General features: G+C 30.3%; 59 protein-coding genes, 1 other RNA gene and 1 pseudogene (1 of these 61 only partly in view). 55 read left to right on the top strand and 6 right to left on the bottom strand.

Annotated features, from left to right (window positions below; all coding sequences use genetic code 11):
- Positions 1-395 carry the 3' portion of an ECF transporter S component gene (locus tag CD034_RS05380; protein ID WP_002449844.1) on the top strand. 151 nt of this gene lie to the left of the window's left edge, so only the last 395 of its 546 coding nucleotides appear in the window; its start codon lies off the left edge, out of view; the stop codon is at positions 393-395.
- A gap of 83 nt (positions 396-478) precedes the next feature.
- Here the strand turns inward: CD034_RS05380 and CD034_RS05375 are convergent, their stop codons facing one another.
- Positions 479-727, bottom strand: a complete 249-nt coding sequence (locus CD034_RS05375; protein WP_002449743.1) for a ferredoxin — start codon at positions 725-727, stop codon at positions 479-481.
- A 96-nt stretch (positions 728-823) separates the two neighbouring features.
- On the opposite strand from CD034_RS05375, the gene CD034_RS05370 reads away from it, so the two are divergent.
- From CD034_RS05370 to ypdA, 4 genes are all read left to right on the top strand, one after another.
- Positions 824-1,789: a helix-turn-helix domain-containing protein gene (locus CD034_RS05370; RefSeq protein WP_002455317.1), complete on the top strand. Its 966-nt coding sequence runs from the start codon at positions 824-826 to the stop codon at positions 1,787-1,789.
- Positions 1,770-3,149, top strand: coding sequence for a RecQ family ATP-dependent DNA helicase (locus CD034_RS05365; protein WP_002449846.1), 1,380 nt, complete (start codon positions 1,770-1,772; stop codon positions 3,147-3,149). The genes CD034_RS05370 and CD034_RS05365 overlap by 20 nt, the downstream gene beginning before the upstream one ends.
- Positions 3,150-3,295: 146 nt before the next feature.
- Positions 3,296-4,771, top strand: a complete 1,476-nt coding sequence (gene ebpS / locus CD034_RS05360) for an elastin-binding protein EbpS (RefSeq protein ID WP_002449732.1) — start codon at positions 3,296-3,298, stop codon at positions 4,769-4,771.
- A 150-nt stretch (positions 4,772-4,921) separates the two neighbouring features.
- Complete coding sequence (ypdA, locus tag CD034_RS05355; RefSeq protein WP_002449760.1) at positions 4,922-5,908, top strand: bacillithiol disulfide reductase YpdA; 987 nt, start codon at positions 4,922-4,924, stop codon at positions 5,906-5,908.
- A gap of 62 nt (positions 5,909-5,970) precedes the next feature.
- Here ypdA and CD034_RS05350 read toward each other — a convergent pair whose 3' ends face one another.
- A complete protein-coding gene (locus CD034_RS05350; RefSeq protein ID WP_002449857.1) occupies positions 5,971-6,939 on the bottom strand; it encodes an asparaginase in 969 nt (322 codons plus the stop codon).
- Between the two features lie 75 nt (positions 6,940-7,014).
- Here CD034_RS05350 and cmk point away from each other — a divergent pair, with 75 nt between their 5' ends.
- The 25 genes from cmk (at position 7,015) to CD034_RS05225 (ending at position 31,859) form a co-directional block, all read left to right on the top strand.
- Positions 7,015-7,671, top strand: coding sequence for a (d)CMP kinase (cmk, locus tag CD034_RS05345; protein ID WP_002449771.1), 657 nt, complete (start codon positions 7,015-7,017; stop codon positions 7,669-7,671).
- Between the two features lie 309 nt (positions 7,672-7,980).
- On the top strand, positions 7,981-9,159 hold the full coding sequence (gene rpsA / locus CD034_RS05340; RefSeq protein WP_049336186.1) for a 30S ribosomal protein S1: 1,179 nt from the start codon (positions 7,981-7,983) through the stop codon (positions 9,157-9,159).
- 185 nt (positions 9,160-9,344) lie between these two features.
- Positions 9,345-10,655, top strand: coding sequence for a ribosome biogenesis GTPase Der (gene der, locus CD034_RS05335; protein ID WP_019835234.1), 1,311 nt, complete (start codon positions 9,345-9,347; stop codon positions 10,653-10,655).
- Positions 10,656-10,669: 14 nt separating this feature from the next.
- The gene (locus tag CD034_RS05330; RefSeq protein ID WP_002455320.1) at positions 10,670-11,668 is read left to right on the top strand and encodes an NAD(P)H-dependent glycerol-3-phosphate dehydrogenase; all 999 of its coding nucleotides are present in this window, start codon (positions 10,670-10,672) and stop codon (positions 11,666-11,668) included.
- A gap of 168 nt (positions 11,669-11,836) precedes the next feature.
- A complete protein-coding gene (gene hbs / locus CD034_RS05325) occupies positions 11,837-12,109 on the top strand; it encodes a non-specific DNA-binding protein Hbs (RefSeq protein ID WP_002449794.1) in 273 nt (90 codons plus the stop codon).
- 187 nt (positions 12,110-12,296) lie between these two features.
- Positions 12,297-12,878: a hypothetical protein gene (locus CD034_RS05320; protein WP_002449710.1), complete on the top strand. Its 582-nt coding sequence runs from the start codon at positions 12,297-12,299 to the stop codon at positions 12,876-12,878.
- The gene (locus CD034_RS05315; protein ID WP_002449836.1) at positions 12,878-13,579 is read left to right on the top strand and encodes a demethylmenaquinone methyltransferase; all 702 of its coding nucleotides are present in this window, start codon (positions 12,878-12,880) and stop codon (positions 13,577-13,579) included. Before CD034_RS05320 ends, CD034_RS05315 begins: the two co-directional genes overlap by 1 nt.
- A gap of 29 nt (positions 13,580-13,608) precedes the next feature.
- Positions 13,609-14,565, top strand: coding sequence for a polyprenyl synthetase family protein (locus tag CD034_RS05310; protein WP_002449820.1), 957 nt, complete (start codon positions 13,609-13,611; stop codon positions 14,563-14,565).
- 119 nt (positions 14,566-14,684) lie between these two features.
- Complete coding sequence (gene ndk / locus CD034_RS05305; protein WP_002449736.1) at positions 14,685-15,137, top strand: nucleoside-diphosphate kinase; 453 nt, start codon at positions 14,685-14,687, stop codon at positions 15,135-15,137.
- Positions 15,138-15,366: 229 nt separating this feature from the next.
- On the top strand, positions 15,367-16,533 hold the full coding sequence (aroC, locus tag CD034_RS05300; RefSeq protein WP_002449816.1) for a chorismate synthase: 1,167 nt from the start codon (positions 15,367-15,369) through the stop codon (positions 16,531-16,533).
- 35 nt (positions 16,534-16,568) lie between these two features.
- The gene (gene aroB, locus CD034_RS05295) at positions 16,569-17,633 is read left to right on the top strand and encodes a 3-dehydroquinate synthase (RefSeq protein ID WP_002449806.1); all 1,065 of its coding nucleotides are present in this window, start codon (positions 16,569-16,571) and stop codon (positions 17,631-17,633) included.
- Positions 17,634-17,643: 10 nt separating this feature from the next.
- Complete coding sequence (aroA, locus tag CD034_RS05290; RefSeq protein WP_002449768.1) at positions 17,644-18,942, top strand: 3-phosphoshikimate 1-carboxyvinyltransferase; 1,299 nt, start codon at positions 17,644-17,646, stop codon at positions 18,940-18,942.
- 6 nt (positions 18,943-18,948) lie between these two features.
- Positions 18,949-20,193: a tetratricopeptide repeat protein gene (locus CD034_RS05285; protein WP_002449879.1), complete on the top strand. Its 1,245-nt coding sequence runs from the start codon at positions 18,949-18,951 to the stop codon at positions 20,191-20,193.
- A gap of 14 nt (positions 20,194-20,207) precedes the next feature.
- Complete coding sequence (locus CD034_RS05280; RefSeq protein ID WP_002449704.1) at positions 20,208-20,747, top strand: YpiB family protein; 540 nt, start codon at positions 20,208-20,210, stop codon at positions 20,745-20,747.
- Positions 20,748-20,772: 25 nt separating this feature from the next.
- Positions 20,773-21,390, top strand: coding sequence for a DUF1405 domain-containing protein (locus CD034_RS05275; RefSeq protein ID WP_002449828.1), 618 nt, complete (start codon positions 20,773-20,775; stop codon positions 21,388-21,390).
- A 27-nt stretch (positions 21,391-21,417) separates the two neighbouring features.
- Entirely contained in the window at positions 21,418-22,116 is a 699-nt protein-coding gene (locus CD034_RS05270) for a zinc metallopeptidase (protein WP_002449792.1), read from the top strand.
- Between the two features lie 201 nt (positions 22,117-22,317).
- A complete protein-coding gene (locus CD034_RS05265; protein WP_002449913.1) occupies positions 22,318-22,635 on the top strand; it encodes a nucleotide pyrophosphohydrolase in 318 nt (105 codons plus the stop codon).
- A gap of 22 nt (positions 22,636-22,657) precedes the next feature.
- Positions 22,658-23,776: an N-acetyl-alpha-D-glucosaminyl L-malate synthase BshA gene (gene bshA / locus CD034_RS05260; RefSeq protein WP_002449845.1), complete on the top strand. Its 1,119-nt coding sequence runs from the start codon at positions 22,658-22,660 to the stop codon at positions 23,774-23,776.
- A gap of 14 nt (positions 23,777-23,790) precedes the next feature.
- A complete protein-coding gene (locus tag CD034_RS05255) occupies positions 23,791-24,993 on the top strand; it encodes a CCA tRNA nucleotidyltransferase (RefSeq protein WP_002449841.1) in 1,203 nt (400 codons plus the stop codon).
- Positions 24,980-25,951, top strand: a complete 972-nt coding sequence (locus tag CD034_RS05250) for a biotin--[acetyl-CoA-carboxylase] ligase (protein WP_002449737.1) — start codon at positions 24,980-24,982, stop codon at positions 25,949-25,951. Before CD034_RS05255 ends, CD034_RS05250 begins: the two co-directional genes overlap by 14 nt.
- A 29-nt stretch (positions 25,952-25,980) precedes the next feature.
- Entirely contained in the window at positions 25,981-28,698 is a 2,718-nt protein-coding gene (locus CD034_RS05245; protein ID WP_002488548.1) for a helicase C-terminal domain-containing protein, read from the top strand.
- 96 nt (positions 28,699-28,794) lie between these two features.
- A complete protein-coding gene (gene asnS, locus CD034_RS05240) occupies positions 28,795-30,087 on the top strand; it encodes an asparagine--tRNA ligase (RefSeq protein ID WP_077699758.1) in 1,293 nt (430 codons plus the stop codon).
- Between the two features lie 96 nt (positions 30,088-30,183).
- Positions 30,184-30,870: a DnaD domain-containing protein gene (locus CD034_RS05235; RefSeq protein WP_002449719.1), complete on the top strand. Its 687-nt coding sequence runs from the start codon at positions 30,184-30,186 to the stop codon at positions 30,868-30,870.
- Complete coding sequence (gene nth, locus CD034_RS05230; protein ID WP_103288184.1) at positions 30,860-31,531, top strand: endonuclease III; 672 nt, start codon at positions 30,860-30,862, stop codon at positions 31,529-31,531. The genes CD034_RS05235 and nth overlap by 11 nt, the downstream gene beginning before the upstream one ends.
- The gene (locus CD034_RS05225; RefSeq protein WP_002455327.1) at positions 31,524-31,859 is read left to right on the top strand and encodes a YpoC family protein; all 336 of its coding nucleotides are present in this window, start codon (positions 31,524-31,526) and stop codon (positions 31,857-31,859) included. The genes nth and CD034_RS05225 overlap by 8 nt, the downstream gene beginning before the upstream one ends.
- Positions 31,860-31,952: 93 nt before the next feature.
- On the opposite strand, the gene CD034_RS05220 is transcribed toward CD034_RS05225, so the two are convergent.
- Entirely contained in the window at positions 31,953-34,346 is a 2,394-nt protein-coding gene (locus CD034_RS05220) for a transglycosylase domain-containing protein (RefSeq protein ID WP_002455328.1), read from the bottom strand.
- Positions 34,343-34,969: a Holliday junction resolvase RecU gene (recU, locus tag CD034_RS05215; RefSeq protein ID WP_037554551.1), complete on the bottom strand. Its 627-nt coding sequence runs from the start codon at positions 34,967-34,969 to the stop codon at positions 34,343-34,345. Before recU ends, CD034_RS05220 begins: the two co-directional genes overlap by 4 nt.
- Positions 34,970-35,230: 261 nt before the next feature.
- Here recU and CD034_RS05210 point away from each other — a divergent pair, with 261 nt between their 5' ends.
- From CD034_RS05210 to CD034_RS05175, 8 genes are all read left to right on the top strand, one after another.
- The gene (locus tag CD034_RS05210) at positions 35,231-35,584 is read left to right on the top strand and encodes a DUF1798 family protein (protein WP_002449784.1); all 354 of its coding nucleotides are present in this window, start codon (positions 35,231-35,233) and stop codon (positions 35,582-35,584) included.
- Positions 35,581-36,144: an SLOG family protein gene (locus CD034_RS05205; RefSeq protein WP_002449755.1), complete on the top strand. Its 564-nt coding sequence runs from the start codon at positions 35,581-35,583 to the stop codon at positions 36,142-36,144. The genes CD034_RS05210 and CD034_RS05205 overlap by 4 nt, the downstream gene beginning before the upstream one ends.
- An 11-nt stretch (positions 36,145-36,155) precedes the next feature.
- Positions 36,156-36,494, top strand: a complete 339-nt coding sequence (gene gpsB / locus CD034_RS05200; RefSeq protein WP_002449866.1) for a cell division regulator GpsB — start codon at positions 36,156-36,158, stop codon at positions 36,492-36,494.
- Positions 36,495-36,630: 136 nt separating this feature from the next.
- Positions 36,631-37,017, top strand: an RNA gene (gene rnpB / locus CD034_RS05195) — RNase P RNA component class B.
- A 117-nt stretch (positions 37,018-37,134) separates the two neighbouring features.
- Positions 37,135-38,271 carry a THUMP domain-containing class I SAM-dependent RNA methyltransferase gene (locus CD034_RS05190; RefSeq protein ID WP_002449804.1) on the top strand — a complete coding sequence of 379 codons (1,137 nt, stop codon included), beginning with the start codon at positions 37,135-37,137 and terminating at the stop codon, positions 38,269-38,271.
- 177 nt (positions 38,272-38,448) lie between these two features.
- Positions 38,449-39,087 (top strand): SDR family oxidoreductase, encoded by a 639-nt coding sequence (locus CD034_RS05185; RefSeq protein ID WP_002455331.1) that lies wholly within the window; start codon positions 38,449-38,451, stop codon positions 39,085-39,087.
- 163 nt (positions 39,088-39,250) lie between these two features.
- Positions 39,251-42,694 (top strand): dynamin family protein, encoded by a 3,444-nt coding sequence (locus CD034_RS05180; protein ID WP_002449840.1) that lies wholly within the window; start codon positions 39,251-39,253, stop codon positions 42,692-42,694.
- Between the two features lie 16 nt (positions 42,695-42,710).
- Positions 42,711-43,595, top strand: coding sequence for a 5'-3' exonuclease (locus CD034_RS05175; RefSeq protein ID WP_064207230.1), 885 nt, complete (start codon positions 42,711-42,713; stop codon positions 43,593-43,595).
- Positions 43,596-43,658: 63 nt separating this feature from the next.
- On the opposite strand, the gene CD034_RS05170 is transcribed toward CD034_RS05175, so the two are convergent.
- Entirely contained in the window at positions 43,659-44,060 is a 402-nt protein-coding gene (locus CD034_RS05170) for a ribonuclease HI family protein (RefSeq protein WP_002449811.1), read from the bottom strand.
- Between the two features lie 99 nt (positions 44,061-44,159).
- A complete protein-coding gene (locus tag CD034_RS05165) occupies positions 44,160-44,864 on the bottom strand; it encodes a queuosine precursor transporter (RefSeq protein ID WP_002455333.1) in 705 nt (234 codons plus the stop codon).
- A gap of 198 nt (positions 44,865-45,062) precedes the next feature.
- Here CD034_RS05165 and CD034_RS05160 point away from each other — a divergent pair, with 198 nt between their 5' ends.
- From CD034_RS05160 to CD034_RS05080, 17 genes and pseudogenes are all read left to right on the top strand, one after another.
- Positions 45,063-45,257, top strand: coding sequence for a zinc-finger domain-containing protein (locus tag CD034_RS05160; RefSeq protein ID WP_002449911.1), 195 nt, complete (start codon positions 45,063-45,065; stop codon positions 45,255-45,257).
- Positions 45,258-45,268: 11 nt separating this feature from the next.
- On the top strand, positions 45,269-45,517 hold the full coding sequence (locus tag CD034_RS05155) for a NifU N-terminal domain-containing protein (RefSeq protein ID WP_002449746.1): 249 nt from the start codon (positions 45,269-45,271) through the stop codon (positions 45,515-45,517).
- A gap of 17 nt (positions 45,518-45,534) precedes the next feature.
- Positions 45,535-46,650, top strand: a complete 1,116-nt coding sequence (locus CD034_RS05150; RefSeq protein ID WP_002455334.1) for a conserved virulence factor C family protein — start codon at positions 45,535-45,537, stop codon at positions 46,648-46,650.
- A gap of 13 nt (positions 46,651-46,663) precedes the next feature.
- The gene (gene brxA, locus CD034_RS05145) at positions 46,664-47,098 is read left to right on the top strand and encodes a bacilliredoxin BrxA (RefSeq protein WP_017176317.1); all 435 of its coding nucleotides are present in this window, start codon (positions 46,664-46,666) and stop codon (positions 47,096-47,098) included.
- 195 nt (positions 47,099-47,293) lie between these two features.
- On the top strand, positions 47,294-48,250 hold the full coding sequence (locus CD034_RS05140) for a thymidylate synthase (RefSeq protein ID WP_002455336.1): 957 nt from the start codon (positions 47,294-47,296) through the stop codon (positions 48,248-48,250).
- Between the two features lie 41 nt (positions 48,251-48,291).
- Positions 48,292-48,768, top strand: coding sequence for a dihydrofolate reductase (locus CD034_RS05135; protein WP_002449764.1), 477 nt, complete (start codon positions 48,292-48,294; stop codon positions 48,766-48,768).
- A 21-nt stretch (positions 48,769-48,789) separates the two neighbouring features.
- Positions 48,790-49,635, top strand: coding sequence for a DegV family protein (fakB, locus tag CD034_RS05130; protein ID WP_049430824.1), 846 nt, complete (start codon positions 48,790-48,792; stop codon positions 49,633-49,635).
- Between the two features lie 102 nt (positions 49,636-49,737).
- Entirely contained in the window at positions 49,738-50,265 is a 528-nt protein-coding gene (gene msrA, locus CD034_RS05125) for a peptide-methionine (S)-S-oxide reductase MsrA (RefSeq protein WP_002449733.1), read from the top strand.
- Positions 50,258-50,686 (top strand): peptide-methionine (R)-S-oxide reductase MsrB, encoded by a 429-nt coding sequence (gene msrB, locus CD034_RS05120; RefSeq protein WP_049430827.1) that lies wholly within the window; start codon positions 50,258-50,260, stop codon positions 50,684-50,686. Before msrA ends, msrB begins: the two co-directional genes overlap by 8 nt.
- A 12-nt stretch (positions 50,687-50,698) precedes the next feature.
- Complete coding sequence (locus tag CD034_RS05115; protein ID WP_002449797.1) at positions 50,699-51,199, top strand: PTS sugar transporter subunit IIA; 501 nt, start codon at positions 50,699-50,701, stop codon at positions 51,197-51,199.
- Positions 51,199-51,420 (top strand): YozE family protein, encoded by a 222-nt coding sequence (locus CD034_RS05110; protein ID WP_002449915.1) that lies wholly within the window; start codon positions 51,199-51,201, stop codon positions 51,418-51,420. Before CD034_RS05115 ends, CD034_RS05110 begins: the two co-directional genes overlap by 1 nt.
- Positions 51,421-51,704: 284 nt before the next feature.
- A pseudogene (locus tag CD034_RS05105) lies at positions 51,705-53,090 on the top strand (S41 family peptidase); the annotation flags it as partial.
- Between the two features lie 17 nt (positions 53,091-53,107).
- Positions 53,108-53,611 carry a GNAT family N-acetyltransferase gene (locus CD034_RS05100; protein ID WP_002449870.1) on the top strand — a complete coding sequence of 168 codons (504 nt, stop codon included), beginning with the start codon at positions 53,108-53,110 and terminating at the stop codon, positions 53,609-53,611.
- Between the two features lie 18 nt (positions 53,612-53,629).
- Positions 53,630-54,697, top strand: a complete 1,068-nt coding sequence (murG, locus tag CD034_RS05095; RefSeq protein WP_049430835.1) for an undecaprenyldiphospho-muramoylpentapeptide beta-N-acetylglucosaminyltransferase — start codon at positions 53,630-53,632, stop codon at positions 54,695-54,697.
- Positions 54,698-54,714: 17 nt separating this feature from the next.
- The gene (locus CD034_RS05090) at positions 54,715-55,338 is read left to right on the top strand and encodes a phosphatase PAP2 family protein (protein WP_002455341.1); all 624 of its coding nucleotides are present in this window, start codon (positions 54,715-54,717) and stop codon (positions 55,336-55,338) included.
- Positions 55,339-55,663: 325 nt separating this feature from the next.
- The gene (locus CD034_RS05085; protein WP_002449906.1) at positions 55,664-56,323 is read left to right on the top strand and encodes a response regulator transcription factor; all 660 of its coding nucleotides are present in this window, start codon (positions 55,664-55,666) and stop codon (positions 56,321-56,323) included.
- Positions 56,323-57,671, top strand: a 1,349-nt coding sequence (locus CD034_RS05080) for a HAMP domain-containing sensor histidine kinase (protein ID WP_103288230.1), incomplete at its 3' end; no start/stop codon positions are given. The genes CD034_RS05085 and CD034_RS05080, both read left to right, overlap by 1 nt.

Here is a 57,671-nt window from a genome sequence, read left to right as displayed (position 1 = left end):
GTCCTTTATCTGGTCTTCTTGTAGCATTAATTAAAAATATATTAAATTTCTTATTTAATATTGGCGATCCTGTTGGGCCTGTGGCAAATTTTTTAGCTGGAGCTAGTTTTTTACTAACAGCTTATTTTGTTAGTCATCGTAAACAATATTCATCTCGTCGTTCACTAATTATAGGATTAGTTGCCGGTACTATTGCAATGACTATCGTTTTAAGTATTTTAAATTATTTTGTCTTACTACCTTTATATGGTATGATATTTAATCTTGGTGATGTGTTTACTAATTTAAAAGTAATCATTTTATCTGGTATTATTCCTTTTAATATTATTAAAGGATGTGTCATATCGATCATTTTTATCTTGCTATATCGCCGTTTAAAAAAAGTGTTGAAATAAAATTAAAACCTCCGATGACTTCTAAGTAGGAATCATCGGAGGTTTTATATTATAATTATGGTAATACAATTTTATTTACAGATTTATTCAAATTTTAAGGCATCTCCATCAAAAGGCTCTTCTTCAATTTTAATTGAATCAGTTGGACAGCCTTCAAGAGCATCTTCCATATCTTCATATAATTCTTCTGGTACTTCTGCAGTACCTTGATTATCGTCAAGGATTACGAAAGCAATACCTTCGTCATCATAATCGTAAATATCTGGTGCAGCAGCGCCACAAGCACCACAAGCAATACATGTATCCATATCAACGATTGTGTACTTTGCCATTTTATTCGCCTCCTTTGATAAAAATGCTACACTAGTCATAATAAATAATTTTATTATATTCTAGATATAAAAGTTCTATAAAAGAGGAGTTCACTCATGCAAGAAATGATTAGTTATGTTAAACATCACTCATTCAATTATAAAACTAATAAAAGTATATATAATATTTTAAGTGGAAAAAAGTCACATCAAACGTTTTTTGATGCGAGCTCTCAACAACTTTTATCATTATATCATAGTTTACCTAAATTAAAATATCAGACATTTGAACGACTTTTGAATAAAAATGATATAAAAGAATTAAATATCAAGGTGCATCCTCGGTTCACTTATGACAGTCTTAATAATACTTTTAAATGTATTCAATTATTAATTCAGACGATATCTCAATATCTCCATCATCAACTTAAATTCGTACCAATGAACCAACAAGTTATTATTCAAAATAAAGTTAAAAAGATTTATGGAACTATTATTAAAAATGATTTAATAAAAGATTTTGAAAATGAAGTGACTGATTTATTTCAAGCAATCAGTTTAAATAACAATAATAAGTGTTACCTTCATTATTATTTGCATGGTTATGATGAGCCTATGTATACAAGACAACAGGTAAGTTTGATTGAGAATATTTCTATTTCAAAATTATATACATTAGAATTGAATAATTTAGTCACCTTAGGAAGTGAAATTGAAAATAAACAACGTTATCCTATATTGTCTGAATGTATTATTCTTTCATCATTATTAAATAAAACATCTATTACTCAACAATATCTTCATCAAGGTTTGAGTTTAAATGAAATTGCAATTGCACAGAATGTTAAACTCAATACAATAGAAGATCATATTTTAGAATTATTTATTAAAGGCTATGAGAAAAATTACGAAAATTACGTAGAGAAAAAAGATGTTTTTCAATTTACTCAATACTATACAGAGCATAAAGGAGAAAGATTAAAAATATATAAACAAGAGTTTGACCATTTATCATACTTTGAAATTAAACTCATGATTGTTGGGATAGAAAGAGGTGAAATCAATGTTAGAGAACAATCTTAAACAATGGTTTGGACATGAAAGTTTTCACCCAGGTCAGAAAGAAGTTATAGAAAGTGTGTTACAAGGCAATCATACACTTGGTGTTTTGCCAACAGGTAGTGGGAAAAGTCTGTGTTACCAATTTCCAACTTATATGCAACAAAAACCTACTCTTATTATTTCACCGCTAATTTCTTTAATGGACGATCAAGTGATGCAACTTAAATCTCAAGGTGAACGAAAGGTTGTATGTATTCATTCAGGTATGGATGAACAAGAAAAGAAGGAAAATATCAATTTATTAAATCAAAGTCGTTTTATATTTCTAAGTCCTGAATTTATTCTTCAATCTCATCATTTCAATTTAATTAAAAACATCCCATTTGGTTTAGTAGTATTAGATGAAGCGCATTGCTTATCAGAATGGGGATATGATTTCAGACCGCATTACGCACTTATCGGTCAAATCACTCATCATTTTAAATTAGCGACTATTTTAGCATTAACTGCTACTGCACCGCCACATTTAACAAGTGATTTAGAACATATTTTAAAAGTTAAATTAAACACTATACAAACTACTATGAATCGTAAAAATATTTCGTTATCACATTTTAATTTCAAGGATGACGACGAAAAAATAGAATGGTTATTGAAATTTATTGAATCTTCAGGTCCCACAATTATTTATGTATCATCTAAGAAAATATGCTTACAACTCGCAAAACTCATTTATCAACATGGATATTTAACTGGTATTTATCATGGGGATTTAACTTATCAAGAACGTCAAACTGTTCAAAATCAATTTATTAATAATTTTATTCCAGTTATTGTAGCTACTAGTGCTTTTGGAATGGGGGTTAATAAAAAAGACATTCGGACTGTGATTCATTTTCATTTATCATCTAGTCCTTCAAATTATTTACAAGAAATTGGAAGAGCTGGGAGAGATGGAAAACAAAGTCAAGCGATTAGTCTATATCAACCAGACGATGCTTATATTCTAGAGACGTTACTATTTAATGATGCTATCGTAACAGAAGATGTCGAAACTTTTGAGCTAGGCGCATTCCTTCCACCTAATAAAGAAGAAATTTTAACAGTATTACACCAAAATTATACATTTAAAGAATTGAAACACATTTTTAAAACCTCATATATACGTAAACAAGCTGGTTATCAAAGAATTATAGGTTATACTCGTATAGATCAATGTAGAAGAAAATTTTTATTGGAATTTTTTGGAGAATCTCCTAATCAACCTAATGAATGTTGTGACAATGATTCAGATTTAAGTAAAATTGAGTGTTACAACAGAAAAAAAGTTAAAAGACAATTTACTTTCAATGAAAAAATTAAAAACTTATTTAGAGTTTAGTGACTTTACTTTACTAAAATATTTTATACAGGATATAATTAAATTACATAGTGATTTATAAGAAATTTAAAAATGATACATATTTATGCATTACTTGGGTATAAATAATGTGACAATTAAAATAAGAAAAAGAGAGGATGTTGACTATGTCTAGAGATAATTTTAAGGATGATTTTGAAAAAAATCGACAATCGATAGATTCAAACGATCAATTCGATCGTGTAAATAATGAAACTAACGATGAAATAGACAATTTTAACAATGAAACCGATCAACAGTTTCCACCAAGAAATGCACAAAGACGACAAAGAAGAAGAAACCAATCTTCTAGTCGTAACAAAAAATTTAATGATCAGGTTAATGATTATGAAGAAGGTTCATTAGATGACCGTTATGATGAGGAGACATTTGACAAAGTACATAACGATAATAATTCTCATCATAATCACGAGAATGATGAGAATAATCAACGTTCCGATGTAGATGAGCGTTATGATGAACATAATCGTCATTCTAATCATCGTCTTGAGGACGATAGTTATGAAAATGATGATAATAGTGATGATAGAATGAATAGTGATCATCGTCGTCATCGTGATTTTGATCAAGATAACGATAGACATGAAGCTCATCATTCAAAAATCGGAAAAGACGCAACAATTGCTGGAGGAGCTGCTGCTACAGGAGCTGTTGGAGCAAAAGCATCACGTAATAAAAAACGTAAAAATAATCGTCATGATGATGAAAATTATAGAGATAATGAAAATAGAAGCGTTCAACATAACAGCGAAGATAATAATGAACTAGATAATAAACATCACAGAAAAAAAGGTAATAAAGGCAAAAAAGCTGCTGCAGTTGGTGCTGGCGCAGCTGGAGCAGGTGCTGCTGGTGCTGCCGCTTCTAAACATAAACAACATGATGAACATAACAATCTAAATCATCATGATGCTGATAAACATCGTGAATACGAAGATAATGATGGTTTCCAAGCACATAACGGTAATAAAAAACGTGGTTTAATGGGAATTTTACTTCCACTCATAGCTTTATTACTTATTTTAGCTGCTCTAGCTATTTTTATTGGCATGTATCTTAACAATGACCATAAAGAAAAAAACAATAACACTGCAGATAATAAAACAGAACAAACTGAGAACAAAGATAACGCTAAAGACAAAGCTACAAATGAAAAAGACCAATCAAATGAAAAAGTAGCAACAAAAGAAGATAAATCAAGCGAATCAGATAATAGCACTAAAAAAGATAGTAATGAGTCAAATGAAGTAGCTACAACAGAAAACAGTACATCAAACAATAATAATGATAAAAATTCTACTGAAAGTGCAACATCTGAAAATGATAACAATAAATCAAATGTATATAACAATTCATCAAGTTCAGACAATAACTCAAATTCTCAATCAACTCAAAATAGCACACAATCAAGTAATAGTGCTGGCCAACAAACTCACGTAGTATCTGGTAATGATAATTTATATCGTATTGCAATTCAATACTATGGTGAAGGTACAGTTGAAAATGTAAATAAATTAAAACGAGCTAACGGCTTAACTAGTAATAATATTGTAAATGGTCAAAAATTAGTTATTCCTCAATAATATCTGAATGTATTAAAAAAGGTACACCTAAAATGGTGTATCTTTTTTATGTTCATTTGAAGATAAGTAAATAACAATGTAAATATTTTTATTTAGAAATATATCTGTAAACTGATATAATATGTTAGTGATTAAAGGAGGCCATTAAACATGCAAACAATTGAAAGTATTATTATTGGTGGAGGCCCATGTGGTTTAAGTGCAGCAATTGAGCAAAAGAAAAAAGGCATAGAAACACTAGTAATTGAAAAAGGTAACATTGTAGATGCTATTTATCATTATCCTACGCATCAAACTTTTTTCTCTTCTAGCGATAAATTAAGTATTGGAGATGTGCCATTTATTGTAGAGGAAAGTAAACCTCGTCGTAACCAAGCACTTGTCTATTATAGAGAAGTAGTAAGATTTCATCAGTTGAATGTACATCCTTTTGAGGAAGTATTAACAGTTAAAAAAATTGGAAATAAATTTACAATTACAACAACTAAAGACGTGTATGAATGTAAATTTTTAACAGTTGCGACTGGTTATTATGGTCAACATAATACTTTAGATGTTAAAGGTGCGGATTTATCTAAAGTTAAACATTACTTTAAAGAAGCACATCCATACTTCAATCAAGATGTCGTGGTTATTGGAGGTAAGAATTCTGCAGTAGATGCAGCTTTGGAATTGGAAAAGGCTGGGGCAAATGTGACTGTATTGTATCGTGGAGATCGATATTCAGCAGCAATTAAACCTTGGATTTTGCCAAACTTTGAATCTTTAGTTAACCATGAAAAAATCGATATGGAATTTGATGCAAATGTTACTGAAATCACTCAACATTCAGTAACTTATGAAAAGAATGGGGAAACAGTAACAATACCAAATGACTTTGTTTTTGCAATGATTGGTTATCATCCAGACTATAAGTTTTTACAATCTATTGGTATAGATATTCATACTAATGAATTTGGAACAGCTCCAATTTATAATAAAGAAACGTATGAAACAAATGTGGAAAACTGTTATATTGCTGGTGTTATAGCAGCTGGTAATGATAATAATTCAATTTTCATTGAAAACGGTAAATATCATGGTGGCATTATCGCTCAAAGTATTTTAAGAAAAAAACAAACTCCACTAGAAAGTTAAATTTCATTTATTTTAATTAAAAGAGAGAAACAATGAGTGCATCATCATTGTTTCTCTCTTTTTTAAGTTTCAAAGTATTCTTTCAATTCCTTATGATTCATATGGTTACTTAAACCAATTAAAAGTTTTAATCTTGCTTTAGGGCCATTTAATCCGTTAGAAAAAATAAGACCCTCTTCAGCTAATCGAAAACCTCCACCTTCATAATCATATACTGGACTTACAATGCCATTAAATGAGCGAGACACGAGTACGATAGGAATATCTTTTTTGACACATGATTCAATACCTTTCAAACAACTTGGAGGTAAGTTACCTTGGCCTAACGCTTCAATAATTATACCTTGAACGTTTTGTTGAGCATAAAATTCTAAAACATCCTTAGTCATTCCCATATACGCTTTAATTAATGGCACATTTAAACTTTCATCTATTCTTGGAAATACTTTTTGTCGATATGGACGATTATAAAATTGAACACGATCTTTAGTTAAGATACCTAAAGGGCCTTGATTAGGACTCTGAAAGGTATTGATATTCGAGGTATGTGTTTTAGTAACATTTCTCGCAGTATGTATTTCGTCATTAAATACGACCATCACGCCTTTATCAGAAGCTTCTAATGAAGTTGCAACTCTAATTGCTGAGATAAAGTTATATAGCCCATCTGAACCAATCTCGTTTGATGAACGCATTGCACCTGTTATAACAATAGGTTGACTTATATCGATTGTTAAATCGAGCAAATAAGCTGTTTCTTCTAACGTATCTGTGCCATGTGTAATCACACATCCATCATAATGATTCTTAGAAAATTCCTTCATAATGATATCTTTTAACTTTATGACATGAGAAAGTGTGATATGTGGTGATGGCACATTAAAGGGACTTATTTCATATACATTTGCATATTGATCTATGATGTTTTTATGCAATGAAATAGGATTGATATCATTTGTAACGACCTGATTGAGTTGATTTTGAGACATACTAATTGTTCCACCTGTATGAATAACAAGTATCTTTTTCATTAAACTCCTCCTATTTTTAAAATATATATTTATGATAAAATAATACAGATAAAACAACAAGAAAGGAAAAATGTTATGAATCCAATTAATATTGCATTAGATGGTCCTGCTGCTGCTGGGAAAAGTACAATTGCAAGACAAGTAGCTAGTAAATTATCAATGATTTATGTCGATACTGGTGCAATGTATCGTGCAATAACGTATAAATATTTAAAGCAAGATGCTCCTGAAGATTTTCAAAATTTAATTAATCATACTTCTTTAGAATTAACTTACAATCCATCAAAAGGCCAACGAATTATTTTAGATAACGAGGATGTGACAGACTATTTAAGAGAAAATGATGTCACACAACATGTTTCATATGTTGCATCAAAAGAACCTGTACGCACCTACGCCGTACAAAAACAAAAAGAATTAGCAATAAAAAAAGGAATTGTTATGGACGGTAGAGATATTGGTACCGTCGTTCTTCCAGATGCTGAGTTAAAAGTATATATGATTGCCTCTGTAGATGAAAGAGCGGAAAGAAGACAAAAAGAGAATGAATTACGTGGCATTCCTTCCACTTTAAATCAATTAAAAAAAGAGATTGAAGAAAGAGATCATTACGATATGAATCGTGATATTTCACCTTTAAGAAAAGCGGAAGATGCTATAACAGTGGATACAACGAGTAAAACTATAGAAGACGTAACTGAAGAAATATTAAAGTTAGTAGAGAATCTGTAATTTTCATACATAGCTATTTAATTTAATTCGTCAAATGACTAAAGTATAAGCGAATTATTTTAAATAGCTATTTTAGTTATATATAATTAATTATGAAAATATAAACAATAAATTTTCTTAGTCTTATATTCAATCATAAGTTTCGATTTTCATCGATATTAATAAATATATTTTTCTATTGCTTAATATTAAATAATTTTAAAAAATGATATATTTTTTAAAAACTTATGAAACTAAAGGGGTATTTCTTGACAATTCCTCGTGTTTATAAGATGTTATAGTTATGTAGTGTATAAGGAGGCAAACATGATGACTGAAGAATTCAATGAATCAATGATTAATGATATTAAAGAAGGTGACAAAGTCACTGGAAAAGTTCAACAAGTTGAAGATAAACAAGTAGTAGTTCATATTGATGGGGCTAAATATAACGGAATTATTCCAATTAGCCAACTTTCAACTCATCACATTGAAAATCCAAGTGAGATTATTTCAGAGGGTGATGAAATTGAAGCATATGTAACCAAAATTGAAATTGACGAAGAAAATGAATCAGGCGCTTACATTTTATCAAAACGTCAACTTGAAACCGAAAAATCATATGAATATTTACAAGAAAAGCTTGATAATGACGAAGTAATCGAAGCTAAAGTTACTGAAGTAGTTAAAGGTGGCTTAGTTGTGGATGTGGGCCAAAGAGGATTCGTTCCTGCGTCACTCATTTCAACTGATTTCATTGAAGATTTCTCTGTATTTGAAGGACAAACCATTCGTCTTAAAGTAGAAGAATTAGATCCTGAAAATAATAGAGTCATTTTAAGCCGTAAAGCAGTTGAACAAGCTGAAAATGACGTTAAAAAAGCATCGTTATTAGATTCACTTAATGAAGGAGACGTTATCAAAGGAAAAGTTGCACGTCTTACTAACTTTGGTGCTTTTGTAGATATTGGTGGCGTTGATGGATTAGTTCACGTATCAGAATTATCACATGAGCATGTTCAATCTCCTGAAGACGTGGTAAGTGTTGGACAAGAAGTAGACGTTAAAGTTAAATCTGTTGAAAAAGATTCTGAACGTATTTCTTTATCTATTAAAGATACTTTACCAACTCCATTCGAAAATATTAAAGGTAAATTCCACGAAAACGACGTTATCGAAGGTAAAGTAATTCGCTTGGCTAACTTTGGTGCTTTTGTGGAAATTGCTCCTGGTGTTCAAGGACTTGTACACATTTCAGAAATTGCTCATAAACATATTGGTACACCAAGTGAAGTGTTAGAACCAGGACAACAAGTGAGCGTTAAAATTTTAGGTATTGATGAAGAAAATGAGCGTATTTCTTTATCTATTAAAGCTACATTACCAAATGAAGATGTGATTGAAAGTGACGAAGCTACAACTCAATCATATTTATCTAATGAAACAGATGAAGACAATCCAACTTTAGGTGACGTTTTTGGTGATAAATTTAAAAACTTAAAATTCTAATATTAAATATTTTATTATTTAATTTAATGATGAGAGCAAGAAAAGATATTCAAATAGAATTCTTTCTTGCTCTTTTTTTATTTATCTTTACTCACTATCTATCGTATGACAATATATACTTGTTTTTAAATCATCATTGCGTATGATAAAATTATAGAGATTTTAGAAAGAGAGGAAGTTAGCTTATGACTAAACCTATTGTAGCAATTGTAGGTAGACCTAATGTGGGGAAGTCTACAATTTTTAATAGAGTAGTAGGTGAACGTGTATCAATTGTTGAAGATACTCCAGGTGTTACGCGTGATCGTATTTATTCTTCAGGCGAATGGTTAACACATGAATTTAATATCATTGATACTGGAGGCATCGAAATCGGAGATGCACCTTTCCAAACACAAATAAGAGCTCAAGCAGAAATCGCTATTGATGAAGCAGACGTTATTATCTTTATGGTAAATGTGAGGGAAGGTCTCACTCAAAGTGATGAAATGGTGGCTCAATTACTTTATAAATCAAAAAAACCTGTTGTTTTAGCAGTAAATAAAGTAGATAATCCTGAAATGAGAAGTGATATTTTTGATTTTTACTCTTTAGGTTTTGGCGATCCTTATCCAATTTCTGGTTCACATGGTTTAGGTCTAGGTGATTTATTAGATGAAGTCGTTAAACATTTTAAAGAAGAAGATAGTGATCCATATGATGATGACACTATTCGTTTATCTATTATTGGCCGTCCAAATGTGGGTAAATCTAGTTTAGTAAATGCCATTTTAGGTGAAGAACGTGTTATTGTATCAAATGTAGCAGGTACAACTCGAGATGCTGTAGATACTGAGTATAGCTATGATGGACAAGATTACGTGTTAATAGATACAGCAGGTATGAGAAAAAAAGGTAAAGTATATGAGTCAACTGAGAAATACTCTGTATTAAGAGCCTTAAAAGCAATTGAGCGTTCAAATGTGGTGTTATTAGTTATTGATGCCGAAGAAGGAATTATTGAACAAGATAAGCGCGTTGCTGGATATGCTCATGAAGAAGGAAAAGCAATGGTGATTGTTGTAAATAAATGGGATGCTGTAGAAAAAGATACTAATACTATGAAAAAATTTGCTGATGATGTACGTAATCAATTTCAATTTTTAGATTATGCACCTATCGCTTTCGTATCGGCAAAAGAGCGACTACGATTAAAAACACTTTTCCCTTATATAAGAGAAGCAAGTGAAAATCACAAAAAACGTGTTCAAAGCTCAACACTTAACGAGGTGGTGACGGATGCAATTTCAATGAATCCTACACCTACAGATAAAGGTAGACGTTTAAATGTCTTCTATACTACTCAAGTGGCTATTGAACCACCAACATTTGTGGTTTTTGTAAATGATGTTGAGTTAATGCATTTTTCTTATAAACGCTATCTTGAAAATCAAATTAGAGATGCATTTGGTTTTGAAGGAACGCCTATTCATATCATCCCTAGAAGAAGAAACTAAGAGGAGAGATTAAGATGACTAAGATTACAGTTTTTGGTACAGGAAGTTTTGGTACTGCATTAGCAAATGTTTTAGCAGAGAATGGCCATTCAGTTTTAATGTGGGGAAAAAATGAAAATACTGTAGATGAAATTAATCAATCTCATCAAAATAAACGGTACCTGAAAGACGTAACATTAATTGAAACAATTAAAGCAACAAATCAATTAGAACAAGCAGTTAATTTTTCAGATATATTTTTAATTGCTTTACCTACAAAAGCAATTAGAGACGTTGTGACTGAAATTAATCAACATATTAAAACTAAAAAAACATTTATTCACGTTGCAAAAGGTATTGAAAATGAAACATTTAAACGTGTATCAGAAATGATTGAAGATTCAGTATCTAAGAACCATAAAAATGGTGTGGGGGTACTATCTGGACCAAGTCATGCTGAAGAAGTTGTAATTAAACAACCTACAACTGTTGCAGCTTCGTCAAAAGATGAACGTATAAGTAAACTTATTCAAGATTTATTCATGAATGATTACTTACGAGTATATACTAATAATGATTTGATAGGTGTAGAACTAGGTGGTGCACTTAAAAACATTATTGCTGTAGCAAGTGGTATTGTTGCTGGAATGGGTTATGGTGATAATGCTAAAGCTGCTTTAATGACAAGAGGTTTAGCTGAGATTAGTCGACTAGGTGAAAAGCTAGGGGCTGATCCTATGACTTTTCTAGGTCTTGGTGGCATTGGTGATTTAATTGTAACGTGTACGTCTACTCATTCAAGAAATTATACTTTAGGATATAAATTAGGAAAAGGTAAAACGACTGAAGAAGCACTTAACGAAATGAATATGGTTGTTGAAGGAATTTATACAACAAATTCAGTATATCATTTAGCAAAAGCTCAAAATGTTGATATGCCAATAACCAATGCTTTATACAAAGTATTATTTGAAGATAAACCAGTGAAAGATAGTGTGAAGGATTTAATGGGACGAGATAAAAAAGCTGAATAAAGTGTAATTTTGCTATTTAACGCAAATATTTTATAAAATTATTCACGAAATACTGATAATTCAACGTTTTAAGTATATAAATCGTTGCGGTAAAGGGAATTATTGTGTTAAAGTCATACCATAATGATATAAATTTATCATTATCATTCATCTGGAGGTGAACTCATAATGAATAAAACTGACTTAATCAATGCGGTTGCAGAACAAGCTGATTTAACTAAAAAAGAAGCTGGTTCAGCAGTAGACGCTGTTTTCGAATCAATTCAAAACTCACTTTCTAAAGGTGAAAAAGTTCAATTAATTGGTTTCGGAAACTTCGAGGTACGTGAACGTGCTGCACGTAAAGGACGTAACCCTCAAACAGGTAAAGAAATCGAAATTCCTGCAAGTAAAGTTCCAGCATTCAAAGCTGGTAAAGCATTAAAAGATGCTGTAAAATAATTTACTTAAAAAGCCCTATAAGGGCTTTTTATTTTATATATTGTTTAATTCTAAATACATATGTTTTATTTATAATTGTACAATTCACTGTGAAGCGTCTGTGAAGTTATTTTCGTCATAAGCACTATATTTTATTTTTATGAATATAATGTTAATATGTATATTGATACTAACGTGAGGTGTGAACATGGAAAGAACATTAAGCAAATTAAATAGACAAATTACTCAAAGGCTTAAAGGAATTAATGAATATGAAGCAATTCACATTAATAAAGGATTAAGTGATGTTTTAGATCATTTTAATATTCCAGAAAATGCTAAACTTGCCTGCCTCACTATTGATACTTCAATGAAGCATCTAGATGATATTTCTAAAAATAAATTATCTAAGAAATCAATTCTAATTGGTGACTTATTAAGTGCTCATTTTTATACTTTAATATCTGAAATTGGTGATGTGTCATATCAAAAGCTAATGAGTGAAGCGATTATAAAATCTAATGAGCTTAAAACTTCATTGCATCATCATTCACTCGAGCGTCATGATATATATAAGGCTGTGTTAGATATAGAAACACTTTTCCCTTTTATAACTATTTCTCATTTTACAGATATTGAGATTTCTCAATATGAAATATTTGAAAAATTATTTAGTGGGGTACATCAATATTATCCCTCTTATTTAAGTGAATATGATGAAGATGAAATAAACCAATTTATTAAACATATAAAGCAAAGCGATAAAGAGAAAAGTAGAGGTAATAATTAATGACTGAAAATAATGCAAAAAAAGAACAAGTTCATACGGTTTTTCAAAATATTTCTAAAAAATATGATCGATTGAACAATATAATAAGCTTCGAACAACATAAAATATGGCGTAAACATGTAATGAAAGATATGAATGTGTTACCTGGAAGTAAAGCACTTGATGTATGTTGTGGTACAGCAGATTGGACTATTGCTTTAAGTAGAGCAGTAGGACCTAATGGAGAAGTTACAGGTTTAGATTTCAGTGAAAATATGCTTGAAGTTGGTAAAGAAAAAACTAAATCAATGCCTAATATTCACTTAGTGCACGGCGATGCTATGAATTTACCATTTGAGGATAAAACATTCGATTATGTAACCATTGGTTTCGGTTTAAGAAATGTGCCTGATTATTTAGCAACATTAAAAGAATTAAATCGCGTATTGAAACCAGGCGGTATGATTGTATGTTTAGAAACAAGTCAACCAACATTACCCGTATTTAAACAAGTTTATAAACTTTACTTTAAATTTGTGATGCCTATTTTCGGGAAATTGTTTGCTAAATCTAGGGAAGAATATGAATGGTTACAACAATCTACATTCAATTTTCCAGATAAAACTAAATTAAAGCGTTTATTTGAGCAGGCTGGTTTCAGTCATGTAAAAGTTCGTAGCTTTACAGGTGGCGTTGCTGCAATGCACCTTGGCTATAAATAGAAACTTCTACTAAATAAAAGGTGATTAATGTGGCAAAGTTAAGTATGAATAGTGAAATTAAAAATGTTGAAAAGCGTTTAAAAAATGCTATTAAAAGTAATGATTCTGTATTACAAGAAGCAGCATTTCATTTATTATCTTCGGGTGGCAAACGAGTGCGTCCAGCATTTGTTCTTCTTAGTAGTCAGTTTGGACCAAAGAAAATTACTGAAGATACGTATCATGTTGCAGTAGCTTTAGAATTAATTCATATGGCAACACTTGTGCACGATGATGTGATTGATAAAAGTGACAAACGTCGTGGTAAATTGACTATTGAAAAAAAATGGGATGTCACTACTGCTATCCTAACTGGCAATTTCTTACTAGCTTTAGGTTTAAAACAACTTTCTAAAATTGAAGATCATCGTGTTCATACTATTATTTCTAACGCAATTGTTGATGTTTGTAGAGGGGAGCTCTTCCAATTCCAAGACCAATTTAATAGTCATCAAAATATTACGAACTATTTGAGACGTATTAATAGAAAAACGGCGTTGCTTATTCAACTTTCAACAGAAGTTGGTGCAATAACATCACAAGCTGATAATGAGACGATTCGAAAATTAAAAATGATTGGTCATTATATTGGAATGAGTTTTCAAATTGTAGATGATATTTTAGATTTTACAAGTACTGAGAAAAAATTAGGTAAACCTGTGGGTAGTGACCTAATGAATGGTCATATTACATTACCAGTTTTATTAGAGATGAAAAAAGACCCGGTTTTCAAAAAACAAATTGTTGAGTTATCACACCTGACAAATAAACATCAATTTGATCCACTTATTGATCAAATCAAGAATTCAAATAGTATCACACAATCTCAAGAAGTGAGCGATCATTATTTAAATAAAGCACTCGACTTAATTGATCAATTAGAGGAACCAAATTCTCAAAATTTATTTAGAAAGCTTATTAAAAGAATGCGTTCTAGAAATACATAAGAATAGAAAAAAGTTGAAAACGCTTTAATAACCTGTTAGTATTTAGTAGTAGTAAGTTGTTTGCTATTAAATGTATTTATACATATTAAATCAATTTTTTAATTAGGGGGATTTGTATAATGGAACGCACTTTTTTAATGATTAAGCCAGATGCAGTACAACGTAATTTAATAGGAGAAATTATTTCTAGAATTGAAAGAAAAGGTTTAAAAATAGTTGGCGGTAAATTTATAATTCCAACTAAAGATACTGTTAACATACATTATGCTGAACATACAGAGAAGCCGTTTTTTCATAAACTTGTTTCTTTTTTAACTTCTGGACCTGTGTTTGCCATGGTTGTTGAAGGAGAAGACGCAGTTGCGGTATCTAGACATATTATCGGAAAAACAAATCCCACTGAAGCCGCTCCCGGTACTATAAGAGGCGATTATGGTTTAACAGTAGGGAGAAATATTATTCACGGATCAGACTCTGTAGAATCTGCTGAAAGAGAAATCAATTTATGGTTTAATGATGATGAAATATATAGCTACGAAGCTAATAGAGAAAATTGGCTTTATGAAGAATAATTTTTAAAAAGTAGAATAAATTGGAATTTATTTTCAATTCAACCATTGACTGCCGACATGTTAGAAACTACCTAAGACAACAGTTGTCTTAGGTACTTTTTTATATAAAATTATTTGAATTTTCAAACACCAATTATTCTACACTAGTTATGTAATTTCATTGAATATGATATGATAACAAATAATACATAATACTATTTAAAGTGGTAAAGGAAAGGAGCTATTAATCATGAGATATTTAACTTCAGGAGAATCACATGGTCCACAACTAACCGTGATTATTGAAGGTGTTCCAGCTAACTTAGAAATGAGAGCTGAGGAAATAAATAAAGAAATGTTTAAGCGTCAAGGTGGATACGGTAGAGGACGTCGAATGCAAATTGAAAAAGATGCGGTAGAAATTGTTTCTGGTGTAAGAAATGGCTTTACTTTAGGTAGTCCAATTACAATTGTAGTTAAAAATGATGATTTTACTCATTGGAGAAATATTATGGGTATTGAACCAATTAGTGACGAGGCACGTGAAAATATGAAACGTACAATTACAAAGCCAAGACCTGGTCATGCAGACTTAATTGGCGGAATGAAATATAATCATCGTGATTTGAGAAATGTACTTGAACGTTCTTCTGCAAGAGAAACAGCTGCACGTGTAGCTGTAGGAGCAGTGTCCAAAATTTTACTTTCTCAACTAGACATTCATATGTATAGTCGTGTTGTAGAAATTGGTGGAATTAAAGATGTAGGGTTATACGATACAGAAACATTTAAACAAAATATCGATAAAAATGATGTACGTGTGATTGATGAATCGATTGCTCAAAAAATGAGAGATAAAATCGATGAAGCTAAAAAGGAAGGCGACTCTATAGGTGGCGTAGTTCAAGTTATGGTTGAAAATATGCCAGTTGCAGTAGGTAGCTACGTGCATTATGATCGTAAACTCGATGGACGCATTGCACAAGGTGTTGTAAGTATTAATGCCTTCAAAGGTGTCAGCTTTGGCGAAGGGTTTAAAGCTGCTGAAAAACCTGGAAGCGAAATTCAAGATGAAATTTTATATCATTCTGAAAGAGGTTATTATAGAGGATCTAATCATTTAGGTGGCTTTGAAGGTGGAATGACTAATGGTATGCCTATCATTGTAAATGGCGTTATGAAACCTATTCCAACTTTATATAAACCTTTAAATTCAGTAGATATTAATACTAAAGAAGATTTTAAAGCAACTATAGAACGTTCAGATAGTTGTGCAGTTCCAGCAGCAAGCGTTGTTTGCGAACATGTCGTTGCATTTGAAGTTGCTAAAGCTCTTTTAGAAGAGTTCCAATCTAATCATATCGATCAACTTAAAGAACAAATTGAAGAACGTAGAAAGTTAAATATAGAATTTTAAACATCTTTAATTAACCTTTAGAAATGAGGTATATCATGCAATTACAAACCACATATCACAGTGATAATTATCCAATTATTGTAGAACATCATGCATTTAAATATTTATCCGATTATATTCAAGATTACGATAAAGTATTCTTAATTATAGATGAATTTGTTGATTTTAATTTTAGAGATAAATTTGAAATATTATGTCACAATTCAAACATTCAAAAAGTTATCGTTCCTGCCGGTGAAAAAATGAAAACGTTTAATCATTATCAATCTATCATGGAACAACTACTAGGAATGAACCTTACTCGTAATACATGTTTAGTGGCTATAGGTGGTGGGGCCACAGGAGATTTTACAGGATTCTTAGCTTCTACATTATTAAGAGGTGTTGATTTTATACAAGTACCTACAACGATATTAGCGCATGACTCAAGTGTAGGAGGCAAAGTTGGAATAAATTCTTCCCATGGTAAAAATCTTATAGGCGCATTTTATAGACCTAAAGCAGTCATATATGATTTAAATTTTTTAAAAACTTTACCTTATCATGAAATTTTAAGTGGATACGCTGAGGTATATAAGCATGCTTTATTGACTGGCGCAGTTGCTACAGAAGATATTGAAAAACACTTTTCAGATAGGAAAACACTTGAATCACTTAAAGATATGGATCAATTTATTTTTAAGGGCATAAAAACAAAACTAAACATTATTATAAAAGATGAAAAAGAAAGTAATGTTAGAAAATATTTAAATTTAGGTCATACCTTTGGACATGCAGTAGAATATAAGTATAAAATACCTCATGGTCATGCCATTATGATTGGGATGATTTATCAGTTTATTGTGGCAAATCATCTTCTTGGCACACAATTTGATATTCAACATTATATTAATTATATGAATCAATTAAATTATCCGCTGGATTTAATTCAGCAGATTGATTTTGAAGAAATGTATCAATATATGTTATCAGATAAAAAAAATAATGGTGAAGGTATTCAAATGGTTCTACTCGAGAAATTAGGTAAACCTAATGTATATCATGTAGAAAAAAATATATTGAAGCAATCATTTAAACAACTACAATTATTAGTAGAGTAGGTGAAATACTGTGACAACAAGTCAAACAATAGATATTCATGGTCCATTAAAGGGTGAGATAGAAGTACCTGGAGATAAATCTATGACGCATAGAGCAATTATGCTATCGTCACTCGCTAAAGGTAAATCAATTATTGAACAACCGCTTCTAGGTGAAGATTGTTTACGTACAATTGAAATTTTTAAACTCTTAGGTGTTGAGATTGAAATTGAAGAACATCGTCTTATTGTTAATTCTCCAGGATATCAACATTTCAATATACCACATCAAACGTTATATACTGGAAATTCTGGTACAACAACGCGCTTACTTGCTGGTCTTTTAAGTGGATTGGGCATAGAGTGTGTCTTATCTGGAGATACATCGATAGGAAAACGACCTATGGATCGTATTTTAAAACCTTTAAAATTAATGAATGCAAATATTAATGGTATTGAAAATAACTATACACCACTTATTATTAAGCCTTCAGCCATTAATGGTATCAATTATCAAATGGAAGTCGCAAGTGCTCAAGTTAAAAGTGCAATTTTGTTTGCAAGTCTATTTTCAAAAGAAGCATCACAAATTACAGAATTAGACATAAGTAGAAATCATACTGAAACGATGTTTAAACATTATCAAATTCCAATACAAGTAAATCAAAAAGTGATTACAACATCTCCTTATGCTATAAGCAATATTCAACCTAAAAACTTTGTAGTACCAGGAGATATTTCTTCAGCTGCTTTCTTTATTGTAGCTGCTTTGATTTCTCCAGGAAGTGATATTACAATTCATAATGTTGGCATCAATCCTACACGTTCAGGTATTATAGATATCGTTGAACAAATGAATGGTAACATTGAATTATTTAATGTTACAGAGTCTTCAGAACCAACTGCGTCGATTAGAGTTCAGTATACGAACAACTTGAAACCAATCACAATTGAAGGAGATTTAATTCCTAAAGCAATTGATGAATTGCCAATTATTGCTTTGTTATGCACTCAAGCTTCTGGTACAAGTATGATTAAGGACGCAGAGGAATTAAAGGTAAAAGAAACTAATCGTATTGATACAACTGCAGATATGCTTAATTTACTAGGTTTTAAATTACAAGCTACAGAGGATGGATTAATTATTCATCCCTCTGAATTAACTAGAAATGCTATAGTAGATAGCTTAACTGACCACAGAATTGGCATGATGCTTGCAGTCGCCTCTATTTTAAGTGATTCGCCATTAACGATACGTCAGTTTGATGCAGTAAATGTATCATTCCCTGGTTTCTTGCCGAAATTAAAGCTTTTAGAAAATGAGGGATAAAATATTATGGAAGATATCTATAAATTAATAGACGATATCAATCTTCAAAAATTAGATCATTTAGATACACGTGTAAATGAAGCATTAACATCCAATAATGATGATGCTTTATTTATTTTAGGAGAAACATTATATAACTTTGGATTAACACCTCAAGGTCTTGAAGTGTTTAGAACGTTATATCATAAGTATCCAGATGAAAGTGAACTATTAATTTATTTTATCGAAGGCCTTATGTCTGAAAATCAAACAGACGAAGCATTAGAATATTTAAATCAAGTTGAATTATCACCTGAAAAGTTAATGTTAGAAGCCGACTTATATCAACAAATCAATATGACTGAAGTTGCTATTGATAAGTTAACTGAAGCGCGTGAATTAGAACCTAATGACCCAATTATTCATTTTGCTTTAGCAGAATTACTTTATTTTGATGGACAATACCTTCGTGCTACACGAGAATATGAAGTTGTTTTAGATACAGGCGAATATGAAATAAATGGAATTAATTTATTTTCAAGAATGGCTGATTGTGCGTTACAAAGTGGAAATTATAGTGATGCTATACAGTTATTTGATGAGATTAGTGAAGATGAAATGATCTCTGATGACTTTTTCAAAAAAGCCATCGCATATGAAAAAAATGATCTAACTCAAGAAGCTATAAAAATTATGACTACACTTCTTTCTAAAGACCCAGACTTTATTCAAGGTTACTTTTATTTACAATCTTTATATGAAAATGAAAAAAATTATCCAGATGCGATTGAAACAGGTAAAGAAGGGTTACGTCTTAATCAATTTTATAAAGAACTCATGGTTTCTACCGGTAGTTTAGAAATTGAACATGGAGATGCGAATGAGGGGGTAGAACTTCTTAAAAAAGCACTTGAAGTAGATAATGGTTACCATAAACCTTTACTTATCTTAAGTGATTTATTCCGTCAAAAAGAAGACTATGAAGCCATCATTTCACTTCTATCTTATGTAGATGAAGAAGATCTTGACCCTGTCTTTATGTGGCATTTAGCACATGCATATGGGGAAGAAGAAAGAGATACTGAAGCCCAACATTTCTATGAATTGGCTTATCCAACATTAAAATCTCAGAGTCTATTCTTAAGCGATTATTATTTCTATTTAATTGAAATTGGCCAAAAAGATAAAGCTAAAGTATTACTTAACGAATTATTAATTATCGATCCAACTAATGAAACTTGGAATGAAGAATTGAGCAGATTGAATGACTAGAGTGGGTGTTAAAATTGAATGACACATTAGTTAAAATGAAACAAAGCTATATTGAATATGCTTTGTTTCATTATCATTTTAAGTCCAGAATTAGTGTGTGGCTATTAAATTATTTAAAAGCCTCACCGCCAAAATTAAATTGTAGTCATTTTGTAAATAAGAAAATTAAAAGTCATATAACCCTTGAAATTGGCCTAAAACACTCCAATTTCTCTGCGATTAAATTAACAAAAGACGATCAAACATTAATTAATACAAATGAAATATTCAATTATATAGCTTCTAAAGATATTTGTATTGATATATTCATTCACTTTGAATACAACGATAAGCAAGATGGGCGATTAAATGAGCTTATAATTCAACAATTAATATATTCTGATCAATATCTTGCATATCTTAATAATATATATCACTTAAGTCTTGATCTAAATAAAAAGTATTCACTAATCGAACAATTAGAACATCATATCGATGTAAGTTTACAAATGAAAGATCAACAACGTTTTTATCAATTATCACAAATTTTGAGTGTATTAACTCATCACTCATAGATCAAAATTAAAGGAATTATAACTTATGCCTACTTTAAGACAACTATGGGAATTATCATTATATCAACGTTCCATACTCGTAATATTGCTTATATGTAATGTTTTAGGCACCATTTATGGTTTTATATGGTATGGTGATCAATTACTTAAGACACAATGGCATTATCTAATTTTTGTACCAGATAGTCCTATTGCATCGCTATTGTTATGTATATCAATTTGTTTAATTATTTTAAATAAACAAAATAGTATTATTGAAGGACTAGCATTTGTAACATTATTTAAATATGGTTTATGGGCTGTCATTATGAATTTGATAATGATGGTTAATAATAACGATATAACTATTATGAATGTACTTTTAATTATTAGTCATGGAATTATGGTACTTGAAAGTATCTATTTTTATCCACGATTCAAAATTTCTATACTCAGTTTGTTTATTTCTATGATATGGATATTTAACAATGATTATGTAGATTATATATTAAAGAAATATCCTTATTATGATTTTATACAGCAACACGTTCATTTAGTTGCTTTTATCGCGCTATGGCTAAGTATTATGTCACTTATCCTTTATTATAGTTTTAATAAATTAATAAAGGTTAAATTATTTGATAAAAAATTCGATAGTCAGTAGAATATGATTAAAGGAGAGTGAAATTGATTGTCTATAGTGTCTTATATTATATATATCGTCATTATTATGCTCATTCCAATGTGGGCTCAACACAAAGTAAAATCAAATTATGAAAAATATTCACAGGTAAGATCAACAAGTGGTAAGACGGGTCGTGAAGTAGCAGAAGAAATTCTTCATGCTAATGGAATTTACGATGTAGATGTAGTTAAGGGCGAAGGCTTTTTAACAGACCACTATGATCCAAATAAGAAAGTAGTTTGTTTATCTCCTGCAAACTTTGATCGTCCTTCAGTAGCTGGTACAGCTATTGCGGCACACGAAGTTGGACACGCTATTCAACACCAACAAGGTTATGCGTTTTTACGTTTTAGAACTGCTTTAGTACCTTTAGCAAATATTGGTAGTTCATTAAGCTATATCATTATTATGGCTGGTATCTTTTTAACAGCATTAGGTAGTGCTTTTGGCTCAACTGCATTATGGATTGGTGCTGGGTTAATGTCATTAGCAGTTTTATTCTCAATCGTGACATTACCAGTTGAATTTGATGCAAGCTCAAGAGCGATGAAACAAATTACTGCACTTAATATTGTGAATGAAAAAGAATATAAACATGCGAGAAAGGTATTATCAGCAGCAGCTATGACTTATGTAGCAGCAACAGCTACAGCTGTAGCCGAACTTGTTAGAATTATTTTACTGGCACGTGCAAGTGATAACTAAACTACCTTTATAAACTAACTTAATCTTAAATCTTGTGTAACAACATTTAAGATTTTCAAGGAGTTATATCGAGCGAAATATGAATTCAAAAATGAATTCTGTTTCGCTCTTTTTTTATATCTCATAGAATAGAATTGATAAAATGCATTAACAACTAATTTGAGATATACTTAGAAAGAAACGGAAAAAAGGAGAATGATGATGAAATCTTTAAATCAAATGCAAAAAGAAGTAGATGACTATATTAGTCAATTTAAAGCGGGTTATTTTTCTCCATTAGCTAATTTAGCCCGTCTAACAGAAGAAGTGGGCGAACTTGCAAGAGAAATCAATCATTATTACGGTGAAAAGCAAAAGAAACCAACGGAAGAAGAAAACTCTGTTAAAGCTGAATTAGGAGATAATTTATTTGTTTTACTTTGCATTGCTAATTCACTTGGTATTGATATGACAGAAAGTTTTAATGATACAATGGATAAATTTAATACTAGAGATAAAAATCGATTTGAACGTAAATAATGGATAGAAAGGGGGTTATTTTATGAAAATAGGTATTACATGTTATCCGTCAATGGGTGGCTCAGGTATCATAGCAACTGAATTAGGTATAAAAATGGCAGAAAGGGGACATGAAGTTCACTTTATTACGTCAAATATTCCTTTTAGAATTCGTAAGCCTTTGCCTAATATTACTATCCATCAAGTCGAAGTAAATCAATATGCAGTATTTCAATATCCACCATATGATATTACATTGAGCACAAAAATATCTGAAGTTATTAAAGAATATGATTTAGATATCTTGCATATGCATTATGCTGTACCACACGCTGTATGTGGTATTTTAGCACGTCAAATGTCTGGAAAAGATATAAAAATTATGACAACATTACATGGTACTGATATCACAGTGTTAGGCTATGATCATTCACTTAAAGGCGCTATTAAATTTGGCATTGAACAAAGTGACCTCGTGACTAGTGTCAGTCATTCATTAGCTAAACAAACACAGTCAATTATTGAAACAGATAAAGAGATTATTCCTATTTATAATTTTGTTCGAGAAAAAGAATTTCCTACACAACATGAAAATCAATATAAAGAGCTTTACGATATAAAGCCTGAGGAAAAAGTTCTTATACATGTATCAAACTTTAGAAAAGTCAAACGTATTGACACTATTTTAGAAACTTTCGCTAAAGTTCATAAACATATACCAAGCAAGTTGATCTTATTAGGTGATGGTCCAGAACTTTTAGATATGCGTAAAATAGCAAGGTCATTACATATCGAAGATGATGTATTATTTTTAGGTAAACAAGATCAAGTTAGTAAATTCTATCAAATGGCTGATTTAGTTTTGCTGTTAAGTGAAAAAGAAAGTTTTGGCCTTACACTATTAGAGGCAATGACTACAGGAGTCGTACCTATAGGTTCAAATGCTGGTGGTATCAAAGAAGTCATCAAACATGGTGAAACAGGTTATATTGTAGATGTAGGAGATAGTGAACAAGCAAGTCATTATGCACTAAAATTATTAACAGATGAGCAACTTTATCAAAAATTACAAAGTAATATGCTTAAAGATATTAAACAACGATTTAGTTCTGAACTTATCGTCGATCAATATGAATATTACTATAAAAAAATGTTGAATTAAAAAAGAGGATTAATATGGGTAATGAATTATTTGAAACAGCTTTGCCAATTCTAAATCAAATAGAAAAACATCATTTCGAAGCTTATTTTGTAGGCGGGGCAGTCAGAGATTACATTATGCATCGTACAATTCATGATATTGATATCACTACAAGTGCGATGCCAGACGAAATTGAAGATATATTTGAACACACTATTCCAATTGGAAAAGAGCATGGCACAATCAATGTTGTTTTCAACAATGAAAATTACGAAGTGACAACATTTAGATCAGAAGGTGATTATTTAGATCACCGTCGTCCAAGTGAAGTTAATTTTGTGAGAAATCTCTATGAAGATGTACAACGTAGAGATTTCACTATCAATGCTATTGCTATGGATAAAAATTATAAAATATTTGATTACTTTGGTGGTCAAAAGGATATACAATCAAAATTGATACGTACGGTAGGGAATCCAAGTGAACGATTTAAAGAAGATGCATTAAGAATTATTCGTGGCCTTAGATTTCAGTCACAACTTACATTTGATATTCATACTGAAACCTTTGAAGCAATGCAATTAACTTGTTCGGACGTTAAATATTTATCAATCGAGCGAATTGTTGTAGAATTTAAAAAATTAATCTTAGGAAGTAATGTTAAACAGAGTTATCATAATTTATTATCTTTAAAAATTTTTAATTATATTCCATTTTTTAATGAATTAGATATGACATGTGTTTACATCAATGAACCTCTTGAATTTGAACAATGGTTAGCCATCTTACTTATAAAAAATAATAATCTTCCTTCTTTAAAGCAATTAAAAATTAGTAATAAAGAAAAATCAGATATACATACATATATTGCTATCATTGAAACATTACCTCAAATTACTACTAAAGATGCTTTGAAATTATTTGTTTATGATTATAGTGACTATTATATCTTAAAGGTTTTAAATATTTATTCTGTACTTCAAAATAATCAAATTCCTACCGCTTCAGAACTTATTATCAATTCTCTTTCTATTAAACAAGTCGTTCAACACCTTCAATTACATGAACGTAAAGAAATGGATGTGAATGGAAAAGATTTACTTGCACATTTTAATAAAAATGGTGGCCCTTGGTTAAAAAATGTATTGAGAGAAATAGAATGTGCGATAGTTACTGATAAAATCAAAAATAACAAAGAAGAAATTTTGAAATGGGTGAATGAAAATGTCAAAATATAGTCAAGATGTCGTTAAAATGTTATATGAGCATCAATCAGAATATATTTCTGGTCAATACATTGCAAATCAGCTTAATATATCGAGAGCTGCTGTGAAAAAAGTAATTGATCAATTAAAAGCAGATGGATGTGATATTGACTCAATTAATCATAAAGGACATAAGCTTAATGCATCGCCAAATCGTTGGTATAGAGGCATTATCAATAAAGTACTAGAGTCTAATCATTTAGTATCCAAAATTGAAGTATATGATAGTGTTGAATCTACTCAAACTATTGCTAAACAAGGTCTTGTTGATAATCAGCATACCATGTTAATTTTAAGTGATGAACAAACAAAAGGTCGTGGTCGTTTCAATCGTAATTGGTCTTCTTCAAAAGGAAAAGGGTTATGGATGTCTGTTGTTTTAAGACCTAATGTCTCATTTGCAATGATTCCAAAATTTAATCTTTTTATAGCTTTAGGAATTAGAGATGCTATCCAAGCATTTTCTAGAGACAAAGTAGAGATTAAATGGCCAAATGATATTTATATTAATGATAAAAAAGTATGTGGATTTTTAACAGAAATGGTAGCAAATGCTGATGCAGTTGAGGCCATAATATGTGGTATTGGTATTAATTTAAACCATCAAGAAGAAGATTTTTCTGATATGATACGTCATCGTGCTACAAGCATTCGCTTGCACCATTCAGAAGAAATCAATCGATATCAATTTTTGAAACGTTTAATTGAGGAAATTGAAAAGCGTTACCATCAATTTCTTAACTCTTCATTTGAAACGATTAGAGATGAATACATTCGTACATCTAATATTTGGCATCGTAAGTTAACATTTACTGAAAATGGAGAACAATTTATAGGTGAAGCTATTGATATTAATAATGACGGCTTTTTAATTGTCAAAGATGAAGATAATCAGACTAGACGACTTATAAGCGCAGATATAGATATATAAGCATACGGATAGAATTAGGAGAGATAGATATGGCATATACAAGTTTTGCGGTAGTAGATTTAGAAACAACCGGAAACCAACTTGAACATGATGAAATTATACAAATTGGTATTACATTTGTACGTGATAATAAAATATCAGGAACTTATCATTCAATGATTCGTACTGATTTGGAAATCCCACCATTTATCCAAGCTTTGACTTCTATCGAAGAAACTATGCTAGAACAAGCACCGTATTTTCATGAAATTGCTGATGATATATATGAACAACTCAAAGATTGTATATTTGTAGCCCACAATGTTGACTTTGATTTGAATTTCATTAAAAAAGCATTTGAAAAAAGTAATATTCATTTTAAACCTAAAAAGGTGCTTGATACCCTAGAATTATTTAAAATTGCATTTCCTACTGAAAAAAGTTACCAATTAAGTGAATTAGCAAATGCTCATAATATACCTCTGACAAATGCACATCGAGCAGATGAGGATGCAACAACAACGGCCTATTTAATGATTAAAGCTTTTAAAAAGTTTGAGTCATTACCTATAGATACCTTAAAACAATTATATTATTTAAGTAAGCATTTAAAATATGATTTATTTAACATTTTATTTGAAATGGTCAGAGAACATCATAATCATGATATAGATTATCAGTATGCTCAATTTGAACAGATTATCTATAAAAAACAACAAGACTTAAAAGTGCCACAAATTGAATTTAAAGGTTCATTAAAAGATTTATATCTAGAAGTTACAACAGCACTTGAACTTACTTATCGCCCACAACAACTCTATTTGTCAGAAATTATTTTAGAGCAGTTAATGCATAATGATAAGGCACTTATTGAAGCACCTTTAGGAAGTGGTAAATCATTAGCATACTTATTAGCTGCATTGATGTATAACATTGAAACAGGCAGACATGTAATGATTTCAACAAACACGAAATTACTTCAACATCAATTACTTCAAAAAGATATTCCTAGTATTAATCGCGCGCTAGATTTCAAAATTAATGCTGCACTTATTAAAAGTAAAACAGACTATATTTCACTAGGATTGATAAGTCAAATTTTAAAAGATGATACAGCTAACTATGAAGTGAATATTTTAAAAATGCAATTACTTATATGGATATTAGAAACAAATACTGGAGATATACAAGAGTTAAATTTAAAAGGTGGTCAGAAAATGTATTTTGACCAAAAATTAGAAACTTATGTTCCAGTAAGACACGATATTCATTACTATAATTATATAAAGCGTAATGCTCAAAATATTCAAATTGGTATTACTAATCATGCGCATCTTATTCATTCAGATCAAGAGAATTCAATCTATCAGTTATTTGATGATTGTATCATTGATGAAGCACATCGTTTACCTGATTATGCTCTTAATCAAGTGACCAATGAATTAAACTATTCTGATATCAAATATCAGTTAGGTTTAATAGGGAAAAATGAAAATGAAAAGCTTCTGAAATTAGTAGATCATTTAGAGCAACAACGTATTTTGGAACGATTAGATATTCCACCTATTGACGTGTTTGGTTTAAAATCTAATATTTCTGATTTACACGAACTAAATGAAACCCTATTTAATCATATTTTCGATATTGTTCAACACTCAGATGTACATGATGATGATGTACATCGATATCATTATGTATTCGACTTTGATTCTACACGTATTCTAAAAGATTTACATACAATTGTAGACAAAATCAATAAAACTTTAGAATTTTTTAATGGTATTAACCATAAAACAATCAAATCTATACGTAAGCAATTACTTTACATTAACGATAATTACAGACATATAGAACAAAGTTTAAAACAAAATCATACTGCCTTCATATCTATCAAAAATTTGAATCAAAAATCGACCATACGTCTAATTGTAAAAGATTATGAAGTACGGGATATTTTAACAAAGCAAGTGCTCGAGAAATTTAAATCATTAACATTTATTTCAGGCACACTTACATTTAACCATTCGTTTGAGGCATTTAAAAACTGGTTTAAAGAAGATGTAGAATTTAATACTTATGAAGTACAGTCATCACTTCAAAATCATAAATCAACAAATATTTATATTCCAAGTGATGTTGTTTCTTATGATTTTAAAAATACAGAGGATTATGTAGCGTCTATTGTAGACTATATTCAAGAGTACGTAACTATAACACAATCTAAATGTCTCGTACTTTTCACCAGTTATCGAATGATGCATATGGTACAAGAGCTATTAAATGAATTACCAATATTTGACGATTATGTTATTTTGACCCAACAACAAAATCAAAACTATAAAATCGTTCAACAATTTAATCACTTTGATAAAGCTATTTTGTTAGGTACATCAACATTTTTTGAAGGATTTGACTATCAATCTAATGGTATTAAATGTGTGATGATTGCTAAATTACCATTCATGAATAAATATAATACAAAGCATTGGCTAATGGATTCAGAATTTGAATCTACATTTAAAGATTATGTCTTACCTGATGCTGTAACGCGTTTTAGACAAGGTCTAGGTAGATTGATTCGTAACGAAGACGATAAGGGACTCATTGTTTCCTTTGATGATCGTTTAACAAATAGTAACTATAAGCATTTTTTTGAACAATCGTTAGAATCTTATTCTCAAAAAAAAGGGGATATTCAACAATTTAATAAATTACTTTACCGCATGCAGGCAAGTAAACTGAAAAATAGAAAAAATAGTTTATTTTAAATAATGAGAACACTATTCAGGTGCTAGAAGTTCACTTTCTATTTTGATAAAATAAATAAGTATTGTATAAAAAGAAAATAAAGTAGGAGTTTGATTATGAAAACAACAATTAAACAAGCAAAACAATACATTAATCAAGAAGTCACAATTGGCGCTTGGTTAACAAATAAACGTTCAAGCGGTAAAATTGCATTTTTACAATTACGTGATGGTAGTGGATTTATGCAAGGCGTTGTCGTTAAATCAGAAGTCGATGAAGAAACATTTAAACTTGCTAAAGACATTACACAAGAATCATCACTATATGTCATAGGTACGATTACAGAAGATAATCGTTCTGATTTAGGCTATGAAATGCAAGTAAAATCAATTGATGTCATTCATGAAGCTCACGATTATCCAATCACACCTAAAAACCATGGTACAGAATTCTTAATGGATCATCGTCACTTATGGTTAAGATCTAAAAAGCAACATGCAGTAATGAAAATTAGAAATGAAATCATTAGAGCAACATATGAATTTTTTAATGAAAATGGCTTTACTAAAATTGATCCGCCTATCTTAACTGCAAGTGCACCAGAAGGTACTAGTGAATTATTCCATACTAAATACTTTGATCAAGATGCATTTTTATCTCAAAGTGGTCAATTATATATGGAAGCTGCAGCTATGGCACATGGACGTGTCTTCTCATTTGGACCAACATTTAGAGCTGAAAAATCTAAAACAAGACGTCATTTAATTGAGTTCTGGATGATTGAACCTGAAATGGCATTCACAAATCACGAAGAAAGTTTACAAGTTCAAGAACAATATGTATCTCATATCGTAAAATCTGTATTAGAACATTGTAAATTAGAATTAAAAGCGCTAGATAGAGATACGAGTAAATTAGAAAAAGTATCTGCGCCATTCCCACGCATCTCTTATGATGATGCTATCAAGTTCTTAAAAGAAGAAGGATTTGATGACATTGAATGGGGTGAAGACTTTGGTGCGCCACATGAAACAGCTATAGCCAATCATTATGATTTACCAGTATTTATTACAAATTATCCAACTAAAATTAAACCATTCTATATGCAGCCAAACCCTAACAACGAAGACACAGTTTTATGTGCAGATTTAATTGCACCAGAAGGTTATGGTGAAATTATTGGTGGTTCTGAACGTATTAATGATTTAGAATTATTAGAACAACGTATCGATGAACATCAACTTGATACAGAAAGTTATAACTACTATTTAGACTTACGTCGTTATGGTAGTGTGCCACACAGTGGTTTTGGTTTAGGTTTAGAACGCACAGTTGCATGGATTTCAGGCGTTGAACACGTGAGAGAAACATCACCATTCCCACGTTTATTAAATCGTTTATATCCATAAAATATCACGTTTTATAAATCATACATGGGGAGTGAGACTAAATGATGTTATTCATGTCTCACTCCCACTTTTTAAAATAAGAAAGAGAGGGGTATCATGGACACACATCAACTTAAAACTCGTCCTGTTGTAGTTAGAAGGGAACTTTTCGATCATTACAATGAATTAGGTTTAAATGAAAAAGATTTAGTCATTTTGATTAAGTTGATTTATGCCGCTGAAGTTTCTAATAAACAACCCTCAATAGAATTTTTGCAAAAAGGTTCAAATATGGAGCCGAGAGAAATAACATCAATTATTCAAAATTTAATTCAGCGTGATTTACTTGCACTACATGTAAGTAAAGATGAGGAAGGAAAATTTACTGAATATATGAATTTAAATCGTTTTTACGAAAAGTTAAGTGATATTTTAACTCAAGAAAAAAATGAAACTACACATCATCAAACGCAACAAAACTTTAAGGAATTATTTCAATATATTGAACAGTTGTTTTCGAGACCATTATCACCATATGAAATCGAAACGCTCAACCAATGGATTGATGTAGACCAACATGATTACACTTTAATACGTGCTGCATTAGATGAAGCATATAGTCATGATAAATTAAGTTTTAAATATGTTGATCGTATCTTATTAAATTGGAAGAAAAACAATGTAACAACTTTAGAAGAATCTAACAAAGTGAGAGAAAAATTCAATAAACCTAAATTAACTCATACTGTAAAACATATACCTAAATTTGACTGGTTAAATGGAGAGAATCTAGATGGTAAGTAAGAAAAAAGCATTAGAAATGATTGACGTTATTGCAGATATGTTTCCTGATGCAGAATGTGAATTAAAACATGATAATCCCTTTGAATTAACAATAGCTGTATTATTATCTGCGCAATGTACAGATAATTTAGTTAATAAAGTGACACGTTCACTTTTTAAAAAATATAAAACTCCTGAAGATTATTTAAAAGTAGATATAGAAGAATTGCAGAATGATATAAAATCAATAGGTTTATATCGTAATAAAGCAAAAAATATTAAAAAATTATGCCAATCTTTACTCGACCAGTACGGTGGACAAGTTCCTCATACACATAAAGATTTAGAAAGCTTATCTGGAGTCGGACGAAAAACAGCGAACGTTGTCATGAGTGTAGCTTTTGATGAGCCTTCTTTGGCAGTAGACACACACGTTGAACGTGTTTCAAAGCGTCTAGGTATTAATAAGTGGAAAGATAATGTTAAACAAGTAGAAGAACGTTTGTGTGATATTATTCCAAAAGAAAGATGGAGTAAAAGTCATCATCAACTTATCTTTTTTGGACGTTATCATTGTATTGCTCGAAAACCAAAATGTGATATTTGTCCATTACTTGAGGATTGTAGAGAAGGGCAAAAACGCATGAAAGCAATGAAAAAGGAAGTCGGAACAAATGATTAATAAATCACAATTTGAATCGCTAGAAAATGAACTTGATGTCTATGCTAAGAAAAGACAACTAAATTCTGATTTAGCAAAACAATATATCGATGATTATTTTGAACTACTTCTTTTGTTCTTTAAACAAATTAATGAAATAGAGTCTATTGATTTAAATCATTTAGACCAATATCCAGTTGTTCCTATGAATTTTTTAGAACGATATCAATATATGTTAAAAAGAAAATACCACTTTATGGGGTATAGTCAAATGAAAACATTAAAAAATGAGCTTATTAAAATGAACGCTTCATATCAAATTAGAAGAAAAAATCAAAATAATAATTAATATGAAAGATAGTCTAGAGCAAAGTTGTTCTAGACTTTTTTTAATTAAAAAAACGACATAGCCTTATAAAAGACTATGTCGTTTTTAAAGCTATTACGACGCTTTTCTAAAATTAAAAATCGTGTTTGCTTTAAATATGTTAGATAAACTACTATTGTTATTTGTATTATCATTATTATTATTTTGTTGAGTTGATGTGGTACTATTGTTAGCACTGTTGTTCGTAGTTGAATTATTTGCTGAGTTATCAGTTGTATTACCAGTATTCGTTGTAGTATTACCGTTCGTTGTTGATGTAGTATTTGAGTTGTTATCACTGGTAGAAGTAGAATTGCTTGAACTACTTTCTGTACTACTAGAATTACTTGAATCATTTGATGAGCTACTATCTGAACTACTAGTAGACTTGTTATCATATTTACTTCCTGATGTTGTATTATTATCTGGATGATCTTTAACAGATAGTGTACTTGCACTTGAACCAGTAACTGAATCAGGTTTTTTGAAGTCACCATCATTACTTGAAGTAATATCTGACATCACATCTTTATATAGATATTGTGCATATTCTTGTTCAGAATGTCCTAAGAATGAATCTTCACCGCCTGGTTTAATTTGGCTGAAGCCCATCCAAATTGACATTGTATATTTAGGTGTGAAACCATTCATCCAAATATCTTTAGCTGCATTGTCAGGTAAGTTATATTGATTATTAACTTCTGTGCCATAAGTACTTGTACCTGTTTTAGCACCCATATTAACGCCAGCAACACCATGACCGTAAGCAGAACCATATGGTTTAAATGTACCAGTTAACATTTCTGCAAGCATGTAAGCAGTATAATCTTCCATCGCTTTATGACTTGTATGATCAAATTCGATAGTTTCATCATCAGATGTTACAACTTTGCGAATTGAATGTGCATTATTGTAAGTACCACCATTAGCTATTGATGCGAATGCTGATGCTAATTGAGTAGGTGAGAATTCAGAAGCACCGCCACCTAAAATTTCAGATGGCCCTAAATCAATTTCATAATCTAAACCAACTTTAGACGCAAAATCTTTTGGAGCATCTTTACCTGCATTTGATGATACTTGTTGCCAAGCTTTTAAAGCAGGAATATTAAAACTTTGTCTTAATGCATCGTATGCAGATACTGTACCATGACCTTGCCCATCATAGTTACGGAATGTACCACCATCAATGGAATAACTTGATTCATCTTGCATTGCGTGGTTTGTAGCCCATTGCATATTTTCAATTGCTGGACCGTATGATAAGAATGGTTTCAGTGATGAACCAGTCAAGTGTGTATCTGTAGCAGCGTTACGATCAACGACATCTCTATAATTTCGTCCACCAGAAATGGCTACAATGCCTCCTGTTTTACTATCAAGAATGGTTGAACCTACTTGTTGATCATCATTTTTATAGTAATCACCATTATCAATGCGATCTTGAAGCGTTTTTTGAACGTTTTTATCCATATTTGTATAAATCTTAATACCACTTTGCATTAAATCACTATAGTTTTTATTTTTAAAGTGTTTATTGCCTATTAATTCAGCTTTAACAAAATTAACGTAAGAATCATACTCACTATTAGAATCATCATTAGATATTTGACGTTCTTTTGTTGTACGTTTTACTAAATTATCTTCTAATGAAGTAGCTTTAGCTTCTTTCCACTGTTTATCAGAGATTCTATGATGGTAGTGCATTAAGTATAAAACAGTTTCTTTACGATTTTCAGCTTCTTTCGGGTTATCATAAATGTTATACAGGTTAGGAACTTGTGGTAAACCAGCTAGATAGGCTTCTTCAGCTAAATTAAGTTCATTTAAATTTTTATTAAAGTAATATTTAGCTGCAGCCCTAACGCCATATACACCATCTGAGTAATAAATTTTATTTAAGTACATTTGGAAAATATCATCTTTACTGTACTCTTGCTCTAAACGATAAGATAGATAAGCTTCTTGCGCTTTACGTCCAATAGATTTCTTTTCTGAAAGGAACGAACGCTTAACCACTTGTTGTGTTAAAGTAGACGCCCCTTGGGAACCAAAACCACCAGTTAGGTTCTTACCAATAGCACCAAATAAACGTTTATAGTCTAAAGCACCATGTTCATAGAAGCGATTATCCTCAGTTGCTAACACGGCATTTTTCATATTTTTAGGAACATCTTTCAATTCAACATGTTCTCTACGTGCACCATTGTCTAATTTCTTAACCAAATCACCGTTTTTATCATAAATTTCAGCAGGCTTTGGATCTTGTAATTTAGACTCATTAAATGCTGGAGCTTTCCAAGCATAGTATGCAAATAGAAGTATACCGAGTAGAAGTAACACGATAAAGGCAATGAATAAAAAGCCTATAATCTTAATAATCGTTCTTTTTACATTCTTATTCTTTTTTGATTTGGATTTCCCATTTTTGCCTTTATTTGGTTGGGAAGATCCTTTATTTTCCGTCATACGCGGTCCTCACTTTCATCTAATATCAACTTATCAACAGCCTTGAGATAATTCAATCTAGGTTGATACTGATAAGGAATATAGTAACTATTTTTTTTGATTTCTTCAACTGTTATTGATTTTTTTATTTCCTTTTTATATCTTTCCCAAAAAGGTTCAAACTTCGAAAAAGGTAATAGATATACCTCATCAAGCACTTTAAATCTAATCAATAAAAAGACGAGTCCTTTTTGTAGAAAACAACTTTTCATATGTTCTACTTGATGATCATGGATATTATTTAAAGGGAAAGACGTTTTATTTTTGGTTTCTTTCGCTTCAAAATCAATATAATAGCCTCGATAAACGCCATTATAATCAGTTGTAGAAGGTGTACGAAAGTATGCTTCATTAATTACAGCTTTACTTCTTTTAGGATAATGAACATTTACAATTTGAATAGGAGTAGGTTTCTTATGTATAACAGCCACGCCATGCTTAAAATAATAATTGTTAGATTGCTCAATATCTTTTTCGAGAGTCATACCTCGTCCACCATATTTAATGTTACTAGAAGCCTCACTTTGATTACTTCCAACCTTAGTAGGATTTAGTTTGAATGGTTTTCCATTTGGATAATTTATCATACTCACCACACAAATTTAATATTACACTTTCAATGTCTAAGAGAATAATATTAAACTATAATATGATAATAATGAAATGAGCATAATATTTATATTATACTACACATAATTAAATATATTCATTAATTATCTATTCTATTTTAACGTGCTTTAACAGTGAAAACAATATGTTTAAAAATTTGTAATAATGTAAAATTTATATCTAAACAATACTCTATAATAATTGTAATAAATTGTAAGAATATAGGAGGCATCGTTATGTACACATTAATTAATGAACTACTTAAAGAATTACAGTACATGGCGTCAAGCTATAATGAAATAAAATTGACACAGTCAGAGAAGCAATTTCATCGAGATGTTGTTCCTTATGTAAAAAAAATTGATGGTTTAACTGAAGAATTATCTCATTATCATGATGAACTAATCCAATTTCCTTATATGAATAAAGAAAAATTAGAAATGTTAGTTAAACATATTAAGGAATTATCTGTAGAGTGTCACTACAATAAAACAAGTAAGAAGTTATTTAATGAAAAATTGAAGTCCGTTAATTATGATCTTACCAATTTGTTTAAATATATCAAAGATAAAGAGGAATCAATGCATTGAAAACAGTATATGTGACTGGATATAAATCATTTGAATTAAATATATTTAAAGATGATATGAAAGAAGTGGATTATCTTAAACAATTTATAGAACATAAATTATTACAGTATATTGACGAAGGGCTAGAATGGGTACTTATTCAAGGACAAATTGGTATTGAATTATGGGCAGCTGAAGTAGTATTAAAATTGCAAGACACACATCCTGAGTTAAAATTAGGTATTATCACACCATTTTATGGTCATACCTCCAAGTGGAATGAACACAATATAGCAAAGTATGAATCTATTGCTAGTAATGCACAATTTCTAGATAGTGTATTTCATTCTGAATATCAAGGACCTTTTCAATTTAAACAAACAGATCAATTCATATTAGATCATACAGATATGACGTTATTAATTTATGATGATGAACAAGAAGGAAGTCCAAAATATTTTAAGAGGATGTTAGTTGATTTTATGGAAAAAACGACTTATAATTGTGATATTGTGACATTTGATGAACTTACTGACTTTATTAACGATTTACAATGGCAACAAGACCAAAGTTTTGAATGAGGTGGAAATTAATGGCAGATGTTTCTTTAAAGCTTTCAGCAAAAGATATCTATGAAAAAGACTTTGAAAAAACGATGGCTCGCGGCTATCGTCGTGAAGAAGTCGATGCTTTTTTAGATGATATCATTACTGATTATCAGAAAATGGCTGATATGAATAATGAAGTAGTCAGACTATCTGAAGAAAATAATAAACTTAAAAAAGAAGTTGAAGAATTGAGAATCAGAGTTGCAACTTCACGTCCTTCTGATAATAAGTCATTTGCTTCAAGTAATTCGAAATCAGCGAATAATAACGTAGATATTTTAAAAAGAATTTCTAATCTTGAAAAAGCTGTTTTTGGTAAATAATACATTGGTATCTTAAAGATATAAGCTTGTTACGAAGCATGTTTGATTGCTATTATGTTGGATTTTGATAGCTAATTATTTATCTATTTAAAATTCTATTAAATATTTTAAAATTATGTTATACTCACACAAGTGATATTTTGGGTAATCGCTATAGAAATATAGAGGAAAGTCCATGCTCACACAATCTGAGATGATTGTAGTGTTCGTGCTTGATGAAACAATAAGTCAAGGCATTAATTTGACGGCAATGAAATAACCTAAGTCATTAATTGATACGGTTAAAATAGTTTGAAAGTGCCACAGTGACGTAGCTTTTATAGAAATATAAAAGGTGGAACGCGGTAAACCCCTCGAGTGAGCAATCCAAATTTGGTAGGAGCACTTGTTTAGCGGAATTCAACGTATAAACGAGACATCTTTACTCGCATAGTAAAGATTTGTAGACAGATGGTTACCACCAAAGTACCAGTACAACTAGTGTACGTTATGAGTACAATGGTACAGAACATGGCTTATAGAGATATCACGGACTAGTTTAGCTCTCCCTTTTTATGGAGAGCTTTTTTTATATTGTATACATAATTATTTTAATATTTGTTAATATACTAATATGATATGAGACAAAGGAGATGAAATAATGTATCAATTATTAGCAGTGTGTCCAATGGGTCTTGAAGCCGTAGTTGCTAAAGAAATACAAGAACTTGGTTATGATACTCAAGTTGAAAATGGACGTATTTTCTTTGAAGGTGATGCTAATGCCATTGTAAAATGTAATTTATGGCTACGTACAGCTGATCGATTAAAAATAGTAGTAGGTCGCTTCAATGCTAAAACATTCGATGAACTTTTTGAAAAGACAAAAGCATTACCTTGGGAAACAATTATCGATAAAGAGGGGCAATTTCCTGTCCAAGGTCGTAGTGTAAAATCTACACTTCATAGCGTTCCTGATTGTCAAGCCATTACTAAAAAAGCTATCGTTGAACGTCTTAAAAAAGCTTATAATGAAAAAGGATGGTTAAATGAAAGTGGTGCGAAATATCCTGTTGAAGTAGCCATTCTTAAAGATAATGTCCTACTTACCATTGATACGTCAGGTTCAGGGCTAAATCGTAGAGGGTACCGTATTGCACAAGGTGAAGCACCTATTAAAGAAACATTAGCAGCTAGCTTAGTACGTTTAGCCAATTGGAAAGGTGATACACCCTTTATTGATCCATTCTGTGGTTCTGGAACAATTGCTATTGAAGCATGTTTAATTGCTCAAAATATTGCGCCAGGTTTTAATAGAGAATTTGTATCAGAGGAATGGAATATCATGCCTCCTAATATTTATGACGTCATGCGTGATGAAGCTGATCAACAAGCTGACTATGATAAAGATATTCAAGTGTATGCGTCTGATATAGATCCAGAAATGGTTGAAATTGCTAAACGTAATGCTGAAGAAGTAGGCCTAGGTGATATTATTCAATTTAGTGTTAAGGATGTTAATACATTAACTATCGACCAAGAAGGGCCTGTAGCGTTAGTTGGTAACCCACCATACGGCGAACGTATTGGAGATAGAGATGAAGTAGAAGAAATGTATCGATATGTAGGTAAACTAATGAAACAACACCCGTATTTATCAACATATATTCTTACAAGTAATAAAGAATTTGAGTATTTAGTTGATCGTAAAGCAACAAAACGTCGAAAACTTTTTAATGGTTATATCGAATGCACGTATTATCAATACTGGGGAAAAAAGCCTAATATTGATAAATAAATTGATTTGAAGATTTATTTGAAAATAATTAATTTTGTAAATTTTTCTTAATAAATTAGATAATATTTATTTAAAATTTATGTATTTATTAGCACTATAATAGTGACTATTGTAAAGTTATTAGTAAGCGTGTTAAAAACACAGCACATTTAAACAGTATAGTAAGGAGAGTAAGTTATGCAAACAGTTCTAATTGTAGGGGCTAACGGAAAAGTATCAATTGAAGCAACTAAAATTTTCTTAGAGAATTCTAGTTTTAATGTTGATTTATTTTTAAGAAATGCCCATCGTATTCCTGATTACGCATCTAATCGTATCACTGTCTTTGAAGGTGATGCTAAAAATGTTGAAGATTTAGAAAAAGCATTAGATCAAGTAGATATTGTTTTTGCAAGTTTATCAGGATCCCTAGATAGAGAAGCACAAGCCATTATAGATGCCATGAACAAAAAGAATGTTAAACGTTTAATATTTGTGGCGGCTCCTGGTATTTATGACGAATTACCAGATAAATTCAATACATTTAATAAAGAACAATTTGGTGAAAAATTAACTAAATATCGTAAAGCAGCTGATTTAATTGAAGCTTCTGACTTAGATTATACAATTATTCGTCCTGCTTGGTTAACATTTAAAAATGAATCAGATTATGAAATTACTCAAAAAGGTGATACCTTTAAAGGAACAGAAGTTTCTAGAAGAAGTGTAGCCAATTTAGCAGTACGTATAGCGAAACAACCTGAACTTTATTCTAGACAAAATATTGGAGTAAATAAACCAAATACTGATGGCGATAAACCAGCTTGGTTTAACTAATTCATTCTATATAGGTTTTTATTATTTCTTATGATAAAATTTAATAAACACAGCTAAAGATAATTTAGTTTTATCACCCTAAAAGTAAGGTTATAATTCTTTTTAGTTTTATAACCTTAATTTTTTTATATTTTAGAGTGAGCGAAATAAAGGGGATAGCATTATGCAAAATAATGAACAATTAGATGTATTATACAAACTAAAAAAAGAAATAGAAAAATCGAATAACGAAGCATTAGTACATACAATAAATCAAGTGATTAAAAAAGTATATTTAAATCAATATACTTTATCATTTGTTGGACATTTTTCAGCTGGTAAATCAACATTAATCAATTTATTATTAGAACAAGATATATTGCCTAGTTCACCTGTACCAACGACGAGTAATACGGCTATAGTTTCTGTTTCAAAAGAAGAAGAGATTATTGCTAATTTAGAATATCAAAATTATGTTAAGCTAAAAACGTATGAAGATGTAAAAATAATGAACCGATTAAATATGGATGTGGAATCTATTGAAATAAAGTTCCCTTCAAATAAGTTTAATCTTGGTTTTACATTACAAGACACTCCAGGAGTAGATTCAAATGTTTCTGCACACCAATCCACTACTGAACAATTTTTATATACAAGCAATATGATTGTGTATACAGTTGATTATAATCATGTTCAGTCTGCACTCAATTTCCAATTTATGAAACGCATGAATCAAGTAGGCATACCTATTATTTTTGTTATCAATCAAATTGATAAGCATAATGAGAATGAAATTTCTTTTGATACATTTAAACAAAAAGTAGAACAATCTATACAAGATTGGGATATTAAAGTCGATCAACTATTTTATGTTAGTAAATTTGATCATCCAAACAATCAACTTCATTTATTCTCAGAGTTTTTAGAAGAAAAAGATAAACTACGTGAACCTATTGAAGATTTTGTAACACGTATCATTGAATTTATACATCGTACTCAGCTTTCATATATTCAAGAGCATATGCAAAATATACTTGACGACTTAAATATCAATGAATCCGAATTTGAAGAATCCTATAAACAATTTCAACAGAATCAAGCTATAAGTGAAGAAGCACAATTATTAAATCATTCTTCTCAATTATTAATGTACTTAAAAGAAAAACGGAAAAATATATTAGATAATGCTTATATTATGACTCATGATATGCGAGAAGATATTCGTTATTATCTTGAAAGCATGGCTTTAGACTTCAAAGTGGGTGGTCTTCTAAATAAAAAAAAGAAAACAGAAGAAGAGAGAGCAAAACGTTTACAAAATGTTGTAGACCGTTTACAAGAAAAAGTGAATCGACACATTCGTCAACCCATGCGTGAAGATTTATCTTTTATAACTCGCTTTATCCATCATTCTGAAGTGAATCAACGAATTTTAAATCAACATTATCAAATTGAACCTACTTTAATTTCTAATTTATATCAAGTACAAACAAGCATTAATAATACCTATGTGCTCACATTTAGTGATGACGTTGTAAAAGCAATTGCACGCGTTGTCGAAAAACAATCAGATTCATTATTTAAAGATATTATTGAACATACTGAAGCAACGGAATTATCTAACATAGATAATAATGATGCACATTTATATGAACAGTATCTTGAGTTCAAGAATTTAAAACAGTCATTAACAACTGAAAATTATAAACATTATTATATTCATATGAATGACTCACTCGATAAATTAATTGATCGAACAGAAATACATTATGAACTTAATCAATCAACCATATCTTCAACAAATGATTTAGACGAAGATATTACATCAACTAAGGCTACGAGAACTCATCACTTTGATATTCAGAAAGCACTGGCTATCATTGAGCCTGTTCCTTTATTCAATAAAACAAAGCAAGACATCAAAGAAACATTGCAACGTATAGATAATAAAATTGTAAAAATAGGTGTCTTCGGTACATTTAGTGCAGGAAAAAGTAGCTTGATTAATGGTTTACTTGGAGATCATTATCTTGTAAGCTCACCTAATCCAACAACGGCAGCTACAACTGAAATCTCATATGGTCATGATAGTCAAATTACTTTGAAAACAAATACGCAATTGTTAAATGAATTAAATCAATTGCTTGAATATCAAAACGTTTCTTTTAACTCTTTAGAAGAATTTATGAATAGTAACATTGAGTCTTTAAAACAACAATTAGAAAAAAATCAATTGGCTTTTATAACATCAGTAGAGAAGCACTTTTCAATGTACCAAGATATGCTAAAAGAAGGTATAACACATACTATTTCACAACATGAAATTAAGCAATGGAGTGCAGAAGACGAATACGCTACATTTGTTAAAACCGTTCATATACACCTTCCACTGGATTGGTTAAAAGACAAAATTATCGTTGATTCATTAGGGTTACATTCTAATAATCAACGACATACAAATGAAACTGAACAAATCTTAACTTCTTCAGACCTAATTTTATATGTGAGCTATTTTAATCACTCATTTACTGATAATGACAAAGCATTTATTGAACATATGAAAGATATTAACCAATTAAATGAAGCACAGACATTTAAAATGATTATTAATGCGGTAGATTTAGCTGAAACTAATGAAGATTTAATAGCAGTGGAGCAGTATGTAAAAGATGCTCTATCTCAAGTGAATCTGCCATCTGAATTATTCGGTGTATCAAGTAAACGTGCATTGGAGACTAAAGATGAAGGCATTCTTAAATTAAAAGAAAGTATTAATCATTTTGTCGAAACTGAATCGAAAACGATTTTAGAGAAGCAAATGGTTCATCAAATCGAGCAAATGCGCGATAACTTTAATCAAATCATCTATGAATTTAAAACAAATCAAACACGTATGTTAGAACGACAACAACAACTTGAAACTTATAAAGATAAAACACCATTAACTAACCAAATGATTCATACAAGTGAGCAACATACTAAAAATGAGGTTGAAGAACAAATCTATCATTTAAATAAACGATTACAGCTTCAATTATTAGATGAGGTTAAAAAAGTATATAATAGTCAAATGACACAAAATAATGATTTTAATGATGAAAAGAAACATGCTACGAAAATGTACTTAGATCAAGTTCATCAACGATTATATTTAGAACAAACTTTATTAGTCGAAAGAATAAAAACATACTTTACTTCTCAATTAGATCAACAAGTAGCACCAACAATTCAAAAATTAAACTCAGTTCATGTACTTATCCAACCTCATTTTAAAATAACAGCGCCGTTTACTGATGATGCACTATTACGTATTAGTTTAGAAGAGATGCTTTCAGTTTTACCTAAACAGTTGTCTAAACGTAAAATTTTAAATGCAAATGCGCAAAGAGAACTACAAGAAATGATTTGTTCAAATACACTAGAACTACTACAACCATCACTAAACGCATTAAAACAACAATTAGATTATTATGTTTCTAACTTAACTCACGACGCGAACATCGAACTTAATCAGTTAAATAATAATGTTTTAGAACAAATCAATGACTTATTATCTAAACGTATCGATGATTCACTCATTAAACAATTAGAAACAGTAAATCAACAATTGGACCCACTTTTAAATTAGAAAGAAGGATTAATATATGACTCAACGTGTCTTACTTGTAGATGGAATGGCGCTCTTATTTAGACATTTTTATGCTACAAGTCTACACAAACAATTTATGTATAATTCTAAAGGCATTCCAACCAATGGGATTCAGGGTTTTGTTAGACATATTTTTACGGCAATTAAGGATATTAAACCAAGTCATGTCGCGATATGTTGGGATATGGGGCAAGCGACCTTTAGAAATGATATGTATACTTCTTATAAACAAAATAGACCTGCACCACCAGATGAATTGATACCTCAATTCGATTACGTAAAAGACATTTCAGAACAATTTGGTTTTGTGAATATCGGTGTTGCAAATTATGAGGCAGACGATGTCATAGGAACACTCGCTAAAATATATTCAAAAGATAATGAAGTACATATTGTAACTGGAGATAGAGATATTTTACAATGTATCAATGAACAAGTAGAAGTCTGGTTAATCAGAAGAGGTTTTAATATTTATCATCATTATACTCTTAATCGTTTTAATGAAGAGTATGCATTACATCCACTTCAACTTATTGATATTAAAGCATTTATGGGAGATTCAGCAGATGGGTATCCTGGTGTTAAAGGTATTGGAGAAAAAACCGCCATTAAATTAATACAATCTTATGGTAGCGTTGAAAACGTACTAGACAATATCGAATCACTTACACCTAATCAACAGAAAAAAATTGCAATTGATAAAGAAAATTTGATTCTATCCAAACAATTAGCGAAAATCTATACAGATGTGCCTATTGATACAACTGCATTATATGAAGAAATGAAGTATACACATTCATTGAATCATATTCTTTCAATTTGTAATGAACACGAACTTTATGTCTCTGGTAAATATCTTGCTTCAAAAATTTTAATGTAAAACAGATAAAAAAAGAAGATAAAAGAATTCAACATAAATTCTTTTATCTTCTTTTTTACATTATTATTGTTTATTCTTAATTAATTTGTATAGAGCTTGTTGTGCTAATTGATTTGCTTCTTTATTTTTATCTCTTGGAACCCATTTTACAAATAGCAAATCAAAACTTGCTTCTAAAATCTCCATATTTTCAAAAAATGGTTTGAAACGCGCATTTTTTACATAACCTTGATTCACGCTATCTTCTATCAATTTAGAATCTGTATGCAATAAAGCATTTGAAACATTTAATTCACGAGCATGCTCTAATGCATGAATGAATGCAGACCATTCAGCACTATGGTTGTCCAATTCTCCTAAATCATGTGTATAAGTATATTTAATATCATTTTCTTTAATTACTATCCCACACGTACTACGTCCCGGATTGCCACTCGTCGCAGCATCAAAAAATATTTTAGCCATTAAAAACACCTCTAGTTTAAGCATTAATTAAACACTATTTGTCTATTTAAAAATAGCATATTGCTTAGTAAACCTAAACAATATGCATGTATGATTGTTTTAATAACCTTCGTCTAATTTTTGAATTTTTCCATTTCGATAGAATGACTTCGCAATATAACCAAATGGAACATTGAAAATCGTTGAGACTAATTTTAAAACATACGTAGTAATAAAGATTTCAAATACAACACTTGCAGGCAATGTACCGATAAATGCGATAGTTACAAATAATGCAGTATCAATAATTGAACTTAATACCGTACTTCCATAAGCTCTAATAATAAATGTTTTATCTGATTGGAAAACTTTTTTTATCATTGAAAAGATGAACACATCTACATGTTGCCCTATAATATAAGCAATAATTGAACCTAAAGCAATTCTCGGCACTAAATCAAAAATCGTAGATAATGCTTTTTGAGATATATCTTCTGGTGCGGGTATAAAATGTAATGACATTTGCATTACAATTATCATAACAAGAGTTGATGAGAAGCCTAACCATACAGCACGTTTAGCAACTTTTCGTCCATAAATATCATTTAAAATATCTGTAGCTAGGTAGATAGAGGCAAACATTACATTACCTAGAGTTGCTGAGATACCAAAAATATCAACCGTTTTGATGACTTGGATATTAGCAATAATTGTACCGATAGCTACCCAAGCGATAAGACCTTGTTTACCAAAACAACGATACATTAAAACCATTACAATAAATGTTACAAAAAAAGTAGCAATGCCAAAAAATTCATTATACATCATTTATCCTCCTAAATTTTGATAATGCGGGTGTTTAGAAACCGCTAAGCAACTTTAATATTTTATAGTAAAAGTAATTCAAATTCAATACTCATTAATCAATTCATATTATAAATATTAAAAAATAAAATCGATTATTTTAAAATGATCATCATATAAGTTATAATAACTCCATATTTATAAAATTAAGTATAAGGAGTGAAAGTTATACTTACACATTCCGAACAAAATGCAATAGAAAAAATTGATGAATTAATGAATACTTATTGTGATAAATGTTTACTGAAAACACACATTAGAAAAACAGAAGGAAAAACACAAGCACATCATTTTTGTATTTCTGAATGTTCAATAGGTAAGCAAATTAAGCAATTAGGCAATGAACTTCAATAGGAGGGAATTTTATGCATATAAAGTCAATTGAAGACACACCAAATTATAATACGATTAAAATTAATTTAAGTGAAAAACGTAAAGATAATCAATCAAATACGTATACATCTGCTCAAGATGGGCAACCTGATTTTATTAATCGATTATTTGATATCGAAGGAGTAAAGTCAGTTTTTTATGTCATGGATTTTATTTCAGTAGATAAAGAGGAATATGCCAATTGGGATGATCTTGTACCTAAAATTGAAGACACATTTTAATTTTAGGAGGAACAGTAGTGGAAATATTAAAAATTGAACCAACACCAAGCCCAAATACAATGAAAATCGTTTTAAGTGAAAAGCGTGCTGATAATCAGTCGAACACATATACAGAAGTCAAAACATCTCAACCTGATTTTATTAATGACTTATTACAAATTAAAGATGTTAAATCTATATTTCATGTAATTGACTTTTTAGCTATTGATAAGTATCCGAAAGCAAATTGGGAAGAGGTATTACCTCAAATTACTGCGTCACTTCAAAAAGAGGAAACGATTAGTCAATCATCTCAGTTTGATGAACACTATGGAGAAGTGAAAGCAGAGATACTCACTTTTAAAAATATCCCATATCAAATTAAATTAACAAATGCTCATGAAGAAATACGTAAACAACTACCTGATATCTTTATCAATAGTATGCTTAAAGCACAAGAAGATGATGATAATGTTATTTTTCTTAGAAAATGGAAAGAGGTTGGTTTACGTTATGGAGAACTTTCTTTAGTTATGGAAGAAGTTTATGAAGAAATCATTGCATTGTATCCAAAAAGTCGATTGGAACAATTAGTCGTTCAAGCTTTATCTAAGCAAACGAAAAGTACATCTCATTTTTATCAACATGTTTCATACGAGGAGTACTTGAATGAATCAGACTGGAAAGTACGTCTCAGAATGTTAACAGAATTTCCAACACCAACACTTGAGGATATTCCACTCTTAGAGCAAGCCTTAAATGAAAATAAGTTACCATTAAGACGTCAAGCGATTGTTTTATTTGGTATGATTGAAAGTAAAGAAATATTGCCATATTTGTATAAAGGATTAAATGATAAGCATCCTGCTATTCGACGTACAGCTGGAGACTGTATCAGTGATTTAGGTTATAAAGAAGCTTTGCCAGAAATGGAAAAAGCACTTGATGATCCACAAAAAATTGTTCGTTGGAGAGCTGCAATGTTTTTATTTGAAGAAGGTGGCAAAGCGCAACTCGCATCTCTAAGAGCGCATGCGAACGACAATGCTTACGAAGTAAAACTTCAAGTGGAAATGGCAATTTCTAGAATTGAAAATGGCGATGAAGCATTAGGTTCCGTATGGAAACAAATTGCTAATCGTAATAAACATTAAAGGAGTTTTTTATATGAATCCGTATGAACAATATATGCATGAACTAGCACAACAAATGCGTTCTGAATTAACTGATAATGGTTTTACAAGTTTAGAATCAAGTGAAGATGTATCAAACTATATGAACAATGTTAAAGATGACGAAACAACATTTGTTGTTATTAATTCTACATGTGGTTGTGCTGCTGGTCTAGCGAGACCTGCCGCTGTAGCAGTTGCTGATCAAAATGATAAAAAGCCAACACATAAAGTCACAGTGTTTGCTGGACAAGATAAAGAAGCAACGCAAACAATGCGCGATTATATCCAACAAGTACCTTCAAGCCCTTCGTATGCTTTATTTAAAGGTACAGAATTAAAACATTTTATTCCGCGTGAACATATTGAAGGTAGAGATATTCAAGATATTTGTATGGATATTAAAGATGCTTTCGACGAAAATTGTTAATATTATTAGACTAATTTACTCTATCTTAATATGCATCTCCAATAATAAATTATCAAACTAAGATAATTTATTATTGGAGATTTTTAAATATAAAAATGTTTTGAAATAATATATACTCAATAATATAATTCATTCAATATCTTTCTATTTTCTAGTATAATGATAATTAATATAAAATTTAGGAGAGATGTACATATGCTCAATCCTTTTGATTCGGCTTATCACGATTTATGTAATGACATTTTAGAAATTGGTAATCAACGTGATGATAGAACACATACAGGTACCATTTCTAAATTTGGACATCAAATCCGCTTCGATTTAACGAAGGGATTCCCTTTACTCACTACAAAAAAAGTATCTTTCAAACTTATTGCTACTGAGTTATTGTGGTTTATAAAAGGAGATACTAATATTAAGTATTTATTAAAATATAATAATAATATTTGGAATGAATGGGCTTTTGAAAAATATATTCAATCTGAAGATTATCATGGTCCAGATATGACAAATTTTGGACATCGTTCTCAAAAAGATGAAAATTTCAATAAAATGTACCAACAGGAAATGAAAAAATTTAAAGAGAAAGTGTTAAATGATGATACTTTTGCTAAAAAATATGGTGATTTAGGACATGTCTATGGAAAACAATGGCGTGATTGGGTAGATCAATATGGTAATCATTTCGATCAGCTTAAAACAGTTATTCAACAAATTAAGACAAATCCTAATTCGAGAAGACACATTGTTTCAGCATGGAATCCGACTGAAATTGATAGTATGGCATTACCACCATGTCATACAATGTTTCAGTTCTATGTACAAGATGGCAAATTAAGTTGTCAACTTTACCAACGTAGTGCAGATATTTTCCTAGGTGTGCCTTTTAATATTGCAAGTTATGCATTACTTACGCATTTAATTGCTAAAGAATGTAATTTAGAAGTTGGAGAATTCATTCATACTTTTGGAGATGCACATATTTATTCTAATCATATAGAGGCAATCAAGACTCAACTTTCTAGAGAAAGTTTTGCACCTCCTACATTAAAAATAAACTCTGAACAATCAATCTTTGATATTAATTATGAAGATTTAGAACTTGTAGATTATCAATCTCATCCAGCAATTAAAGCGCCCATTGCTGTGTAATCTATCTTTAATTAAAAATAAACTAAAAGGGGATATGATAAATGACATTGTCAATTTTAGTGGCACATGATCAACAACGTGTCATTGGTTATAAAAATGCTCTACCATGGCATATTCCAAATGATTTAAAACATGTAAAACAACTCTCAACTGGCCATACACTTGTAATGGGTAGAAAAACATTTGAATCTATTGGCAAACCATTACCAAATAGAAAAAATGTAGTTTTAACTCGTGATAACAATTTTAAACCTGACGGCGTTGAAGTGATTCACACAATAGATGATATCTACAACTTAGAGGGTCATGTTTTTATTTTCGGTGGCCAAACATTATTTGAAGTAATGATTGATAAAGTTGACGATATGTATATCACTGTAGTAGACGGAAAACATCAAGGTGATACATTTTTCCCTCCCTACACATTTGAAGATTGGACGGTTGCATCTTCTGAAGAGGGTCAACTTGATGAAAAAAATACTATTCCACATACCTTTTTACATTTAGTACGAAAATAAAATAAACTAAGAGGAGAAATTATGACTAAACAAGTAATCGTTACAGACTCTACCTCAGATTTATCAGCTGAATATTTAAATCAACATAACATACATGTCGTTCCATTAAATTTAACTATTGATAAAGAATCATTTGTAGATCAAGTAGATATCTCATCTGAGGAGTACATTAAACGTATTGAAGAAAACGCTGACGTCAAAACGAGTCAGCCATCAATTGGTAAATTTATTGAATTATATGAACAACTTGATAATGACAATGACGATGTAGAAATCTTTAGTATTCATATGTCTTCAGGATTAAGTGGAACATATCAGACTGCTTTACAAGCGAGCAATATGGTTGAAGCAAAAGTAAATGTGATTGATTCAAAATCAATTTCATTTGGATTAGCATACCAAATTCAACGTTTAGTAGAACTTGTAAATACTAATCTTTCAAGTATAGAAATTATTAAACATATTTCAGACTTGCAGAAAAATATTAAACTATTTGTTGTTATTGGCCAACTCAATCAATTAATTAAAGGTGGACGCATCAGTAAAACAAAAGGTTTAATCGGAAATATAATGAAAATAAAACCGATAGGAACACTTAGAGAGGGATATTTAGAAATCGTACATAATTCTCGTACTCAAAATTCTAGTATTCAATATCTAAAAAAAGAAATTGCTAAATTTATTGAAAATCATACTATTCAATCGATTGGTATTGCACATGCAAATACGATTGAATTTGTTGAAAAAGTAAAAAATCAATTTAATGAAGCATTTGGACAACAAAGCTATGATGTTAATGTAACGACACCAGTCATTTCTACACACACTGGTCAAGGCGCTATCGGTCTTGTCGTAGTTAGAGGATAATAGATAAATAATAGGTCACTTAAGTTATTGATTTCTGAGTTAATTACTTTAATTTAATATCATTATATCGTAAATTTAAAGAAAGATAGAGGAGGTAATATAATGGCATATGCAACATTAGCAGGAGGATGTTTCTGGTGTATGGTTAAACCCTTTACATCTTACCCAGGTATTGAAGATGTCGTATCAGGTTATAGCGGCGGAGATATAGAAAATCCAACGTATGAACAAGTATGTTCAAATCAAACGGGTCATAGAGAAGCAGTTCAAATTACTTATAATCCAGATATTACGTCATTTGAAAATATTTTAGATGTTTACTTTAAAATATTTGACCCGACAGATAATAAAGGGCAATTTTTTGATAGAGGCGAAAGCTATGAACCAGCAATATTTTATCACGATGAACAACAAAAAAAGGCTGCCGAATTAAAAATCCAACAACTAAATGAAGAAGGTATTTTTAAAAAACCAATCATCACACCAGTTCTTCCTTACAAAAACTTTTATCCAGCAGAAGATTACCATCAAGACTATTATAAAAAAAATCCTATGCATTATGAGCAATATCAACGCGGTTCTGGTAGAAAAGCATTTATAGAATCACATTGGGGGTCTCAAAATGATTAAAAAAGATAAAAGCGAATTAAATGATATGGAGTATCTTGTTACTCAAGAAAATGGTACAGAACCTCCTTTTCAAAATGAATATTGGAATCATTTTGATAAAGGAATATACGTAGATAAAATTTCTGGTAAGCCTTTATTTACTTCTGAAGAGAAATTTGAATCTGATTGTGGTTGGCCGAGTTTCTCAAAAGCATTAGATGATGATGAAATTGTTGAACTCGTAGATAAATCATTTGGTATGATTCGAACTGAAGTTAGATCAGAAAATGCTAACAGTCATTTAGGTCACGTATTCAATGATGGCCCAAAAGAAAGTGGCGGATTGCGTTATTGTATTAATTCTGCAGCTATTCAATTTATTCCATACGAAAAATTAGAAGAATTAGGATATGGCGATTTGATTCCACATTTTAATAAATAGGAGCGATGAATAATGTTTAAAAAATTATTTGGTAAAGATAAAGAAGTCAATAAAGAAACTCAACTATATGCACCATTAACAGGCGAATATGTCAAAATTGAAGATATACCAGATCCTGTATTTGCCCAAAAAATGATGGGTGAAGGTTTCGGTATTAATCCTACTGAAGGTGAAGTAGTTTCCCCAGTTGCTGGAAAAGTTGATAATGTTTTTCCAACAAAACATGCAATTGGTTTAAAAACTAAAAATGGTCTTGAAATTTTAGTACACATTGGTTTAGATACGGTGCAGTTAGACGGTGAAGGATTTAATGTACTTGTTAGCAGTGGTGATACAGTACAAGTAGGCGACCCTCTACTCAAATTCGATTTAGAATTTATTAGAAATAATGCCAAATCAGTTATTTCACCTATTATTATTACAAATTCTGATCAAACAGAATCTATTTCACTCGATGATGTTAAAGCTGTTATTAAAGGTGAAACTAAAGTTGTCGATGTGACAATGAGCTAATGAAAGATCATTCATTTTATCAATTTGCCTTAACGGTTAGAGGACGTAAAGATGATAAAGGTGAATTAGCCGAAGACATTTTCAATGACTTATCGTTTCCAAAACATGAAAGTGACTTCAACATATTATCAGACTATATCGAAATGCAAAGTGACATTACGTTACCTATGTCCGTATTTGATGATTTATATGAAGAATATACAGAATGGTTAAAATTCTAATTTAAATTCGTTTTATGTCTAAATATGATATGGAGTGGCATATAAATCTTAATTTTAGATTTATATGCCACTCTTTTTATTTTTATCTAATTAAGAAATACAATTTCTTATAATTTGCGTTTGCTCAAAAATAAAGACATACTAGGTATGTCTTTATAAAAAATGATAAGAGACAAGATGTAATTAGAGGAAGTGATTTTATGAATAATCATTCTGAGGAGCACCATGACGGACAATCAGATGAAAAAAGATATGCATCTACTAAAAAAAAGATGCATTTGACAATATGGCAGTTTATCTTAATTTTATTAAGTGTTATTATCATTACAACGATTATAGCTGTATTTGCGACGATAGGAATCAATCATAAATTAAGTGGTTTAACTAAAGAAGAACGTCAAGAAATGAAAAAAATAGAATTTGCATATAAAACGTTAGATACAGATTATTACAAAAAACAAAACTCAAGTAAACTTTCTGAAGCTGCGATTAATGGTATGGTAAAAGAATTAAAAGATCCATATTCTGAATACATGACAAAGTCTGAAACAAAGAGCTTTAATGAAGATGTATCTGGAGATTTTGTAGGTATTGGTGCAGAAATGCAAAAGAAAAATAAAGATATTATGATTACCAGTCCCATGAAAGATTCTCCTGCTGAAAAAGCTGGCCTTCAACCTAAAGATATTGTCACAAAAGTTAATGGCAAGTCAGTGGTAGGTAAACCTTTAGATCAAGTTGTTAAAGTGGTAAGAGGTAAAGAAGGCTCAAATGTTAAGTTAACTATTAAACGCGGTTCTGAAGAAAAAGATATTAACATTAAACGTGGTAAAATTCATGTTAAAAGTGTGGAATATAAGAAAAAAGGTAACATAGGTGTATTTACGATTACTAAATTCCAACAGAATACTGCGGGTGAATTAAAATCTGCAATTATAAAAGCTCATAATGCTGGTGTTCGAAATATCATCTTAGACTTGCGTAATAATCCAGGTGGATTATTAGATGAGGCAGTTAAAATGGCTAATATTTTTATTGATAAAGGTCAGACTGTTGTTCAACTTGAAAAAGGCAATGATAAAGAAGCAATTAAAACTTCTAATGATGCTTTAAAAGATGTTAAAGATATGAAAGTGAGTATTTTAGTAAATGAAGGTTCCGCAAGTGCGTCAGAGGTCTTTACAGGAGCAATGAAAGATCATCATAAAGCTAAAGTGTATGGCTCAAAAACATTTGGTAAAGGAATCGTTCAAACCACACGAGAACTTAAAGATGGCTCATTATTAAAATATACACAAATGAAATGGTTAACACCTGATGATCATTATATTCATGGAAAAGGTATTAGACCAGATGTTACAATTGATTCTCCTAAGTATCAATCATTAAGTGTTATTCCGTCTGATAAAACATATTCTGTTGGCGATAATAATAAAAATGTTAAATCAATAAAAATTGGTTTAGATGCTTTAGGTTATTATAACGGAGATGAATCAAACCAATTTGATAATCAATTAGCTAATACTATTAAACTATTCCAATCAAATAATCAACTATCTGAAACGGGAAAATTTGATACCAAAACAAATGAAAAATTCACTCAATTATTAGTTGAAAAATCAAATAATGAAGACACGGTCTTAGATAAATTATTAAAATTAATAAAATAGAAAGGAATATCTATTATATGATTAGACTAGGTAAACATGAAGATATTAATCAAATCGAAATATTAGTGTCAGAAGCAAAAGATTTAATGAAATCATTTGGGAATAATCAGTGGGACGATAAGTACCCAACTCCTGAACATTTTAAGGCAGATATTGATACTAAGACGTTGTATGTTTTAGAAGAAAATAACACTATTTATGGATTTATTGTTGTCGACCAACAACAATCAGAGTGGTATGATAATTTAGAATGGCCAATTGATAGAAATAACGCTTATGTTATTCATAGATTAGTTGGTTCTAAAGATTATAAAGGTGCAGCAACTCAATTATTTGATTTTGCAGTTAAATTAGCAGAAGAACATCATATCCATGTGATTCTGACAGATACTTTTGCATTAAATAAACCTGCTCAAGGTTTATTCGAGAAATTTGGTTTCCAAAAAGTAGGAGAAACAGAAATTGACTATCATCCATTCAATAGAGGCGCACCATTCTATGCATATTATAAAAACATATAAGAATAGAGGTTAATAATCATGTCTAAAATTGCGTTTACCGGAGGCGGCACAGTAGGCCATGTGTCTGTGAACTTAAGTTTAATTCCAACTGCATTAGAAAAAGGACATCAAGTTTTTTATATTGGCTCTAAAAACGGAATTGAACGAGAAATGATTGAATCACAAATTTCGAATATTAAATATTACCCAATTTCAAGTGGTAAACTACGTCGTTATTTATCTTTTGAAAATGCAAAAGATGTTTTTAAAGTATTAAAAGGTATCTTAGATGCCCGTCGCGTTCTAAAAAAAGAAAAGCCTGACTTATTATTTTCTAAAGGAGGATTTGTTTCTGTTCCTGTTGTTATAGCAGCACGTTCATTGAATATTCCTACCATTATTCATGAATCAGATTTAACTCCTGGTTTAGCAAATAAAATATCTTTAAAATTTTCAAAAAAAATATATACAACATTTGAAGATACGCTTAAATATCTACCTAAAGATAAAGCTGATTTTGTAGGAGCAACAATTAGAGAAGATTTAAAAGAAGGTAATCAACAAAAAGGTTATGAAATAACAGGGTTTGATTCAGATAAAAAAGTATTACTTGTTATGGGTGGTAGCCTAGGTAGTAAAAAATTAAATGATATTATTAGAGAGAATCTTGAAGCTTTACTACATGATTATCAAATCATTCATTTGACGGGGCATGGATTAGTAGATGAGTCTTATAAACAAAAAGGATATATCCAATATGAATTTGTTAAAGAAGAATTAACGCATTTATTATCGATTACAGACACAGTCGTAAGTCGTGCAGGTTCTAATGCTATCTATGAATTCTTGACTTTAAGAATCCCAATGTTGCTAATACCACTAGGACTTGATCAATCTAGAGGAGATCAAATTGACAATGCTAAATATTTTGAATCCAAAGGATATGGAAAAATGATTCCAGAAGATCAACTTACACAATTCAAATTACTCGAACAACTAAAACAAATTGAGTCTCACCGTAATGATATTATTCATCAAATGGAATCTTATAAAGAAAGTTATACTAAAGAAGACTTATTTAATAAAATCTTGAACGATGCGCTTTAATATAGGAGGACCAATTGATGAATAGAACGAAACGCATTACATTGCTCATTGTTTTTACATTAATCTTTGGCATCATTGCATTTTTCCATGAATCACGTTTAGGCAAATGGATTGATAATGAAGTATATGAATTTATTTATGCATCGGAGAGTTTTATTACTACATCTATTTTATTAGGTGCAACAAAAATTGGGGAAGTATGGGCAATGGTTTGTTTGTCATTAATGCTTGTTGCTTATTTAATGCTTAAACGTTACAAAATTGAAGCTTTATTTTTTGTTATCACTATGTCACTATCAGGTATATTAAATCCTTTACTAAAAAATATTTTTGATCGCGAACGTCCAACATTACTACGTTTAATTGATATTTCTGGATTTAGTTTTCCTAGTGGACATGCAATGGGTTCGACTTCATTTTTTGGAAGTGCAATGTATATTGCCCAACGTAGAGCATCAGGAAGTACAAAAGGTGTTATTATCGGACTATGTGCGGCACTTATTTTACTCATTTCTATTTCAAGAGTTTATTTAGGCGTACATTATCCAACTGATATTATTGCAGGAATCATCGGAGGTGCTTTCTGTATCGTTCTTTCAACTTTAGTATTAAAAGGATTACATGAGCCTACAATCTTATAAACAATAAATAAGTGCGCCTTATTTGGCGCACTTATTTATTATTTACGTATCGTTTTAAAACGAACGTTTATTAATATTTACGGACACATAAATTAAGGGGGGAATGGCTTGAAAATGATTATAATTCTAAGTATTTTGAATTATAGGGGAAACTTAGAATTAATTGATAATCATTTTCAATTAATATTATAACTTATTGATAATGATTGTCAATTAAAATTTTACTTTTTATTTTATTCATTCTAGTAACAAATAATTTTTATGATAAAATATTGGTTATATTACGAGAAGTCATACGTTTATTAAAAAAGAGGTGTCTGAAAAAATGACTAATATTTTAATCGTAGAAGATGAACAAAATTTAGCCAGATTTCTTGAATTAGAATTAACACATGATGGTTATAAAGTAGACATCGAATATGATGGGGAACCTGGTTTAGAAAAAGCATTAAATAACGATTTTGATTTAATTATTTTAGATTTAATGTTACCAAATATAAATGGACTAGAAATTTGTCGACGTGTACGCCAAGTGCAATCAACACCAATTATTATCATCACTGCTAAAAGTGATACTTACGATAAAGTGACTGGATTAGATTATGGTGCAGATGACTATATAGTAAAGCCCTTTGAAATTGAGGAACTTTTTGCAAGAATTCGCGCTGTATTACGTCGTCAGCCTCATAAAGATATTATCGATATCAATGGTATCAGAATAGATATTGATGCATTTAAAGTAACTGTTGATGGCAAGCAATTAGATTTTACTAAAACTGAATATGATTTATTGTATCTATTAGCAACGAATCGCAATCACGTATTACAACGTGAACAAATTTTAAATCATGTATGGGGATACAATAGTGAAGTAGAAACGAATGTGGTTGATGTATACATCAGATATTTAAGAAATAAATTGAAACCTTTTAATAAAGAGAAAGTCATTGAAACTGTTCGTGGTGTAGGATATGTGATTCGATAATGAAAAATCATACATTACAATATAAATGGATGACAATCACTACATTGATTATGTTTACGACAATTATTTTATTTTGTCTTATTATTATATTTTTCTTAAAAGATACTTTAAGAGAAGGAGAAGTGGATGAAGCAGAACATAGTTTAAGTGATATTGTCAATTTAATTCAAACGCGTCCGATTAATAATATATCGATATTAGATTTAAGTGCTTCATTAGAAAATTATGAAGAAGTCATTATTTACGATCATATAGGTCAAAGAATAATGAAATCATCTAATGAAAGTACAATTCAGTTTATACCTAACAACAATTTACAAAAGACCGATCGAATTCAGGTAATGCGAAATAATGGAAAAGAATATTTAGTTATTACTGAACCACTTCATAGTCCAAACTTTAAAGGTTATAGCGTACTTATTCATTCTCTTGAGCATTATAACAACTTAGTAAAATCACTTTATATTATTGCTGTTGTTTTTGGTCTACTCGCTACAGTGATTACTGCATGTATTAGCTATTTCATTTCTAAAAACATTACAAAACCGCTAGTAACAATGTCTAATAAAATGAATCAAATACGACGCGATGGTTTTCAAAATAAATTAGAACTTGATACAAGTTATAAAGAAACAGATAATTTAATAGAAACTTTCAACGAAATGATGTATCAAATTGAAGCCTCTTTTAATCAACAAAGACAATTTGTTGAAGATGCTTCTCATGAGTTAAGAACACCACTTCAAATCATTCAAGGCCATTTAAATTTAATTAAACGATGGGGTAAGAAAGATCCTGACATTTTAGAAGAATCTTTAAATATTTCATTAGAAGAAATGAATCGAATTACAAAGCTAGTAGAAGAATTATTATTATTAACCAAAGATAAAGTAAATATGCAATCCTTAGAAAAAGAGGACGTTGATATCAATGAAGAAATTCAATCACGAATTAAGGCACTTCAACAACTGCATCCAGATTATTTATTTGAGATTGAATTAGAACAAAAACCTTTAGTTTTGCAAATTAATCGTCATCAATTTGAACAATTAATCTTAATTTTTATAGACAATGCTATGAAATATGATAAAGAGAGAAAGCATATATGTATTAAAACACAATTGCGTAATAAACAAATAAGTATTGAAATTACCGATCACGGCTTAGGCATACCAAAAGAAGATCAAGAATTTATTTTCGATCGTTTCTATAGAGTAGATAAATCTAGAGCAAGAAGCCAAGGTGGTAATGGTTTAGGGCTTTCAATTGCTGAAAAGATTGTGAGTCAATATGGAGGTTACATTTCTGTAGATAGTGAACTTAATCAATTCACAACATTTAAAATCAA

The sequence above is a fragment of the Staphylococcus hominis subsp. hominis genome (assembly GCF_002901845.1).
Taxonomy (GTDB): Bacteria; Bacillota; Bacilli; order Staphylococcales; family Staphylococcaceae; genus Staphylococcus; species Staphylococcus hominis.
The sequence above is the reverse complement of the archived record's forward strand: the minus strand, read 5'-3'. Positions and strand labels throughout refer to the sequence as shown.

What these genes read in the sequence shown, in the direction of transcription:
- CD034_RS05375 (WP_002449743.1), bottom strand. Translation starts at nt 727, where the DNA reads ATGGCAAAGTACACAATCGTTGATATGGATACATGTATTGCTTGTGGT.
- CD034_RS05370 (WP_002455317.1), top strand. Translation starts at nt 824, where the DNA reads ATGCAAGAAATGATTAGTTATGTTAAACATCACTCATTCAATTATAAA.
- CD034_RS05365 (WP_002449846.1), top strand. Translation starts at nt 1,770, where the DNA reads ATGTTAGAGAACAATCTTAAACAATGGTTTGGACATGAAAGTTTTCAC.
- ebpS (WP_002449732.1), top strand. Translation starts at nt 3,296, where the DNA reads ATGTCTAGAGATAATTTTAAGGATGATTTTGAAAAAAATCGACAATCG.
- ypdA (WP_002449760.1), top strand. Translation starts at nt 4,922, where the DNA reads ATGCAAACAATTGAAAGTATTATTATTGGTGGAGGCCCATGTGGTTTA.
- CD034_RS05350 (WP_002449857.1), bottom strand. Translation starts at nt 6,939, where the DNA reads ATGAAAAAGATACTTGTTATTCATACAGGTGGAACAATTAGTATGTCT.
- cmk (WP_002449771.1), top strand. Translation starts at nt 7,015, where the DNA reads ATGAATCCAATTAATATTGCATTAGATGGTCCTGCTGCTGCTGGGAAA.
- rpsA (WP_049336186.1), top strand. Translation starts at nt 7,981, where the DNA reads ATGACTGAAGAATTCAATGAATCAATGATTAATGATATTAAAGAAGGT.
- der (WP_019835234.1), top strand. Translation starts at nt 9,345, where the DNA reads ATGACTAAACCTATTGTAGCAATTGTAGGTAGACCTAATGTGGGGAAG.
- CD034_RS05330 (WP_002455320.1), top strand. Translation starts at nt 10,670, where the DNA reads ATGACTAAGATTACAGTTTTTGGTACAGGAAGTTTTGGTACTGCATTA.
- hbs (WP_002449794.1), top strand. Translation starts at nt 11,837, where the DNA reads ATGAATAAAACTGACTTAATCAATGCGGTTGCAGAACAAGCTGATTTA.
- CD034_RS05320 (WP_002449710.1), top strand. Translation starts at nt 12,297, where the DNA reads ATGGAAAGAACATTAAGCAAATTAAATAGACAAATTACTCAAAGGCTT.
- CD034_RS05315 (WP_002449836.1), top strand. Translation starts at nt 12,878, where the DNA reads ATGACTGAAAATAATGCAAAAAAAGAACAAGTTCATACGGTTTTTCAA.
- ndk (WP_002449736.1), top strand. Translation starts at nt 14,685, where the DNA reads ATGGAACGCACTTTTTTAATGATTAAGCCAGATGCAGTACAACGTAAT.
- aroC (WP_002449816.1), top strand. Translation starts at nt 15,367, where the DNA reads ATGAGATATTTAACTTCAGGAGAATCACATGGTCCACAACTAACCGTG.
- aroB (WP_002449806.1), top strand. Translation starts at nt 16,569, where the DNA reads ATGCAATTACAAACCACATATCACAGTGATAATTATCCAATTATTGTA.
- CD034_RS05285 (WP_002449879.1), top strand. Translation starts at nt 18,949, where the DNA reads ATGGAAGATATCTATAAATTAATAGACGATATCAATCTTCAAAAATTA.
- CD034_RS05275 (WP_002449828.1), top strand. Translation starts at nt 20,773, where the DNA reads ATGCCTACTTTAAGACAACTATGGGAATTATCATTATATCAACGTTCC.
- CD034_RS05265 (WP_002449913.1), top strand. Translation starts at nt 22,318, where the DNA reads ATGAAATCTTTAAATCAAATGCAAAAAGAAGTAGATGACTATATTAGT.
- bshA (WP_002449845.1), top strand. Translation starts at nt 22,658, where the DNA reads ATGAAAATAGGTATTACATGTTATCCGTCAATGGGTGGCTCAGGTATC.
- CD034_RS05255 (WP_002449841.1), top strand. Translation starts at nt 23,791, where the DNA reads ATGGGTAATGAATTATTTGAAACAGCTTTGCCAATTCTAAATCAAATA.
- CD034_RS05250 (WP_002449737.1), top strand. Translation starts at nt 24,980, where the DNA reads ATGTCAAAATATAGTCAAGATGTCGTTAAAATGTTATATGAGCATCAA.
- CD034_RS05245 (WP_002488548.1), top strand. Translation starts at nt 25,981, where the DNA reads ATGGCATATACAAGTTTTGCGGTAGTAGATTTAGAAACAACCGGAAAC.
- asnS (WP_077699758.1), top strand. Translation starts at nt 28,795, where the DNA reads ATGAAAACAACAATTAAACAAGCAAAACAATACATTAATCAAGAAGTC.
- CD034_RS05235 (WP_002449719.1), top strand. Translation starts at nt 30,184, where the DNA reads ATGGACACACATCAACTTAAAACTCGTCCTGTTGTAGTTAGAAGGGAA.
- nth (WP_103288184.1), top strand. Translation starts at nt 30,860, where the DNA reads ATGGTAAGTAAGAAAAAAGCATTAGAAATGATTGACGTTATTGCAGAT.
- CD034_RS05225 (WP_002455327.1), top strand. Translation starts at nt 31,524, where the DNA reads ATGATTAATAAATCACAATTTGAATCGCTAGAAAATGAACTTGATGTC.
- CD034_RS05220 (WP_002455328.1), bottom strand. Translation starts at nt 34,346, where the DNA reads ATGACGGAAAATAAAGGATCTTCCCAACCAAATAAAGGCAAAAATGGG.
- CD034_RS05210 (WP_002449784.1), top strand. Translation starts at nt 35,231, where the DNA reads ATGTACACATTAATTAATGAACTACTTAAAGAATTACAGTACATGGCG.
- gpsB (WP_002449866.1), top strand. Translation starts at nt 36,156, where the DNA reads ATGGCAGATGTTTCTTTAAAGCTTTCAGCAAAAGATATCTATGAAAAA.
- CD034_RS05190 (WP_002449804.1), top strand. Translation starts at nt 37,135, where the DNA reads ATGTATCAATTATTAGCAGTGTGTCCAATGGGTCTTGAAGCCGTAGTT.
- CD034_RS05185 (WP_002455331.1), top strand. Translation starts at nt 38,449, where the DNA reads ATGCAAACAGTTCTAATTGTAGGGGCTAACGGAAAAGTATCAATTGAA.
- CD034_RS05180 (WP_002449840.1), top strand. Translation starts at nt 39,251, where the DNA reads ATGCAAAATAATGAACAATTAGATGTATTATACAAACTAAAAAAAGAA.
- CD034_RS05175 (WP_064207230.1), top strand. Translation starts at nt 42,711, where the DNA reads ATGACTCAACGTGTCTTACTTGTAGATGGAATGGCGCTCTTATTTAGA.
- CD034_RS05170 (WP_002449811.1), bottom strand. Translation starts at nt 44,060, where the DNA reads ATGGCTAAAATATTTTTTGATGCTGCGACGAGTGGCAATCCGGGACGT.
- CD034_RS05165 (WP_002455333.1), bottom strand. Translation starts at nt 44,864, where the DNA reads ATGTATAATGAATTTTTTGGCATTGCTACTTTTTTTGTAACATTTATT.
- CD034_RS05155 (WP_002449746.1), top strand. Translation starts at nt 45,269, where the DNA reads ATGCATATAAAGTCAATTGAAGACACACCAAATTATAATACGATTAAA.
- brxA (WP_017176317.1), top strand. Translation starts at nt 46,664, where the DNA reads ATGAATCCGTATGAACAATATATGCATGAACTAGCACAACAAATGCGT.
- CD034_RS05140 (WP_002455336.1), top strand. Translation starts at nt 47,294, where the DNA reads ATGCTCAATCCTTTTGATTCGGCTTATCACGATTTATGTAATGACATT.
- CD034_RS05135 (WP_002449764.1), top strand. Translation starts at nt 48,292, where the DNA reads ATGACATTGTCAATTTTAGTGGCACATGATCAACAACGTGTCATTGGT.
- fakB (WP_049430824.1), top strand. Translation starts at nt 48,790, where the DNA reads ATGACTAAACAAGTAATCGTTACAGACTCTACCTCAGATTTATCAGCT.
- msrA (WP_002449733.1), top strand. Translation starts at nt 49,738, where the DNA reads ATGGCATATGCAACATTAGCAGGAGGATGTTTCTGGTGTATGGTTAAA.
- msrB (WP_049430827.1), top strand. Translation starts at nt 50,258, where the DNA reads ATGATTAAAAAAGATAAAAGCGAATTAAATGATATGGAGTATCTTGTT.
- CD034_RS05115 (WP_002449797.1), top strand. Translation starts at nt 50,699, where the DNA reads ATGTTTAAAAAATTATTTGGTAAAGATAAAGAAGTCAATAAAGAAACT.
- CD034_RS05110 (WP_002449915.1), top strand. Translation starts at nt 51,199, where the DNA reads ATGAAAGATCATTCATTTTATCAATTTGCCTTAACGGTTAGAGGACGT.
- CD034_RS05100 (WP_002449870.1), top strand. Translation starts at nt 53,108, where the DNA reads ATGATTAGACTAGGTAAACATGAAGATATTAATCAAATCGAAATATTA.
- murG (WP_049430835.1), top strand. Translation starts at nt 53,630, where the DNA reads ATGTCTAAAATTGCGTTTACCGGAGGCGGCACAGTAGGCCATGTGTCT.
- CD034_RS05090 (WP_002455341.1), top strand. Translation starts at nt 54,715, where the DNA reads ATGAATAGAACGAAACGCATTACATTGCTCATTGTTTTTACATTAATC.
- CD034_RS05085 (WP_002449906.1), top strand. Translation starts at nt 55,664, where the DNA reads ATGACTAATATTTTAATCGTAGAAGATGAACAAAATTTAGCCAGATTT.